We start from the raw sequence: 57,671 nt of genomic DNA, 5'->3' as shown, positions 1-57,671 counted from the left end.
GCCAAGGAAATCGGCGGCGTCACGGTTACCTTTGACTCCGGCGAAAAGAACGACGCGTCCAAGCAGGCTGACATCGTGCAAAATCAGGTGGCCGGTGGCGTGAACGCCATCCTGTTGGCCGCTTCGGACAAGAGCGCGTTGAGCCCGGCCGTGGATGCGGCCAAAGCCGCTGGCATCGTGGTCGTCACAGTGGACTCCGGTGTGGAGACTGACAAATATGACGCCCATTTTGGCACAAACAACAAAGCGGCGGGCGCCACGGCGGCCGATACGCTGGCCGAACTGCTGATTGCCGCCGGCAAGACCAGCGGAAAGATTGCGATTGTCAACGCGCAGTCCGGCGCGCAGACCACCATGGAGCGTGAGAACGGATTCAAGGAACAAATGAGCGCCACGCATCCCGAATACACCATCCTCCCCACGACATACTCCGACGGCGACAAGAACAAAGCGTATGATCAGGCGACGGATTTCATGTCCGCCAATTCCGATCTCGTGGGTTTCTATGGCTGCAACGAGGGGTCTTCCGTTGGTGTGGGCAACGCGGTGGAACAGGCGGGCAGAGCGAATGAAATCCCTGTGGTCGGTTTTGACTATTCCGACGACACCAGAAAACTGCTGGATAGCGGCGCCATCGACGCCACCATGCAGCAAGATCCGTACAAGATGGGCTACGACGGTCTGAAAGCCGCCGTGGACGCGCTCAGCGGCAAAGCGCTCGCCAGCAAAGACAATGACACGGGGGTCAAAGTGACGACCAAGGACAACGGCTGATTATGAAGAAAGGCGGGTAAGACCGTTTGGGTCTTACCCGCCTTTGGTTCTCTTTCTTGCCTTATCATGATGCGTCCGCGTTGTCTTCGGCCAGGATTGCCGCGCCGATAAGGCCGGCTTTGTATCCGAGGGTGCACTGCTCGATGCGGGTATGCCGATGGCCGCGCCCGCCAAAGACCTCCGCGTATACTTTCTCTCTGAGGGGCTGCAAAAGCGCCTCCCCTTCTTTTGCTATGCCGCCGCCCAAACTGAGAATCTCCGGCTGCAGCGCGTTGATGATACTGGCGGCGCCGCACGCCAAATAATCAATGTACAGAGCTACCACGCGCCTGGCGGTTTCATCCCCCAATCGAACGCCTTCGAAGGCGGTGCGGCCGCTTACCTCTTCGCGGGAAGGGGCGATCGCCCACAATCGGCTGTTTGGCTCCTCCTCCATGGCTTCCCATGTCATGCGGATAAGCCCCGTGGCGGAAGCGTACGCCTCCAGGCAGCCCTTTCGCCCGCAAGTACAGCGGCTGCCGCCGCGCACGATGACCATATGTCCGAATTCGCTTGCCGTTCCGCTGTACCCGGTGTGCAGCCGCCCGCCTATCACGATACCCGCGCCCACGCCTGTGCCTAACGTGACAATCACGGCGCTTTCCGCGCCCTTCGCGCTGCCGGCCCTGGCTTCTCCCAGCGCGGCGGCGTTGGCGTCATTTTCTAAATAAAATGGACATCCTATGGCGCGTTCCAGCATCGGGCCAAGTTCGACGTCCCGCCACGCCAGGTTGTTGGAGTAAGAGACAATGCCCCGCTTCCCGTCCACCATGCCCGGGCATCCGATCCCCCCGCCGCAGACGTCCCCTGCGCTCAGCCCGGCCTGAGACAGAATGTCCCGGACAACCGCGACGATATCCGCGCAAATGTCTTCCGCGGGCCTCGGAAGCAGAGTGGGTTTGCTTTTTTCAATCAAAATCTGGTGCCCGCCGTCCACCAAGGCGGCCTTGATATTGGTTCCGCCCAAATCGATGCCTATGTAACGTTTCATTGCATCGCCTCCTTGTTTGAATAGATGATATAAATCTTTCCTATATTGTATCATATTTTTCTTTTGCTCACAAGAGAATTTGTCGACGCGACCAGTTGGTTTTTTTGACAATCTCAACGCGAATATTGTGAACTGATACCCGATAGAAGAGGCGGTATAAGGAGACTTTTACATGCTACCTTTCTTACTGCGGCCCGCGTTCAAAGACTATCTTTGGGGCGGCGGCGCTTTGCGGCGCGACTATGGAAAAGTGACCAATCTCCCCGTCGTAGCGGAGAGCTGGGAACTGTCGGCTCACAAAGACGGCTGCTGCGTGATTGCCAGCGGCGCTATGGCGGGCACTTCATTTGACGTTTTCGCGCGGGCGCATCCAGACCTGCTTGGGGAGAACTGCCGCGGATATGCCTCCTTCCCTATCCTCGTTAAGCTCATCGACGCCAAACAGCCCCTTTCGGTGCAAGTACACCCGGACGATACCTATGCTTACCGCGTGGAGGGGGAACCTGGCAAGACGGAGATGTGGGTTGTTTTGGATCATGACCCAGGGGCATTCCTGTATTATGGGCTTCGGCGGGACGCCACAAAAGAAGAGCTGCGTTCGCGCCTGGCGAACGGAACTGTCACAGAACTTCTTCGCCCTTGCCCTGTGCGGCGCGGCGATGTGTTTATCATCGAAGCCGGCACCCTCCACGCGATAGGCGCCGGCATTGTGCTGGCGGAGATCCAGGAAAACTCCAATTCCACTTACCGTGTGTACGATTACGGGCGGAAAGATGTAAGCGGCCGGGAAAGGCCGCTGCATATCGACAAGGCGCTGGATGTTGTTTCGCTGCAGGCTTCGACGCCGCCCGAACGCATGCCTGCCCCGCCGGTTTTAGTACCTTGTTGCCGCGAAGCGGCAACAAAAAACAAGAATTTGGGTTGTGGGTTGCAGGTGCAACCCACGTTAGAAGAGGCGGTCGGCTATCAATGCCGGCGGCTGGCCGCAACGCCCTACTTTATTACGGATCGCTTGGATTTGAACGGCTCGTACAGGAAAAATATGGATGATAATAGCTTCCTTTGCCTCCTGTGTGCCGAGGGGCGCGCTTTCCTGCGCAGCCCGGAGGATTCCCTCGACGTGCGCAAAGGGGACTGCGCCTTCGTACCCAGCGGAAGCGCCGGCTTTTTATTGGAAGGGGAGGGCTCGTTCCTTCTCGTCTCCGTGCCGCCCTCCACACGCCTTTCAAACGCAGAAAGAGCCTGACTGCACGCAGCTTGCCGGCACACACGTCACAGGTTGACAAAATTTACGCTAAGGAGGAAACACGTCTCATGAAACGCGTACTTTCTTATTTTTTGGCGCTTGCCATCATTCTGTCCGCTTCTCTGGGGGTATCTCTGCCCGCGTTCGCCGCATCGGACAGTTTTTATACGTCGTTTGAAAGCGGAGATCCCGTTATCGACATCCTTCCCGTCGCTTCTTCGGGCGTGACAGGGACGGGCACGGTCACGCAAACGCTGATTGGCGAGTTCACCAATTATCAAGGCGCAAATCCGATTTCCGCGACAAACGCCGCGGGAGGAACGCCCTCCACAAGCGGCAGCGAAGGCCCGGCGACCCTGGTGGACCGCGACGCGGGCACGAAATTCTGCTCAACGGGCGGCAACGCGCTGCCGCTGGCCTTCACATTCCGGTTTTCCTCCGCGATCGCACCCAAAGCCTACTACATCCAAGGCGCGAACGACGACACCAGCTATATCTCGCGGACGTTGCGCGCGTGGACGATTTCCGCGTCAAACGACAACACAAACTGGGTCGAGCTCGACGCGCGCGCCAACGTGACATGGAACAGCAACCAGGAAATGAAAATGTTCGCAATTGACAATGCCGAATCTTATACATACTTCCGGCTGACGGTCACGCAACGCAACAACTCGAACCAGAACGGCAGCGAGACCAATTCGTCGACGATCCAGTTCTCGGGCTTTGGGCTGGGCGATCATATCCAGACGTCCGGCTTCAGCGGCACGACGGATTACCTCTACCCGCAAACGACGACAGGCCCCTCCAGCATATGGGGCGGCGGCGCCAGCGGCAGGGGCTGGACAGGCGCGGCTTCCCTCGCTGTGAACGGCACGAAAACAGTGGAAAACGCATCCAGCTACACGGCGATTTACAGCGGGCTTGACATCCAAGTTTATCCAAATACCCAGTTGTCTTACATGGTGCTGCCAAATGTCGGCGGCCAGTCCGTCACGAACTACGACTATGAGTATACCAGCATGTATGCGTCTATCGATCTGGCCTTTTCAGACGGCACGCGCCTCAAGGATCTCGGCGCCGCCGACCAGTACGGGACAGTTGTTTCTCCCGCCGCCCAAGGCGAGTCCAAGATGATGGACACCAACCAATGGTTGCGTATTCTGAGCAACATCGGCGCTGTCGCCAGCGGCAAGACCATCAGCCAGATCATCGTCGGCTTCGAGAAGAACGGCGGGACGCCGGGTAAAAATGTTTCGACCTACTTTGACGACATCTCCATCTACCGCGCGGACGATCCTGTCGTCACGAACCTGGCGGACTACACCAACATCCTGCGCGGTACGAACAACGACTCCGGTTTCTCCCGCGGCCTCACGGTGCCTGCCGTCACATGGCCGTTCGGTTTCAACTTCTGGTGTCCGGCGACGGCGAACAGCGGTTCCGACCCGTACCACTGGACGCAGTCGTCGAACACGTTCCGCAACATCCAGATCAGCCACGAGCCTTCCCACTGGATTGGCGAGCGCGGCACCTATCAGTTTGGCGCGGACTCCGTGACAAACGTCGCTTCGACCGGGGCGGCCTCCACCGCCGTCAGCGGCCGCGGCACGACGTTCCGGCACGACAATGAAGTGGCGCATGCCCACTATTATGGCGTAACCCTTGATGCAGAGGGCGGCAGAGCCCCCGGCGTCAAAGTGGAAGTGACTCCGACCGATCACGCCGCCGTCATCCGTTTCACATTCCCGGCGGGCAGCGCGTATCGGAACGTTCTGCTTTCGTCAGGCAACAGCCAGCTCACGACAGCCGCTGCAAACATCACCTATGACGGCAGCTCGTTCGCCACATATTCAGAGCACGCGTCCAACGGCATGCGCCGCATGTATGTCTACGGCGTGTTCTCCGCAGTTCCGTCCAGCCATTATAACATCGCGGCCAATGCCAACCAAGGTGTGGCGAGTTTTGCCGACCTTGGCAACGGGCCGAGCGGCGCGACGGTCGTCGAGCTCAAGGTGGCGACCAGCTTTTTAAGCGCAGATCAGGCCAAAAAGAACCTGACGCTTGAAATCCCCGATTCCGACGACTTCGATACAATATGCGCCAAAGCCCTGGCCGAGTGGAACACAAGACTGGGCACGGTGAAAATCGAGGGTGCGACTTACGAGCAGAATGTCACATTCTATTCAAACCTCTACCGCGGCTTCATGTATCCGAACAATCTCAGCGAAAATACCGGCACAAACGAAGCGCCCGACTGGCGCTATGCCTCGCCGTATACTGGCAACACGGCCGCTCCAACGGTAAAGTCCGGCAAGCTGTATTACAACAACGGTTTCTGGGACACGTACCGCACGACATGGGCGACATACGCGCTGCTCCTGCCGGACAAGGACACCGAGCTGCTCGACGGCCTTGTACAGCACTATCTTGACAATGATTCCCTTCCACGATGGATAGCGCCCGCCGGTACAAACTCGATGGTCGGCACAAGCTCCGACGTCATTTTTGGCGACTCTATCATGCGCGGCATCCAATTTGACCATCTGAACGCGTACAAATCCGCGCTGAAAAACGCGTCGGCATACCAGGCGAACGGCTCTTCGCCCTATGCCGGCCGCTCGAACTCCGACACGAATATGTTCTACGGATACACCTACGCCGGTTCGTCAGGCTCGGGCGAGAATATGTCATGGTCTCTCGAGGGCTATATCAACGACTTCGGCATCGGCCACATGGCCGCCGCACTGCGCGACCGGGAGACGCCGCTCTCCGCCGCATGGAAACAGTACAATGACGAGTCCGTTTACTATCTCAACCGCGCGCGCAACTATGTGAACCTCTACGACACGTCCGTTGGGTTCTTCAAGGGCAGGACGCAAGGTTCAAACGGCATCGGCGGCGCGCTGGTTCCGTCCGCCTCCACCTATGACCCACTGAAGTGGAGATGGGGCAGCACGGAGCAAAACGGCTGGAATTACGCGACGTATGCCCCACAGGACGCGCAGGGCTTAGCGAACATCATGGGCGGCAGAGAAGCGCTGGGCGCCAAACTCGACGCGACGATTGCCACCAACGGCCTCGACATGGGTGAGTACGGAGGCTTGCACGAGGGTTACGAATCCCGAGAGGGCAAGCTTGGGCAGTTCGGATTCAACAATCAGCCGAGCCATCACATCCCCTATATGTACCTGTTCGCCGGGCAGGCGTATAAAACCCAAGCGCTTGTACGCGACATACTCGACCGCATGTACGCCGGCCAGGACATCGGGCAGGGCTACCTGGGCGATGAGGACAACGGCGAGATGTCTTGCTGGTATGTCCTGTCGGCGCTGGGCATCTATCCGGTCAGCATGGGCAACGGCACGTTCGCCATCGGTGCGCCGCTGTTCAAAAAGGCGACAATCACCCGCGACAACGGCGATGTGATTGTTATCAACGCCCCGAACAACAGCAAGGCGAACAAGTACGTGCAGGGCGTCAAACTCGACGGACAAGCGCACACAAAGTCTTATTTCGAGATGAGCGCGTTCCAGGGCAACCACACGATTGATTTTGACATGGGTCCGAACCCATCCGCGTGGGGTTCGGGAGCGGACGCGCTGCCGCCGTCGCTGACGACGGATGAATACACGCCCGACGTGCTGAAGGATCTGACGCTGCCCACCGTATCTGTTTCGACCTCAACCATGCCGGCCGTCGACGCCGCAACAATCAATGCATACCTGCCAGGCGCGACAAACGGCGCGAACCTGTTCAACAATTCAAACGGCGCCAACACGACGTGGACGTCCCGGACGGCGGAGATTCATTATTCGTTCAACAAGCCGGCTGCCGTGACCATGTACACGATATCCTCCGGTACCGCCGCAGGTACATATCCGACCGCATGGACCCTTTACGGAACCAATGACGGCACGCAGTGGACACCGCTCGACGCGCGCTCCGGCGAGTCTTGGGAATGGGTGCGCTACACAAGGCCGTTTGCCGTCGAAAGTCCCGGAAAGTACAAGATCTACCGCCTCAGCGTAACAGACGCAGCCGGTAATCTCTCGATCTCAGAGCTGGAATTGTTCGGTTCCGCCTATGCGTTCACAGACAAATCCGATCTGCTGCTGGCGATCCGGAACGGTCAGGCGGCTGTGGATTCACCGGATTACGGCGCGGACGAGAAACCGGCGGTCGCCGCCGCCGTCGAGGCGGGGCAAGCTGTCTATGACGACTCTGATGCGGCAAACCGCGAAATCTCCGCCGCGATTGACGCGATTGACGCCGCCGTCGCGAAACTGATCGCTGTCCGAAAAGCCTGGGTTGAACTGGAAGCCGTCGGATACAACAGCGCCTCCGGCACCATCACCGGCGCGGACGGCAGCTCCGACAACATCAAGTCCGAGGCGACATCAGGCGTCTCCGGCGTCAGCATCAGCGGCGAGACGATCTCGGGCGTGACAGTGACGAATATCGGCGGCTCGAAACCCGGCGCCTGGATACACTACAAGTACATTGACTTCGGCACAGGCGAAAAATGGTTCACAAAGGCCATTGTCAACTATGCCGGCGTCATAAACGACTGCCCGAACGCCCGCGCGCTTGTACATCTTGACGCGCTGGACGGGCCGGTCATCGCGGACATCGGCATGCCGCCGAACGGCTCGACCTGGACGGTATACACAAACGGCGTCGGCGTCATCTCGGCTCCGAATGTCAGCGGCGTCCATGACGTATATATCGAACTGCAGGGTACGGGCAGGCATGTGGCGAATATCCACTCGTTCCTGTTCCAGTACGAGTACACCACAGACGACGATTTCTACCTGATGGGCCAAGGCACGGATCTCATCCCGACAGTGACCGAAGACAGCGGGACGCTGACCATTCGCGCCAGCATCCGTAACAACAGCGGCACAGAGAAAAAAGCAAATATCGTCGCGGCTGTGTACGCGCAAGATGGCAGGCTCGCGGCTGTCGAGACCAAGACGTTGGCCGTGCCGGACGACAGGCGCCTTGAGGCGGAGACGATCACCCTTGACGCAAGCGCCCTGAGCGGCGACTACAGCGTCAAGGTGTTCGCGTGGGACGCGGACGATTGCGCGCCTCTTTGCATCGCATTTGCGCAGTAAAAAGACAAGAGCGGGGCGGCAATCGTTGTCGCCCCGCTCTTGTCCCGTCATGCGGACTCAGTGTGAATCTTGTCCGGAACCTTTTTCGCAAAGCAAGGGGGGCTATCAGTTGCATAGCGTCGCACATGACGTCGAAGACAATGCCGCGCACGAAAGAAAACATTTGTCCCAAGACATCGCGAACGCCACTGCCTTTATCGAACGGAGCATCGGGGAACCCATATCTATGCCGGAACTCGCTCAGGCAGCCCATCTTTCCGTCTCACGCTTCAAACAGAAGTTTAAAGAGCAAATCGGCGCAACGCCCCGCGAGTATGTCAATCGAATGAAAGTAGAGATTTCTAAAGCCCGCTTGCTTGCAACCGGTTCGGTGACGGAAGTGGCTTTTGAATTGGGATTCACATCCAGCAATTACTTCTCCGTCATTTTCAAACGTTTCACCGGGCTTTCCCCCTCGGAATATATCCGGAGGAACAAGCCGGGCATCCGCAGATACCGAAGCGCCGGCCAGGCTCTCGACTGAGTGTGTCGATTGCGCCCGCCACTGCGAGACGCTGGCCAATCTCATTAGATAAGAAAGGATGGTATTCTCATCATGCAGGTTAAAAAGATTCTCGCAGTGGCGCTTGCTTGCGTTTTGCTGGCGTCAGTGCCGGCCGCCTTCCCCATGGCGGCCTCCGCCGATGCCCCGGAATACAAGTACGCCGAGGAAATGATGGACGATTTCTTGGCGGCGTTCTTGCGCGACCACACGAATGAGGCCGGCGAAATCGTCGGCAAAAGCACCTGGCGTTGGAGCAACAATCCGGACAATGGCGGCGGCGTGACGTCCGAGACGCGGCGCGAGACAGACTTCTGGCTGTCGGCGCACATCTTTGAATCGGTAAACGACGCGCTGCAGTATACAAAAGATCCGAAGTACGCCGCCCTGCTCTCTCAGCTTTACGACAGCTTTATAGGCAGTCGCTGGCACCCGACCTGGGACGTCCATGTGTGGGATTACAACTCCTACAACGACGACCTTTGCTGGTGGACGCAGGCCATGCTCCGCGCCCACGAGCTGACCGGCGAACAAAAGTACCTGACCGTCGCGGAACAAATGCTGAACGTGATTTGGGAAAACGGCTACGACGCCGTCCAGGGCAACTACGGCGGTGCGCCGTACGGCGGCATCTTGTGGCGGCGCAACGGAGCCGGGATTGTGAACACGGCGAGGCAGAACAACCAAAAGAACGTCTGCACAAACGGCAATTATTCGCTGTGTGCCTCGCGTTTCGCATTGTACTACAAAGACAAAGATCCCGCCAAAGCCGCCGAATATGAGGCGCGGGCCAAGCTCATCTACGAGTGGGCAACAGCGCATCTGCTGAAGAACAAAGAAACGGGCTATGTGATCGACAACATCAGCTATAGCGGCTCTGAGTCCGCGAGCCAGTATACATACAACTACGGCTGCATGGCCGACGCGGCCTATGAGCTATATCTGCTGACCGGCGAACAGCAATACCTGGACACGGCCAAGCTGGTCTTGGGCTATGGCTGGAGAACGCTCACGATATCCGACGGCCTCACAGTCAAAGACGAGGGTTCGGGCGATTCGGCCGGATTCAAGCTTATCCTCGCCCGATACACCGGCTATATGATAAACCACGGGGGCTTGGATGAGTTCAAAATGTATCTGGACGCCAACGCTTACCAAGCCTACAACCACCGCCGTGCCAGTGACGGTCTGAACGGCTCGAACCTGTCGTTCACGCCGAAAGAAGGGACCGGCATCGCCAGCCCGTGCGCCGTCCTCGGCCCTGTGCTGCTATACTATTCGGGCCTTGATCCGACGGTCGCGCCGGAGTATCCGCTGTACGACCTTGCCGACCCGATTGACGGCGTCTATCAGGCCGAGTTTGCCCTCGCGGAATACATGGCCTACAACTCCGACGCCGCCGGTTACACCGGCACGGGCTTTACGCAATATTGGGACGCAGACGGCCCCCATCGAGAAGACGGCTATGTCGATTTCAGCGTGACCGTCCCGAAGACCGCCGTATACAAGCTGACGTTCCGCTGGTACACGCGCGGGAACAATACGCGCCGTCTAACCATCAACGGGAGTCCGGCTGTGAAGCTGAGTTTTGTCCGCTTAGCCGCCAATCAATGGGAGACCTTTGACTACTATGCCTTCCTGAAAGAGGGCGTGAACTCTGTCAAGATGTTCTACAACAACCCTTACGGTCATCCGAATGACAGGGACGCCGATTCATGGTTCTTCCTTGACTACCTCAAGGTTGACGAGTCGTCCGCGCAAAACGTGGGCAATGCCGAAGAAATGATGGAAGACTTCCTGGCCGCGTATTTGCGGCAGCATTACGACGAAGACGGGAATCCGGCGGGGCTCAGTACCTGGCGCTGGACTGACAACCCAGACAAAGGCGGCGGCTCTACCTATGAAAAGCGGCGCGAGACCGATTTCTGGCTGTCCGCTTTGATTTTGGATACGCTGAATGACGCGCTGGAGTATTCCAAAAACCCGAAATACATCGACATCATAGACGGCCTGTACGCGAGTTTCATCGAATCGCAGTGGCACCCGACTTGGGATGTACACGATTGGACGGTCAACACGTATACCGACGATCTTTGCTGGTGGGCGCAATCGTTCGAGAGATCTTACCGTCTGACGGGGGACTCGCGCTATCTGAACATAGCCACGCAAATGTGGGACGAGATCATGAAGAGCTGGGACGAAACGCCCGGTTACGGCGGCGAGCCATACGGCGGCTTCTTCTGGAGGCGCACCGCGGGCGGCAACGTGGTGAATCCGCTGAATGCCACGAAAAATGTCTGTTCGAACCTGAATTCCGTGATGGCCGCTGCGCGCCTTTCCAAGGATTTTGCGGCCATCGATCCGGCAAAGAGCGCAGCGTACGCCGCCCAGGCCAAAGCGGCGTTTGCCTGGGCCAAGGCCCATCTGCTCAGAGAGGACGGCTATATTTACGACAACGTGGCGTACAACGGAAACAGAAGCACCGGTCAATACACCTATAACTACGGCAACTTCGCGGGCGCGGCCTACGAACTCTACACAATAACCGGCGACCAGGCGTATATGGACACATGCTTGCTTGTGCTCAGATACGCGTTCAGCCTCACAAAAGAAGGCACGAAATTTGTCCAAGCCGACGGCTTGACCATTACAGGCAGCGAAGGCACGGGCGACGGTGCGGGCTTTAAAATGATCTTGTTTCGCAATCTGGCCAACATTGTCTATGGCGGCGGGGTCATGGAATTCGAGAAATACCTCACATGGAACGCCGAGAAGGCATGGACAAACCGCCGGATGACGGACGGGCTCTGCGGGGTGAATCTCCTCACCACACCGACGACGGCAGCAGATTTGGCAAGCCCCTGTTCGGCGCTTGGTCCGGCGCTCGCGTACTATACGCACTTGGATATGGACGCCGATTTCGGCGTGTCAAAAGAACAGCTGATGGGAAATATTGACACGGCAAAAGCGCTTGACGGCGGCCATTATTCCCCGCAATCTTTCGCCGCCTTGGCCGCCGAGATCGCGGCCGCCGAGAGTCTGTACGCCGATCCGAACGCGCCGGGCAGAAGAATGGCCGCCGCCGTCTATCGGATCGATAAAGCGGTCAGCGGCCTTCGTCTGATCAATCACCCTGATCCGCTCATACTGGACGGAGCAAACCCCGCCGCGTTTGAGCTGGAGGACGGCGTCTTCACGGACAGCGTCAGCGCGTCGTCCGCTGTCGGCGGTTATTCAGGCACTGGCTACTTGGCTGGGTTCACGACGGACGCCCAGTCGGGCTATCAGGAGAGCGTGTCGTTCGATGTCGACGCCAAATCGGCCGGGCGCCATGACCTGGCGCTCCGCGCGGCTGTCTACCTAAAAGACGAGGCGTACCGAAAACCGCGCACATACAACTATACGACAGGATACGGACACCAAATCGACGTGACAGACGGCGAGAGGGACTCCTATTGGCCGGCCGGGCCGATTGGCGAGGCCACCCCGGCGCGCTGGCTGCAAATAGACTTGCAAAATCCCACGGAAATAAACATGGTGCGTATCCGGATACGGAACAACCAGTCGTCGCGCCAGATGGACTTCTCGCTGTGGGGCGGCCTTGACAAGGACAATCTCGTGGAGCTGAAGGCGACGCAGCGGTACCAGTTTACCCGTGTGGGAACGAACACGACGTACAGCAACGCGGGCAACTATGCCGACGTCGAGTTCGCCCCAACGCGCGTGAGATACCTCCGGGTGGTGTTTACATACACATCCGTCGCTGCCGGCAACGCCGCCTGCGAGGTGGCGGAGTTTGAAGCTTACGCGCCCGTACGCACCGCCGCGCTCTATGTCGACGGCGTCAAGGCCAAAGACATCGTTATGCCCGTCAACACCGAAAAACTCACGGGCGCCTCATGGGAAACAAAAGAGGCCCAGTGGCAGGATTTCCTGATCGAAGACATTTACCTTACACAGGGGACGCATCAAATCGCCGTCGTCAGCGAAGGAAGCAGCCCTGATAAGTATACACTGGATAAGATTTCGTTCCCGAACCTCTTCGCGGACTGGTCTATCGCGGATGACAAGGCAGCCGGGTCTTTGAAGGACTGCGTTGACAATGCGTACACGGGCTTTCTCATCTTTGCCACCTACGACAGGGAGGGCCGTTTGGTCTATACGGAGACAAAAGCCTTCTCTATTGACGCCGGAGAGAAGCAACCGTTCGAATTCACGGCAGATACCGCCGCGTATCCAGCAGAATATACGTATAAGGTTTTCTGTTGGAATCGTTCTTTCGTGCCGTTGATATAATCAAACGAGGAGACAGTTTCGCATACCCCCTCTATCGGCCTATTTTCGCAGCCTCTCTCTCCCTCTCTCTAAAGCCGCACAGGAGGAGCCCACCCGGGTTCCTCCTGTGCGGCTTTAGAAGGATTCTAGCCATCAAGAGGCGCAGACACGTCATCCTCGTGGAGCAGCGGCTGGGAGACAAGCAGTTCCACCCGGCGGTTGCGCTGACGGCCCTCGGAGGTATTGTTTGTGGCGATGGGGGCGTATTCGCCGTAGCCGCGGGAACTGAAGCGCGTGGGATCGAGGTCGCTGTCCTCCAGCAGCGCCATTAGGAAGTTGAGGGCGCGGCGCGCGCTGAGATGCCAGTTGGAGGGGTACTGCGACGAGTGGATCGGCACATTGTCCGTGTGACCGGCGACAATCACCTCCAGCGGGAACTCGGGCTTTTGGTTGTCCCGCAGGAGTTGAGCCAGCATGTGCGCCTGCTCTCGCATGCTGGGCGTGATCTCGGCGCTGCCCGAGCTAAACCAGATGTCGCTCTTCAGCGTGATCAGCACGTCCTGCCCCGTAAACGCCACATCGATGTTGTCGTCCATGTGGTTCTCGTCCACATAGTCCTGCAGGGAATCAAACAGTGGCCAGAGCTTGATGTCGCCGATGCCCCCGTCGCCTTCGCCGCCCGGCGTCGGCGCCGACGTTGGGGTGGGACGAAGACCGTTCCCGGGCGGCGACATGCCGGGCGGCAATACGCCGTCTGAGCCCGGCAGCACGCCGGTCCCGCCGAGTTCATCCTGAAACGCGGACATGATGGCCTGGTATTTCTCCGAGTTGATAGAGCTTGCCGCAAACAGCACAATAAAGAGCGCCAGCAGGAGCGTCAGCAGATCCGCATAGGGGATGAGCCAGCTCTCGTCGGCGTGTTCTTCGTGAGGGGGTCCTTTGTGTTTGGCCATGGGTTCACCCTTTCCCGACGGGCCCGTCCGTGCCGACGGCGCGGCGCCCTGTCATCGGAGACGTCACGAGTCCGCCTCCGCTTCCACCGCCGTTTCCTTGCCCGCCTTGCCGGAGCCATTGCGCTCGGAGACGGACAGGAAGGCCAGCATCCGGTCCTTGAGCATGCGCGGGTTCTGTCCTTCGCTCAGGCCGATGATGCCCTCGATAGCCAGCTGCTTCACCATGACCTCCTGCCGAGATTTTCGTTTCAGCCGGTTGGCAAAGGGATGCCACAACACATAGCCTGTGAAGATGCCGAGCATCGTGGCCATAAACGCCGCGGAGATCGCGTGGCCCAGGGCCTCCGTGTTGTTCATCTCGGAGAGCGCGGCGATAAGGCCCAGCACCGCGCCCAGCACACCCAGCGTGGGCGCGTAGGTACCCGCCTGCGTGAAGATCTGGGCGTTTGCCGCGTGACGCGCCTCCATCGACTCGATCTCCGTCGTTAGAATTTCCGCGATGTACTGGCTGTCGGCGCCGTCGGTCAGCATCTGAACGCCGCGCACGATGAGCGGTTCCTTGATGTTCCCCATCTCCTTCTCCAGCACCAGCAGGCCCTCCTGCCGCGCCAGCTCGGACAGGCGGACGATCGTGTCGATGACCTCCGCCTTGTTGGTAAATTTTGCCTTTCCAAACAGGACGCCAAACAATTTGCCCAGGTTTTTGAGTTCATTGCCCGGCGTCGCTATTGTGACGGCGCCCGCCGTGCCCATGATGATAATCAAAATGGCGGCCATATTGTTCAGGGCGCTCAGGGGGACGCCCTTGAGCTGCATACCGATCAGCACGGACAGCACGCCGATCACAACGCCAATCAGCCCCATGATATCCACAGATACATCACCTCCCATTACCAATATCGTGATATCCGGGTGTTTTGTTTACGAGAAATGCGGTCGGAGCATAAAAAAGGGACCGCGAAATCCCTGTCCGCAGTCCCTTTTGAACCATCTAACGTGGGTTGCGCCTGCAACCCACAACAAATTCTTGTTTTTTGTTGCCGCTTCGCGGCAACAAGGTACTATTGATCTCGAAGCCCGCCGCCGACGCATCAAAAATACCGGCGCAGTTTCTCGGAGGCCGTGGCCTGGTCGGCGCTGACTGTGATCGTGAAGCCGATGTTGTTGGCCTGGCCGAAGGCATCCAGCCACTCGCAGAAGGTTTCGGTTTCCCGCGCGTTCTCCACACCCGAGACTTTGTACAGGCTGTCGATGAAGATATGGGAGATGTCGTAGTTGCCGGCGTGCAGGCCGGCGATCAGCCCGCGCAGCATGTCGTAACCCAAAATATCGTAATCGGAGGCATTCACCAGCCTCGCCCCGTGGCGAATATCGTATGTCAGCTTTTGGCCTTTTTCGATGAGAACGACGGCGCCGGGTTCGTTGTCCACGGCGGCATTGACGAGTTCGATCATGTGTTTTGTCTTGCCGGAGCCTTTCAGGCCCATGATGAGCGTAACCATGAGAACCATCCCCTTTCATGTTGTCCGGCGCAGCGCGGCGGACGGCGGTCGGGCATCCGCCCCACCGGGCGCACGCGCGGGTGATTTCTCCACAACATAAGCATATCACACGGCGACCGTTTTGGCAACCTTGTTGTTTTCCTGTTTTTTACACAGTTTATACATGGTTCAACTGTCAGAAGTGCGGCGGCGCTCACAACCGGGCGCGCAGGGCCGCCCCCTGTTCTTCGTAGCCGGGTTTGCCGAGCAGCGCGAACATATTGGTTTTGTAGGCCTCCACACCGGGCTGGTCGAAGGGGTTGACGCCCAGCATCGTACCGGACAGCCCGCAGGAGAGCATGAAGAAGTGGAGCAGCGCGCCGAGGTGGTAGGCGTCCAGCTTCGGAACATGCAACACCACATTGGGCACGCCGCCGTCCACATGGGCGAGGTAGGTGCCCTCGAAGGCCCGGCGGTTGATGTCAAACAGCCGCATGCCCGAGAGAAAGTTCAATCCGTCCACATCCTCCGGGTCGAAGGGCACCGAGAGCAGATCGTCCGGCGTGTCAAAGACCACCACGGTCTCAAGCAGGTTGCGCAGTCCCTGCTGCATGTACTGGCCCATCGAGTGCAGGTCGGCCGTGAGGTCCAGCGTCACCGGCAGCAGGCCCTCTTGCTCCTTGCCCTCGCTTTCGCCAAAGAGTTGTTTCCACCACTCGCCGACAAAGCGGAAGCACGGCTCGTAGCAGGCCAGCACCTCCACCGTCTTACCCGCGCGGTAGAGCAAGGTGCGCGCCGCGGCATATTGCCAGGCGGGGTTGTCTGCCAGCGCGCGCGCATCGAGGCGCTGCATCGCGTCGTACGCGCCTTTCAGCAGCGCGTCGGTGTCGATCCCCGCCGCCGCGATGGGCAGTAGGCCGACAGGTGTGAGAACGGAAAAACGACCGCCGATGCCGTCCGGAATCACGAAGGTCTCGTACCCCTCCCGCTCGGCGAGGCCCCGCAGCGCGCCGCGGGCCTTGTCCGTTGTGGCGTAGATGCGCCGCCGCGCGCCTTCCGGGCCGAAGCGGTCTTCCAGCAGCTGTTTGAACAGGCGGAAGGCGACGGCCGGTTCCGTCGTCGTGCCGGACTTGGAGATGACGTTTACCGAGAAGTCCCGGTCTCCGATGAGCGCTTTTACCTCGCGCAGATAAGAGGCGCTCAGGTTGTCGCCGGCGAAGAAGATGTCCGGCGTGTCCTTCTGTTTCAGGTTGTAGTTCGGCGAGCCCAGGGCCTCGATGACCGCGCGCGCGCCCAGGTAGGAGCCGCCGATCCCGATGACGACCAAGGCTTTCGCATGCGAGCGGATGCGGGCCGCGGCCGCCTTGAGGCGGTCATATTCCGTCCGGTCGTACGCGCCCGGCCAGGTGAGCCAGTCCGTGAACGCGGCGCCCAGCCCGGTGCGGGCGGAGAGACTCTCGTGGGCGCCGGCCAGCTCCGGCGTCAGATCCGAAAAGGCGCGCTTTGGCACCACGTCGGCCACACTCTTCCAGTTGACGGTCAGCATCATCATTCCTTCTTTCGTTTCTTCCCCTGCGAACAAGGAAACGCGGAGGAATGGCAAGGGCGGTTTGCCCTCGTCATTCCTCTTTTTTCAACGCCCGCGGGGGCCACAGCGCAGATCCCATAGAATCCCGGTTGACAGTTTTGGTTCCCTCAAGCAATTCACTGCGAAAGACCCGCACCGCCCGCGGCGCTTCCACGCCAAGGCTTACACGGTCGGCTTCCACACTGAGCACCGTGATCAGGACGTCGTCGCCCACCGAGATGGATTGATTACGCTTGCGGGTCAGCACCAGCATCCGGCGTCCCTCCTTTGCACACAATCTCGCGGATCTCGTTGTAGACGGGCTGGCGCAGGCTGTAATCGCTGCCCTCCAAAATGACCTGTCGCCCCGTGTTGTTCTTTGTGTTGATGAGGATCGGCGCCAGCAGATTGGCGGTCATCTTCTTGAAGTCCTGCGGGATAACCGCCACGGTGAGGACGAGTACGTCCTCCGTCTCCTCGACGCCGAGCTGCGCAAACACGGTCTCCGCGATCATCGGCTTGTAATCGGAGAAGAGCTGATAGGGGTTGATGACGGCCAGCGACACATCCGGTTCTTCCAGCGATTGAAGCCAGTGGAACGGTTCCGTGTCCTCGGTTGACAGCAGCGCGAACCGCCGGAAATCCTCCAGGCCGGGCAGCCCCTCTGCAAAATGGATGACCTTTTGGTCGGAGATGGTGATGTCGCCAAAACGGGTCGTCGCGATTTGCATGGAAATTCCCCTCTCTATACGGGCGTCTCCGGGTCCGGCCGCGCCGGCGGGACCGCAGCCGGAGCCGCAACCTCCTATATTATATGCGCACCTGGCCCGAAACAGCAAGCAAAACATTTTCGGCGCCCAGATACGGGCGCGTCAGCCGGACGCGTCCACGTGTTCCCCCACGCCGGTCGCCACGGAGACGTCGAAATTCAGCGTCTCGTCCAGGGTGATCTCGATGGAGGGGTAGGGGTTCATCCGGATGGAAACCTGATGGGGGATGAACTCCACCTCGGACTCCAGCCATTCCCAGCTCGTCTCCAGCGTGTGGGGCGTCCATTGGATCTGCAGGGAACCCGGGTCCACCATGATTTGCGGACGCACAGAGGGCATGGCCACCGCGCCAAACGAGCGTGTCCGAACGCCCCGGCCCCGTGCGATGTCGCGGATGGGGGAACCGCCCTCCTCGATGCGCAGAAAGCGCAGACCTTCCTGAACGATGGAGGAGATGGTGGAGAGACCCTCCGACAGAGAACGCCGGTAGAAATCGTCCATCATGGAGAGGGAAGTGCGCAGCCCGGAGGAGGCGAAACTTTCGGTCTGGTCGATGCGGATGCGCGGCAGTTGCCGCTCGATGTTCATCCGAGCGGCGATCTGCCGCATACTGAGCTGCAGGCGGCGGGAGCGGGCAATTTGCAGCTCGGCCCGGCGGGTTTCGATCTCGATCGCTCCTTGCGTCTGCCGAATGTTGATACGTGGCATTGCCATCTTCATCACACCAACTCTCAGCAAATGGGCGCCTCTGTCCATCCCGTATTCGACGCTGTATCCGGCGGAAGTGACGAGAGACACCCAAATATTTCCCTACCGCATCATTGCGGAAGAGGCTGTAAAAATGGAAAAATTTTGAAAATCAAGAGTATGCGAACACGTCCTCGCCGGTCCGCGGCGCCGGACCGGGTGGACGCGCCGAAGAGAGGGGGTAGGCGGCTACCGCAGGAAGTCCGCCAGTGTGGGTTGCAGAATGCGCCCGCCCACGCTCAGCGCCGCGCGGTACACAGCCTCCGCCATCGAAAAGTACATGATGGCCTCGGCCTGGTCCAAATCTTCGACGTCGGACTTCATCTGTGTGTAGTTGATGAAATCCTGCTCGAACCGGGCCGTCATGAGCTCCAGCCGATTCTGTCGCCCGCCGATCTCGGCGGAGAGAGCCAGCGCGTTGCCCTGCAGGCGCTGGAAGATTTCGATAAAGGGCCTTAGGTCCTCCATCTCGGCGGAGGACGCCTTCTCGTAAAATTCTTTGATCTGGTGGTAGACATTGTCTTCCCCAAGACCCATGAACCGCACGCCGGAGGTCGACACCGGCAGGTCCGTGCCAAAACCGATCTCATACGAGATGACCTCGTCCAGCGCCTGCACGCTGGCCAGCGCAGCCGGGTCATACAGGCTGAAGCCGTTAAAGGTCATCTCGCCGGACACGGCGTCCACGGCCATCGGCGCTTTGGTCACGTTGTAACCGCCGAAAAGGTACTTGTCGCCGAGGGTGGCGTTGCCCAGCGTGACCACCTGGTCGAGCAGTTCTTTCAGCTCATACGAGGCGGCCTGGCGGTCCTCCGGTGTCTTCACCTCGTTCGCGAGGCTGACGGACAGCTCGTAGGCCCGCTTGACGATGGTGTTCAGTTCGTTTACCGAGGACTCCGACTGGGTGAGCCAGCTCTGGGCATCCTGAATGTTGCGCTGGTACTGCTCAATGCCGGCCAGCCGGGAGCGGGCGTTCAGGCTCTTGATCACCCCCACGGGGTCGTCGCTCAACCGGACGATCTTCCGGTTTGTGGCCAGCTGGGTCTGAAACCGCTCCATCTTGGCGGCGTTTCGATATAAATTCCGATTGAAGGAGCTTATCATCATCGCGTTTGTCACGCGCTGCGCCATGGTACACGCCTCCCTATTCACACTGCCTGTACAAAAAGATATTGACGGCCAAGTATTGCGTCAAAAAGACAAGCAGGAATTCGCAAGTGATCGTTTGACAGTTACAGGCCGACGCGGCCGGTGCGGTTGATCAGCACGTCGAGGGCTTCATCCATCGTGGTGATCACGCGGGCGGCGGCGTTATAGGCGTGCTGGAAGCGCAGCAGATCCGTCATCTCCTCGTCGAGAGAGACGCCCGACACCGAGGCCCGCTGGGCCGTGAGTCCGTCGAGCAGGGCGTACTCCTGCTCCGCCATCTTGTTGGCGTGGGCCACCTCCGAGGCCAGCTCGGTGATGAAAGTGTTGTAAAATTTCTCGAAATTGTCCACCGCCGGGAGGTCGCTGCGCTGCGCCAGCTTGATGAGCTGCTCCAGCACCGTTCGGTTGTTGCCGGTTTCGTAATGACCGTTTGCGTCCATCTGGACGGGCTCGTCCGAGGCCACCGCGTTGTAGGGGCTCGCCAGGATGTCGGCGGACAGCGAGAACGCGTCGATCGTCAGCCCCGCCGGGTCAAAGAACGGGACGCCCGTCCGGCTGGGGTGCGTGACCCCGCTTCCGTCGACGTAGGGCAGGGTATAGCCGGTTTCGTGAACCGCGTTGAACTCTGTGACGAGCGAACGCACAAGCGTGTCGAGCTGCGCCTTGAAGTAGGGCAGGCCCTGGGTACTCGCCGAGTTGCCGTCGCGCAGGTCCAGGTAAGAGCGCACGGCGCCGCCCGTGACCGGTACGGCGCTGCTGTCGTCGGCGAACTGCAGTTCGTGGAGCGGGGCGAGGGAGGCGGAACCGCCGACGATGTCGTTGACGACGGTTTGCACGGCGGTGATCTCCCGGAATGTGCTGTGGTCGATGAAGTCCGCCCCACCGATTTGGACCACGAGCGTGGTCAGTTCCATCCCGTTGATGTCCGTCTTGCCGGAGCCCACCTCCTGGTACGAGATGTCCACAAAGCCAGCCAACTCGTCGAGCAGCAGATTGCGCTTGTCGCGCAGGTCGTTTGCGTTGTTGCCGGTCAGCTCATATTTAAAAACGGCCTGGTTTAGTTCGGCGATTTGCCGGCCCAAGTCGCTGATGTGCTTGCCCTGGGCGACGACCATCTCGTCCTGTTGGTACATCTGGTCGGTGAATTTGCTGTAGTACGAGTGGAACATGTCCGTCATAGACTTGGCCTTCTCCACTGCCTCGGCGCGCACCGCGCCGTCCGTCGTGTTCTTGGAGAGCTCCTGTAAGCTGTTGAAGAAGCCGTTCATGACGGTGTTGAGGCTGGTGGCGTCTATGTCGTTGAAGATATCTTCGATGTAGGAGAGGGCGGCGCTCCGTTCGTCCCAGTACGCAGTCCGAGTGAGTTCATTTCGCACCTGTTTATCAAGAAAGCGGTCGCGAATCTGCTCCACTGTCAGCGTGACCACGCCGCCGCCCGTCCGGCCCTTGTCGATGGGCAGCCACAGGGTATTCATCCCCGGCGGCGGCACCGCGGCGGTGACGAAGCGCTGGCGGGTGTAGCCTGCCGTATTGGCGTTGGCAATGTTGTGGCCGGCCAAGTCGATCTGCCGCTGGGCGACAAAGAGCCCGCGGTTGGCGATATCCAGGCCCGCAAACGTAGAACGCATGGTTGTCTCACACCTTTTGATCGATGATGTTGTTTTTTCGCGACGGCGACGGCGCGTCGGCGCCGTCCACGCCGTAGAGGCGGGAGGGACTCTGCCGTTGGGATACGGCGTCTAGCGTGTACTGGATGTATTCCAGGCGGGACTCGATCAGTTTCCGGTTGACTTCATTCAGGCGCACCTGACGGTCGAGCAGATCGGTGAGCTCGGTGTAGAGGGCGTTTAGCTGTTCCGCGTGCCGCACGTCGCTCACGTTTAAAAAGTCCTGCAGCACAATGTCGGCGGCGCGCTGCCCAAGACGGGCGGCCAGTGCGTTCACGCAGTCCCTGCGCTTTCGCTCCCATTCGTTCAAACGGGCCAGCAAATTCTGCTCCTGTTTGACAATGCCGTCGAGGTCGGAGAGGTTGTTTTCGGTGGTAGCGACCTTTTTGGCCTCGGAGAGATGCAAAAGTTCCCTGTGCACATCGCGTTCGGCGGTGAGCACCGCGCAAAAAGTATCAAGCAGTGTCTGCATTGTCCCGACTCCTACCCTGGTGTTGTCTGCGGTCTATATAGTATATATCGTAACATCGGCTGCGTTCATTGAGCGAAAAAATGTACGTGGGCTCAAAGCGGACAAACAAACGCCCCCGCCGGGCAGGGTCAGGCGCCCGGCGGGGGCAGCGCGTCGTTGAAAATAGGGTCTTTAGAGTCTTGCGGCCGCGTGGGCCAGCAGTTTTTCCGCCACCGCGCGGCCTTCCACGCGGTATGTGCCGGCTTCGATTTGTTGCCGGAGCATCGTCACTCTTTCCATGCGGACGTCCGGCGTACTTTGGGCGACGCGCAGAAACTCGTCGAGCGGGCGTGCGTTCTGAGAAAACTCTACCATGTCCGGCGCCTGGGAACCGGCGCGCGGCGCGGGGGCCTTGCGGCCTGTCTTCCCATAGATATTCACCTGGGCAGACAGGGGTACCGATGCGATCTTCATTTGCGTTCTTCCTCCTCTTGCGATTGTGGCTTCTTCATCTGTGGCTGCGTTTCTTCTCTTCTATATGTTATATCGAAAGGTCTCTATAAAAACTGAAGTAAAAACACACAAAAATGATTGAGCGAAAGCGTCAATCTTAGGACTGATTTTTTAGACAACATTTCCTGTTTTTGACGATCGCCGTTCCCGATGGACGAACAGACGGCCGGCCAACGTTTATTTGTTCCCACCGCGGATGTCGAGGAACTTGCGCGACCAGACCCCTTCGCTCGGCGCCGGCCGGTTGGCGGCACACCCCGGTCGTCCGGCCGTCTTCTCCTCCGGCCGGGCTTTTTCGCCCAGGGTCTCCGCCGTCTCCGCGAGCTGTGAGCGCACCAGGGCGGCGCACGCGTCGCAGTAACGGCCGGTTTTGATGGGTTTGCGGCAATTCTCACAGACGAGCATCGCCGCGGCGTCGCTGCCCAGAATCAACCGCCCCTCCCGCAGCCAGCCCAGAACGTCTTCTTCCTCCGCCCCGCTGGCCTCGCAGAGGGACGGCATATCCGCCTGCGGGTGATCGTACAGGTAATTGCGCACTTTTGTGAAGATGTCGTCGAGCTCATGCACACAGGCGGGACAGTTGAAGTGTCCGACATAGTTGAAGAGCTTACGGCATCGCCGGCACTGACGGATATCCATGACAGTGTCTCCTTATTATATCACGCCGCGCGGGGAAAAACCAGAGGGAATCGTGGGAGAATTTGGCCCGCGGACGGCATGCAGATTTCGGGTAAAAAGCTGCATCTTTGAGGGCAAGCGATGCGCCGGGCCGGCGCGTTACGACCGGATGCTGTTGCAGATCTGGGCCATCTGGTCGGCGGTGGTCACGCAGCGGGAGGAGAGCTGGTAAGCGCGCTGTGCCCGGATGAGCCGCGCCATCTCCTCCGCGTAGTCGACGTTGGAGGCCTCCAGCGCGCCCTGCCGCAGCGTGGTGTCGATCGCCTCCCGGGGCGCGCCCGCGTTCTCGCTCGGGCGATAGCGGCTGTCTCCGGCGGCCTGCAGGCCGCCGGGGTTGTCGAATTCGGTGAGGGCGAGGCGCGCAAAGGGGACGGCGTCATCCCCCGTCTCCGTCCGGAGAGACAGGGCGCCGCGCGCGTCAGCCGAGAGGGAGGACGCGTCGCCGGGGATGCGGATGCGCGCGCCGTCAGCGCCCAGCAGGTAACAGCCCTGCTTGTCGACCAGGTAGTCGCCGTCCGCCTCCGGCGTCAGATAGAAGGCGCCGTCCCGCGTGTAGAGCCGCTCGCCGGCGGGCGTGACCACCGTAAAGAAACCCGGCCCCTCCAGCGCGAAATCCAGAGTGCGCGCTGTGTCGAGCGAGGCGCCCTGCCCGAAGTTGTGAAGCGTCTGCGCGGGCACCACCCCGGTGCCCCGCTGCAGGTTGATCTGGGGGGCGTTGTCCGTGGGGGAGAGCATACGGGCATACAAGGTCTCCTTGAACTCCGTCCGGCTCCGTTTGTATCCGTGCGTGTTGACGTTCGCGATGTTGTTCGCGATGGTGTCGAGATTTTGCTGGTGCGACAGCATGCCGTGCAGGCCGTTGTACATGGTTTGAATCAAAACAAACCCCACTCCCATCCCCGCCGCGCGGCAGGCGCGGCGAACTATGAAACATCAATTGAGAAAAAATATCCGATGCGGCGCCGGGCGAGACTTTTGACGCCCGAAGCGCCTGACCGTCCTATGCCTGACCTATACCCGGGCGATGTCGTTCACGGCGCGGCCGAGGGACTCGTCCACCATGCGCAGAACCCGCTGGTTCAGTTCGTAGTGTCGGTAGACCTGAATCATGTCGACCAGTTCCCGGGCGGTGTCCACATTGGCGCCCTCCAGGGTGCCCTGGCGCACCTCCGCGGCCGCGGAAACCGGCGGATTGGTCTCCGGTTCCAAGTTGTACATGAGGCTGTCCCGATCCTTGCGCAGCAGGCTGTTGTCCGCAAAGCGCACGACGCGCAGCCGGTCCGTCTGAACGCCGCCCGCGGTGACGCCGCCCTCCGCCGTCACCGTGAAGTCGCCGGACCCCACGCGCAGCCGCCCGCTTTGCCCCAGCACGTACTGCCCGGTCGGGGTGACGAGGTAGCCATCCGCGTCCACCGAGAAACTGCCGTTGCGGGTGTAGCGTTCCCCGTCGGGGGTCTCCACTGCGAAGAACCCGTCGCCGGCCAGCGCCAGGTCGGTGGACAGCTGCGTCTCCTCCAGCGGCCCCTGGACAAACGAAGTGTACACCCGGTCGATGTGGATCCCGGTGTTGTGCGGGCCCACCGTGGTGTACACATTGACGTTGGGATCGTTCAGGCGGGAGATGAGCATGTCTCGGAAGGACTGCGTGACCAAGGTGTCCGCCCTGAACCCCCTTGTCTCCGCGTTTGCCAGGTTGTTGCTGATCACATCCATGCGGCGTGTGTCGGTGAGCATGGCCGTGGCGGCCGTGTATAGGGATCTCAGCATGGCGGGTCTCCTTTCAACGTCAACGCGCAGGCACGCTGCGCGGAGCCAAAAACATCCAAATGATTCAAACCATCAATGGTTCAGGTGTCAGCAGTGTCTATCAATCATATCGAAAAATTTTCGTCTGTCCGTTACGCCGATTTTACACCGATTTTTGATTTTTTCCTCCCCTGCGCCGCTGGAAATGAATGGGCGGCGGACCCAAGTTCAAAAGTTACGAAAAAGTAACAAAACTGCAACAAAATTTACATTTTTCAAAATAAATGTTAAAAATAGCGAGAAATATATGAAAAACTTGACTTTTCTATGTTTTTGGTATATAATCTTCTGTGCGTGGATATACCGAGAGAGGGGGTAAGACCCCTCGGGCGTGCCGCCGACGCCCCAAAACTGTAAGATACTGGGTATTTTGAGGCGGCCGAAACCATGCGCGGGTCCGTTCTGCACGTCGCCGGACGCGGCGGGCCCGCCCCAATACGGAGGTCATTGTTTGAGAGTACGATACGCGATACGAAATGTGCTTGCGCGCGGCTTTGCGGTCCTGCGCGGGCGCGGCGTGGCCGTCACGCTGCTCGGCGTGCTGGCGCTGGCCGCCGTCGTCGGGCTGAACCGGGGGACTAGGCTGTTTGTGATCTACGACGGCGAGCAGCTCATCGTCCACCAGACCGATACGGAGGACGCCGGTCAGGCGCTGCACGAGGCCGGCATCCGACTCAGCCGGAACGACACGGTCTCCCTGCCCGAGAGCACGGCCGGCGGCGTGGTGGAGGTACGCATTGAGCGCTCCCAGACCGTGCACATGGACGTCCACGGCGAACGGTACACGCTGTCAACCTTGGGCGGTACGGTGGGCGCGGTGCTCAGCCGGTCGGGGATCACCACGGGCGGGTTCGACGAGATCACGCCGGACGTCTCGACGCCCGTCACGAGCGGGATGACGATCTCGGTGGTGCGCCGGGAGATTGTCACCGAGTACAAGACCGAGGAGATTCCGTTCTGGAACGTCCGGGCGCCCGCGTCCGAGCTGCTTGTCGGGAAGGAGCGTCTCGCCCAGGAGGGCGTCGTCGGAGAGCGGCGGCATGTCTACGAGATCACGCTGCGCAACGGCGTGCCGGTGTCCCGGGTCCGCGTGCGCATCGAGGTGACGACAGAGCCGCAAAACGAGATCATCGAGTACGGCACGCGCAAGCCGGACCCGCCGAAGCCGAAACCGGCGCAGCCCAGCATCACACTGAAGGAGAACGCCGTGGCAGTGCCGCTGGCGGAGAGCGGGGGCGGCTTGCTGACGACGCCCTCGGGCGAGGAGCTGGCTTACGGCCGCGTCTTGGAGGTGACGGCGACCGCCTACACCACCGAGGGGCGCCGCCAGAAGCGGACGGCTTCGGGCACACAGGCCCGTGTGGGCGCCATCGCCGTCGATCCCAAGGTGATTCCGCTGGGGTCGAAGGTGTACGTGGAGATCCCCGGCGGCAAGTGGTTCTACGGCCTGGCCGTATGCGAGGACACGGGCGGCGTCATCAAGGGCAACAAGATCGATCTGTTTTTCAACACCGAGTCTGAATGCATGCGGTTCGGGCGCCGCAAAGCGATTGTCTATGTACTGGACTGATAAGATTTACCAAATGCAATGAAGGCAGCAAAAAGGGAGCCCTCCACGCGGGCTCCTTTTTGCTGCCTTCATCAGCTGAGGAAGTCCATTACGTCCTCGACGGAGAGGTCTTCTTGGAGGCAGAGGTTGATGGCGTAACCCACGGCTTTAGAGAGTTCGCGCACACGGGCGTCGATTTCCTTGGGGGTGACGATCATCCCGCCGCCGTGGGGCGCCAGCGCGGCGGGGTCGACCGCCGCGGCGCCGGCCTCCTCCAGCAGGTCGGCGCACAGCGTGGCGGTGTCCACCACGGTGGGGACGCCCACGGCGACGGCGGGCAGGCCCAGCGTCTCCCTATTTAGGGCGGCCCGGGCGTTGCCCACGCCGGAACCCGGCACGATGCCCGTGTCGGCGAACTGCACGGTGGAACAGACGCGCCGGAGCCGGCGGGAGGCCAGCGCGTCCACGAGGATGACGGCGTCGGGGCGCGCCTCGGCGATCACGCCCCGGATGATATCGGCGCTCTCCATGCCGGTGGAGCCGAGCACACCGGGGGCGAAGGCGGCCACCGGCCGCAGGTGACCGAACAGGTCCGGCAGCCGGTCCACGAGGTGCCGTGTGACCATGACATGTTCCACGGCGAGCGGTCCGACGGCGTCGGGGGTGATGTCGCGATTGCCGAGGCCCACGACGAGCACGGCGGCCGCGGGCGCCAGCGGCAGCAGTGGGCGCAGTTCCTGGGCCAGCGCCCGCGCGGCGTCCGCGAAGGCGGACGGTTCCCCGCGGATGAGCCGGGGCAGCTCGACGGTCACATAGGCGCCGGCGGGTTTGCCGAGCGCCCGCGCGCCTTCGTCGGACAAGATCCGCACGGCGGTGACCGGGCAGCCGCGCGTCTCATAGTCCCGGGCTTCGACCCCGGGGAGCCGCGTCGTTTCCCCGGCGCTTTCCTCCCAAAGTTCCCTGGCTTCCACCGCCAGATCGGTCCGCCGCGCTATCATCCCATCCCTCCCGGTGTTTCAAAGGTTCGTTTAGTATGCCCGGCGCGGAGCGGATGTATGAGACGGGGCCTGTAAGAGAAATTTTGGAGGGAAGATAGAAAACAGAAGAAAAAGATGATAGTATGAAGGGGCTGGAGAAGGCGCAGAGCGCAGAGATGATGGGAGAGGGGAGAAGAGATGGCAATATTTTACTTTTCTGCGATAGAGGGAAAGAAGAAACAGGACGAAGCTGTGGAACTATACATAAAATATAAGAGTTTTATGTATAACATTGCCAACAGCGTATTGGAGGATCACGGCGAGGCCGAGGATGCCGTACACAACGCGTTTATCCGCATCATCGAGAATTTTGAGAAATTTGATCTGCGAGACGGTCACAAAACGAAGAGCTTAATCGGTATGATAGTGAAGGGGTATGCCATCGATGCATACCGGCACAGGGAAAACATGGTGGCTGTTGAGGAACTGCCTGAGGAGGACGGCGACAACGGGACTTCACTGGAAGGACAGTTGATTGACCGGGAACGGTACGAAGATCTCAAAAGGCATCTTGCTTCTCTGGATGCGCTCTATGCCGACGTCATTTTGCTGAAATATGATGGGTACAGCAACGCGGAAATGGCTTCGCTGTTGGGCGTCACGGAGGACGTTGTGAGGCAGCGGCTGCACAGGGCTAGGGTCAAGCTCAAAAAACGGTTGGAAATGGAGGGAGATCAAGATGGCGCCAAAAAATCTCAATGACAAAATATTTGACGCCATGCTGGATGTTGCGGCGGAAGAGGTTCTGGAACAGCGCCTCAAGGAGTGGGAGGCGCTGGACACGGAAGAACACGTCTTCTCGCCGGAATTTGAGCGAAAGATGAGACGTCTGCTCAAAGGAAGAACGAGGCAGGTTCGGGTTCAAAAGGCCAGGCGTTTCTTCAGCCGGGCGGCGGCAGTGCTGGTGATTTTCATGGTGGTCGGCTTTGCGCTGACCATGAGCGTGTCCGCCATACGGGTGCAGGTGCTGAATACGATCATCGAGTACGGAGAGACATTCTTCGGCGTCCATTTCGGAGGTACAGCTGATGAGAACAGTGAGAGCGATGCGTATGTGTACCCGGAATATGTTCCTGTCGGGTATGAGCTCGAGGTTGACGACGAGATGCCGATTGGAAGGATTGTTTCATACAAAAATGAAGAAACGGGCGGTGTTATAGACTTTTTGCAACTTTTGAAGCTGGAAAGTACAGTAAACACCTTTGACAGTGAACATGTAGACATACCATATGAAGTCACCTATAAAGACCAAAGGCTATTGGTTTTTGAATCGAATACAGAGGGGTATGCCAGTTATATTATCTGGGAGAGCGACACAATATTCTACGAACTGTCGGCCTCCTTGCCGGTTGACGAGCTTCTGAAGATCGCGAGATCTACATTTGGCTGATGAATAACAAAATAACAAAATTTGGAAACTTCTGGGAGATATATAACTGCTTGATTGGTTTCTCAAAATATTTTTACAAAACTTGTCACAAAAAGGGCGGCTCAGCGGGTATAGAGATAGAAGGGTAGAAACGCCTGCGGAGGTAAGCCCCAAAAACTCATAAGAAAGACAGAAGGAGAAGAGCAATGAGAAGGATTCGAACAATAGCATCTTTGATGGTGTGTATCTTTGTGCTGGTAGGTTCGTTGTCTGCGACCGCACAAGCTGCGGGAGTGTCTCTGCAGTACATCAATACGAAGACTGTGGCCATTGGACTCAGTATCAGTGGGGATACTGCCAGTTGCAGTGCGGTGGTGTTGGGAGAGAGTGGGACGACAGGAATTTCTGTCACGATGTCTCTGGAACGGAGAGGTTCCACTGGGAGCTACACAACAATTAAGACATGGCCCACTGAAAGCGCGAACGGCACCATCTGTTCTGTTTCCAAGATTTATGCCGTCGTGTCTGGATATACGTATCGCGTACACGCGGAGGTTGCCGTGACGAGAAATGGAGCAGTGGAAAATATTACGGAATACAGTCTCGCTGCAGCGGCGTAGGTGCGGCTGGGGATGTTTTGCGATGAATAGGTGAACGTATTCACCGAAGAGGGGCCGCCTGGCGAGCGATAGGCTTGGGGTGGAGAAAGGGCTCAATACTGTATGAAAGGGGAGATGCGTGGAACACATTGGCATACAATGTTGCCCTGTTCGGGAAGTGTTTGTTGTGTAGCGATATGATGTGTTAAGAAGCTGGATCCGTGATGAGATAACTGTAGAAACACCTTCAATGCCAGTTGCTATAAGGAGTTGAATCTTGTTTATAAAGTTGCTGTCACGGATTCGGAGAAGTTGAATTCAAATCTTAATAAAGAAGGATGGTTATGTTTTATGAAGAGAGTGATGTCAGTTTTTTTGTGCCTATGCATATTCGTGTTGGGATTGGCAGCGTCTGCTGCTGGAGAAAGGGAGAGTAAGTTGCCAGAGGCATATACGGATGAGGGTGGCTATCTGTCTGAGGAAGAAGTGTTTTCTGCGATTGCAGCTACTTATGGTGATATAAAACTGTTGACCCGCATCAAGTCGGCACAGTCTGAAACTCCAAGCGGACTTGTTCTTGAGGGGTTTCATGCAGAGGATTACAACGTTTATATGGACAATGAATACGGCGGCATGTATCTCAATGAGAATGACAGGAGTGAACTCGTGCTCTGTTATGTCGCTGGGTCAAAATCCCTTGCCATGATGGAAAGAATGAATAATTCAAAATTCAGGACTCTTTCGACGCTGACAGGAAAGACTTTTTCGATTGCTATTAAGAGTGTTGCATATAGTTATGATGATTTGCTTGAGGCGAATGATCGGCTAATTGAAATGTTCTCAAGGCATGGATATAAGGGTAGACATACACAGTGGGTTGATGTGCGCAATAATAGGGTAGTTGTCGAGATGGACGCAAAGGAAACGTTGGAAAAAGTGGAAAAAGAGCTGACACCATTCTTTGAAAAAGATATGGTTTCCTTTGTGAGGACTGATCGAAGAGAGTGGAAATTTACTGCCACTATAAATGGGACTTCAGCTATTCATGGTCCTGCCAGCGCAAGTACGCCTGCTGGTCGAATGTATAGTTATACCAAAGGGAATTATGGTGTTATTACATGTGCTCATGGATATAGCAATGGCAATGCAATATACACGGGGCAGACTGGAGGTTCGCAGATTGGATCTATAACAGATCGAGTATTTTCGACAACCAATGATGCATCATATATCGTGTTAAGTAGTGGCAATAGTTATACGGGTACAAGATCAGATGAGATAAGTTCGACTCTCCCAGCAATAGGGGCGTATATTACTTTGCGCGGATTTGTGTCTGGCACTATTAGTTTTGCAGAAGTACTTTCAACAAATGGAATGTTTGAAATTGATGGAGTTACTTATACTGATAATATTTGGGTCGATAAAGGCGTTCAACCTGGTGATAGCGGAGGTGGCGCCATCGGTGGGACTGCCGATGGAGGAAGGACAAATCTTATTGTTGGAATTAATAGATCATCAGATGGTTCGACAGGGACAATGCTGGTGAAAGGAAGTCGTATAATAAATGCGTTTGGCTAATCACAATCGTTCAGACGGTTAGGTCATAGGTGAAGTAACGCAGCTGAGAAAAACAGCAGGTTTTTGTAAAAAAGTTGCCATTTTGGCGGCTTTTTTACTTGACTAAGTCGCTCATAATCGAGCGGCGTGCGCCGCAGTTATGCGCGAAGTAAATAAAAGCATAGATAAACACAGCAAAAAAGTGGTAAGAAAAAATTTCACCACTTTTTTGCTGTGTTTATCTCGTAAGCATCAAGTACAGGCGCGCATAGCGGTAGCGAAGAGGTATAATCATCAAAGAAGAGACACAAGGGAACAGACTGTGTGGGAGCCTGTAGTTTGTAAGAAGCGGGTGTAAAGTTAAGCAAAAGGGATCAACGAATCGCGTGGCGTCCGGGCAACACAGCCGGCACCTCAAGAAAAAATCCAATGCGGACATTCGGGCGCGGTTGTATCCGGCCGCAGTCCCACAGGCGAAAAAGATGGTCCTGACTGAAGAAGTTGTACACGCGTGGCTGAATGGCGGCAAGTGGCACAACCTGCGATTTGCATCCATCGTGATGTGGCGGTTCGATTCTTCTTGACATCTGAACCAAATCATTATATCTTAATCTTGAGGGGCCGGACCTTGTCCGGATACCACGCGGCTTGTGGCCGAATCCGATGCGCTCCACAGCCGGATGCGTCCGGATTAAGCGCTCTGAAGGCAGCAATAAGGGGTTTTCTGCGCGCCAGCTTGACGCGCGAGGTGGTAGCGATGGCGGAATAAGTCGCCGGTCAGCAGTGAGCGAGGCTTTGATAGCCGAGGCATGTATTTGTGTAAAAAATTTTTTACACACGGGAGTGAGGGCCTTTGAGACGTTTTTTACATCTTGTTGTATTGACATGTATCATAGCGCTTTGGGGTGCAGTGCATGGGTGTGCGGGATACACAGACAAGGAGGCATTTTTGGGGTTGAACGCTTTTGGGGAAAAGGAAGAGCTCGAACATCCGTTGGCGGAGATAGATCAAAAGATTCTGCATCAAGAAGAGATCATCAGTTTGCAAGAGCGAGCTTCTTTGGTCTTTAAACGCCTGACGATCCAGTATGGCATCCCTCTATTTTCGGAAACTGATGGCATCCCACCGTCCAGCCAGACAGATTATGATGGAGTGTTTGCCGGCGGTTATTGGAGCGAAGTGCATGGGAAAATCATCCTTCTTCTGGCCCCCGCATTGCCCGAGGAGTTGACGAGGGCCAAACGCGAACTTCTTTCCGTCTCAGAGGAAACTGAAGATTTGATTGTATTTCAGAAGGCGGAGTATTCTTACTACACGTTATGTAATCTTGAAAAACTCTTGTCAAGGCCGGAAAATATGAGCGGACAAAAGAAAAGTAAAGATGGAAACCTCACGACATTTCAAGTGATGGCGGTCAATATAAATATCATCGAAAACTGTGTAAAGGTGGCTATCTTTTCTCTGGATGAAGAAAAAGTTACGCTGTACAGGGAAGCGGTGATTGACTCGCCGGCGATTGTCTTTAAAAACGCAGAACTTATGAGCCCTGATCTCTTGATTGGTTCCTAACCTATTAAAAGAAAGATGGTTATGTCTTGTGAAGAAAGTGACGTCAGTTTTTTTGTGTCTGTGTATACTCATGTTGGGATTGACAACATCTGCTGCTGGAGAAAGGGAAAGTAGGTTGCCAGAGACATCTGCGGATGATGGCGGCTATCTGTCTGAGGAAGAAGTGTTTTCTGCGCTTGCGGCTGCTTATGGTGATATAAAACTGTTGACCCGCATCAAGTCGGCACAGTCTGAAACCCCAAGCGGACCTGTTCTTGAGGGGTTTCATGCAGAAGATTACAACGTTTATATGGACAATGAATACGGCGGCATGTATCTCAATGAGCATGACAGGAGCGAACTCGTGCTCTGTTATGTCGCTGGATCAAAATCCCTTGCCATGATGGAAAAAATGAACAATTCAAAATTCAGGACTCTTTCGACGCTGACGGGGAAGACTTTTTCTCTCGTTATTAAGAGCGTTACCTATAGTTATGGCGATTTGCTTGAGGCAAATGATCGTCTAATTGAAATAATTTCAAAAATACTCTCAAAGCATGAATATGAAGACATCTATTCATGGGGGATCGATGTGCGGAACAATAGAATCGCTATCGAAATGGGCACAAGTGAAGCATTAGACAAGGTGGAAAAAGAGTTGATACCGTTCTTTGAAAAAGACATGCTTTTCTTTGTGAGGGCTGATCAGAAAAAATGGAAATTTACCGCCACAATAAATGAGACTTCAACCATTCAAGCGTCTTGAAAGGTGTGGCTTCTTCTCAGGCAGTGTGCGTTTTGAGGTTCCATTCAACCCAAAGTACTGCAGATGAAAGAGGTGAAATTCATGAAAAGGAAAGTATCAATTTTTGTGTTTGTACTCGTGGTTAGTTTTTTGCTTGTGGGCACAGGTTCCGCGATTTCTGTCCCAGTCAGCGTTATCAGATCCAGCGCGTTGGTCTATCGTTCGGATTTTCTAAATGACGCGGCGATATATGTTTCCAATGTAGAGTACGGCAATCATGTCTTGTCGATTGCCGCTGTTAACAAGGCTTCACAGCATAAAAACGAGTACTATGGCAATTACGCAAAGTTGGGGGTATATACGTCGAGGCGAATAGAAGTTGATGAGGGGTTTTACGCGATTGATCTGTCTGTGGACAAAGAAATAGATGATCCAAAAACAAGAGTGATCGTTGACGTTTCTGTCAGCCGAGACGGGGAGACTTGGTCTGACTCCGTGTCTACCGAAGATGCTGCCGCGCATATAACTTTTAAATCGACATCTTTGTCTGAAGAACCATATCACTATGTTTTCTATCAGATCGTTTTTGTTGCGTATGATGAGAAAGATGAAGGCGTGATTCATGAAATAAAGATGGATTTTGGCAGTTTGGACGACGGGCCTGCATTTTTAGAAGTGTATGCCGCGAAAAAGGAATTTTTGGAAAGCCAATTGTTGGCTTTGGATGGATACTATGAGAAAGTTGAGTTGGCGGGATTGGAGTATGATCAATCGATCATCGATCGGTTGGAGGCGCAAGTCAAAGAAGCTTCCGCCGCATTAGAACAGTTGGAATTAGAGCGCCTTAGAGTTATCGGCTACAGATAGTTTTTCGGCGGTTGTAGCTATACCAGAGACAACCTGGGACATTAGAATATCAGAGATGATTTCTGGTTGGCGGCTTTTCAGTGGCTTTTAGATGTGATCAATGCCGCTTGAGTATGTGGCGACAAAACAAGAATTGACGAGGATATTATGAAATGGAAGCTTGTTCATTCATTGAATATGTTGTTAAGTTTGTGCGTTTTCACTGCGCGTGTTCTACAAAATTCAAAAGGCTGTGGGCATTGTCGCTGATCGTCTGTTTAGTATCTTCTTTGGCAGCCTGTGCACCGATGTTATCTGGAGTGTCGGTTACCCCTGACTCTTCCGAATCCGAATCCAGCTCTCCCGAGCCGGTTTCTCTCTCCGGTGATTCAGGCGACGTTTCGGTTGTGCCTGCCATTTGCCCCTGCCCATGTATGATGTCTTCACTGGAGGAGTTCCAGAACCCATTACTGCGCAGTGGGAGCTGGATGCCTTTTTGCACCGCACAGCGGTAACCTATTATTCCATGAGAGGTCGAGATGCGCGGGCGCTGGGCAATGACCTACTCATCCCCTCCTTGCGCATTGTAGAAAGCTGGGAAGCTGAAGATGGAGATATATACTATCTTTGCCGGATGGCTGTGGCGGATTATTGTGGTCTCACGGAAGACATTCGTCTCGGCAGGCTCCGCACAGATCCGGCGTATGATGGAAGCAGAATGGGCGTTGGCTGGCCAATCCGTTTTAAAGTGGCCGAGTGCGGATGGGAGGACGAAGAATACAATTATTGGCCATATCATTGCACCGAAATTCTTGAAATACCGCCTTCGGGCGACGGCAAGGGTGACATCCCGTACTTAGCCAAAATGTGCGAAGGGTACCCAGGTTTGTTGGAGCGCATGAAAGACTATGACGAGGACGACTACATCCGGGATATCCTCCCTTCGTCCATTGCTCACGACAGGGATGCCTTGTTGAAGACATATCTGGCGTACTTCGGTTTTGAGTTACAGATCGACAGGCCATAGAATCAATCATCCCCCCCCCCCCCGCCTAAGGCGAGGGGAGAATGATTTTTGAAGGCGGACAGTCGTCGTTAATAAAATAATTTTGCCTGCTTGTCAACGATACAGTGCACTAGAATGGAGAATGTTTTATGTTGAGATACTGTGCTTCAATTTTATTGCTGGTGATGATTTTATCATCATGTTCAAGAAGGGATACCGCCGATACAGATTACAATTATTCTTTAGGAAGAAATCCCTTTTCATCTTTTGTCAACGCATTGGGAGATGAGGTTTTATTTAAATCTTTTGTTCTCTCTGATAATGATGAAAATGAATTGATTGAATATCTTTATCAAGGTCTATTCAGCAAAATTCAAGGCGGTGCATCCCCAAAGTTGATTTATCCTGATTTTAGTCATGGATTAAATGTTCATTCAAATAAATTGTATTTTATCGATACGAAATATCATTTATTGAGGTATGATATTTCAACAAAAATAGCGGAAACCCTTCCGGGTATTGACGATAAAACTGTAGCTGAATGTTTAATTATCGATAACATACTCTTTTATATTACAGAAGATACAACCGAGAATACATACACTTTAAATGCCTGTGATCTTATCCAAAATGATCACAATATTATTGCCGATAATGTGCATTGGGAAAGACTGAACCAATTTCAAGGGAATATACAATTTTTTGACAGAAATGGGAACCCCCAAATATACGATTTCATTGCACAAACAATTGTTGAATATGGGCCTTTTGATATGGAAGTACTTCAGATTATGGACGATGAACGAGTGATTGGTTATAAAGATTATACAATGATTCAATGCGATCTCGATGGAAAGAATGAAAAGATTTTATTTTCTGCCCAAAATATTTATAATGTTATTCTTACACAGAATGAAATTTTCTATTCTACCGTCGCTCAAGAAACCTATACACAAACATTTTGCTTTTCTTTTTCAACAAGCAAAACAAGAGAACTTGCTACCACAAACTTTCCTATAGTAGGTTATGCAGACACATATTTGTTCTGTGCGTCAAGCGCTGGAAGCGGAGATTTACAACGTATTGACGTCAATTCTGGAGAAGTCGTTGTATTTGATGACAGAGCAAAAGATTACCAATCAGCGGGGTTTTTAGATGACACAGCCTACTAGGCCGCCCGCGCCTTAGTTCGTTCTCGTCCGCCAGAGCGGACGCGGTGGCCTTCGCCGCCAGCTTGAGCGTTGCGGGACCGAGGGGGATCACCTCTGTTAAGTAATTTTTGAGTACGGGATATTGACACAGCACATATTTTGTACTACAATACGTGTACCAATAGTGAAAGGGGTTGGTTGCGTGAACGCCGATACAATCAATTTAAGCATCCGCATGGAGCGTGAACTGAAAGAGCAAGCGGAAAGCCTGTTTTCCGAGCTTGGCATGAATATGACGACTGCGTTCAATGTTTTTGTCCGTCAGTCGGTACGACAGGGAAAAATCCCGTTTGAAATCTCCTTAAACCGTCCCAATGTGGAAACGATAACGGCTCTGCGTGAAATTGCAGACATGAGAAGCGGGAGAATACCGAAACAGACGGCTTCCGTCGCCGATTTTGTCAGAGAAATGAGTGAGCAGTAAATGAGAACGCTCGTTTACGTCGCGCAATTCAAAAAAGACTACAAACGCTGCCAAAAGCGCGGATACGACATGCAGACGCTGGTTGACGTAGAAAACGAGGTTCCGTTGTCGCCACGGCTTAAAGAACACCCATTGCCGGACAACAAGCCGCCGCCCTCCGGCAAGGATTACAATGACCATCTTTGTGACCGATTCGGCTTGCCACGAACGAAGCTAAAAGAAAGAAGCTGCGCCAGATAAAAAATAGGTTGTATTTTGCCTACTGGGTGTATAATATATGGCGAGATGAAAGCATGAAGGTAGACACAAACAACATCGTTTCCCTGACTGACGCAAACAGGAACTTTTCCCGCGTGGTGCGTCTGGCTGATGACGCAGGCGCGGTGGTGATAATGCGGAACAATGCGCCAAGCTATCTGCTGACGACGTTCGCTCATGCAGAGCAAGGGCAGGAAACGCCCGATAAGGACGTTATGGACGCCGCACGGCGTATTGTCAGTAAAAGCAGGGAATCCTTTGAAGCCGCTCAAGGCGGGCAATCATTAAAATCAGAAAGCAGGTGCGTTATGCGAGATACGGAGCAGAAGATACGCGAGGTAAACGCGACGATGGCGATGGAGGGTATGCCCCTTACCGACGAGGACAAGAGCCGTCTGAGAGATATTTTTGAGGGCAGGAAGACTGTCGAGAAAACTGTGCAGGAACTGATTCAGAAGCACAGCCCAAGAAGAGAAACAGCCTATGAGCACATATGATTACGAATACGAGTTGGGACAGCAGATACTGCTATCCCAACTCGTCCGTGCTGAAAAACAAAATCGGAATCACGGACGGGGCAGCGCTTGCCGTAGCCGAGCGAGAGATAACAGCCGCAACCGTTGCGGGAATAATGGATAAACCCGTGTGCGGCAAACTCGACTTCAAGCACCTCTGCGCCATCCACCGAGCCATCTTCCGTGATATTTTCGATTGGGCGGGCAAGCCGCGCACCGTCAATATCTCAAAAGGCAACCCGTTTTGCATGAGCCATGCCATCCCCGGCTATGCCGAGGACATCTTTGGCAGGCTAAAAAATGAGAACTTTCTCCTTGACACGGCGGCGGGAGAAATGCCGGAGCGATTGACCTACTATCTGAGCGAGATAAACGTCCTGCACCCGTTCCGCGAGGGAAACGGCAGGACGCAGCGCATCTTCATTGAGTACCTTGCCCAAAGTGCCGGATACTGCGTGGACTTCTCAGGCGTAAGCGGCAAGGAAATGATTGAGGCAAGCGTGTTGTCGTTTGACAAGGAATACGCCAAGATGAACGAGATGTTCAGGCGCGTCACATCCCCCACCACGCCGCAAGAGCAGCAGGCGTTCCGCAGGAAGTTGGAGCTTGATCGTACGGAGCGTGAACGCTGACAAAAAAGACTACAAACGCTGCCAAAAGCGCGGATACGACATGCAAACACTGGTTGACGTAATTTATATAAAGTTTTTAAAGAGGAATTGAGCTTATGAAGGAATATGCAATTTCCTTCATAATGCCACTGTAAGGGAGGAATAGGCATCTGTTTTGTTTGGTAAAATCAAAGTTCGGAAGAAAAGAAAGGTACATATTATGTTCAGAAAGATTATGAGTCTTATTCTTGTCCTGTGTATGTGTCTGGCGCTTACGTCAAGTGTTATGGCGTTTGAGGATGGGCAGTCTATCAGTAGCGACAACAATGACGTGCCCTTTGCGTTGGGCAAGGGCACCGAAAATATTACAAGTGAAGAGCGTATAGAAGCAACGGCAGCCGCCTTGAAATCCTCAGCAAGATTACTGACCCTGTGCTCCTTCAGGAACTTGTCGACAGTGGTGATGTTAAATGCAATGAACGCGGAGAATTGCCAGACTGTGTGATAGTCTACAGGACCATCGAAGAAGGCAATGAAGCACCTGCATGCTTTCAAACAACAGTTATATTGGGCATTTCAGTCACAAAAATAGACTGCTATGATGGTAAATATATTGACGAGTATGAGAGATATGTCATTGACGGTCCAGCTTCATTTTCACAGGTATACGAGACGAATTCTATAGCCAACTGGAATACCAGCATGACGGCTTCTGCCAGTGTAGGAGGAACCCTGTACAATGTCGCCGAAGTCAAAGCGGCTGTTTCAGGATCGATGGGGTTTACAATTGGAAGAGAATACAAGAAGACCTCCACATATGCAGCGGACATTCAATCAGGGAAATATTGGGAAATCAAAGCATGGACTAACTATCGTGTGTTTTTATACACAGCAAAAGTGGGATCAGCGGCTCTCGCAACAGGAAAGAGCTGGCATCCGAATGGTTATCCAGAGCGCTCAGTATAACAAATAATCTCTCTTGATTGGCCCCTAGCCTATTAAAAGAAGGATGGTTATATTTTATGAAGAGAGTGATGCCGGTTTTTTTGTGTCTGTGTGTACTCGTGCTGGGGTTGGTGACATCAGCTGTCGGAGAAAAGGGGAGTATGCTGCCAGAGACATATGCGGATGATGGCGGCTATCTGTCTGAGGAAGAAGTGTTTTCTGCGCTTGCGGCTGCTTATGGTGATATAAAACTGTTGACCCGCATCAAGTCGGCACAGTCTGAAACCCCGAGCGGACTTGTTCTTGAGGGATTTCATGCAGAAGATTACAACGCTTATGTAGACAATGAATACGGCGATATGTATCTCAATGAGAATGACAGGAGCGAACTCGTACTCTGTTATGTCGCTGGGTCAAAATCCCTTGCCATGATGGAAAAAATGAACAATTCAAAATTTGGGACTCTTTCGACGCTGACAGGAAAGACTTTTTCTGTCGTTATTAAGAGCGTTGCATACAGTTATGGCGATTTGCTTGAGGCGAATGACCGGTTAATTGAAATCTTCTCAAAGCATGGATATCAGGGCAGACATACACAGTGGGTCGATGTGCAAAACAATAGGATTGTTGTCGAAATGGACACAAACGAAGCGTTAGACAAAGTAGAAAAAGAGCTGACGTCATTCTTTGAAAAAGATATGGTTTCCTTTGTGAGGACTGATCGGAAAGAATGGAAATTTATCTGAACTACAAATGGGACTTCAGCCATTCAAGCGTCTTGGAGTTATCGGCCACAGATAGTTCTTCGGCGGTTGTAGCTACACCAGAGACAACGAATATCAGAGGTGATTCCTGCTTGGCGGTTTTTCAGTAGCTTATTGCTGGGTAATTGTCCGCGGATTTATGCTCCGTAAATTTATCCGTGTCCTTGGTAACAGCGAAATATATCACTTTGCTCGTGTAAAAATTTTTGAACTTGGGGAGCCATTGAGACGCGGAATCCCAATCATACTTGCCGGGGGAAAGGCCAGGGGCGGTGTATGGGATAATCTCCGAGTGATCCAGTGGAAATTTCTGTGCCCAACGTCCGTCGTTAAGCTGCAGCCAAAAGTGATAGTCAAACTGACCTCTTTCAGTAAAATCCGCAACTCCGTCTATGGGTTTACAGCCTACACGCAAAGCAATCCGATATTCCGCCCGATTGTCAATCTCTGAGTCGAAATCATTGAGCCTTCTAAAATGGGAAATCTGTAACGTTTCCCTATGTGCCTTCACGTAGTTTTCAACACTCTTCGCGACATAATCCGCAACGGCATCCTCTCCCGATGTCGTATATATTTGACTCATTTTATTGAGGTCGGCGTCAAGGTCAGAGATAAGAATCATATTTGTATCCCGCAAAGCGTACGAAAGGCAGTTGTCGCCTTCGTCCTCCAAAGCACTTGGCAGCGGCGTTTCTGTATAGCCAAATTTACCAAATGTCAGATCGCGCTGTCCAATGGCGCCGCTTACTTTGAAATAAGGATAATCATCATCCTCTTCACCATAGCCGGAGACAACAACAAATTCTTCATCATCATATATTCCAAATATTGCCAATCCGTAGTTTTGTGCTTCGCCGTTCATCCAGCCTTTTATATAATCTGTCACGGGAATGCTGATCCAGCCACCGGATTCCGCTTGAACTTCAAGCTTTTTGGCGGCTGTTTTGTTTATCACGCCAGAGAGCATGTCAGCCTGTTCATTGTCATTCCAGATTTGCGTTATCAGACATGCATTGACGAAAGCGGGCGCCTCACCTCTGATAACTCTTAAGAAAAGCCGCGCTTCGCTGATTTCATTGACAGTCCATGTTGCTTTAAGGGGCAGGCGCAACAACGAAACAATATCCTTGCCGTCGGCATTTTTACCGACAAGTAACGTCATATTGTCCAATTCAAATCCGTTGCTTTCCCCCGATGTGCCATCGGTAAACCATGTGCTGATCGTATTGTCGGCAGCGCGCCAAACTTCTGTCGTAAGATTTTCGTAAGATTTCTCTTGCCCGCTCGAATCTATTTCTGCAGAGGGTTGTGGCGATTGCTCGGCGCCCTCGTTTTCGGAGCAGGCAGAAATACCACCGGCTATGATGGTGATAATCAGCAGTAAAAGCATTCGTTTCAGCACAATGTCCTCCGGATTTTGTTATAGTCTACAGCCCTATTGCTAACGACACGCCTGCGTGACAGATTGATGTAATCGCAGCAAGCAGAGACTTTTCATTACTGTAACCGTTCTCATTCATTTTATTCATGGTCCAGATGCCAGAAGTGTGCCTGCCGAAGATCGAGCTGATTTTTTTGGCAGATGCAGCAAAAATGCGCAAGGCCCCCCCGCCGAGCCTGCTTGGTGGGGGGAAAAGCGAATACTGGAGGTATTCGCGGGGTTTTTGCCGCTGCCGCCGGGAAAATATATGCGCTGCTGGCTCCGGCCGCAGATGCGGAGGGCGTTTTGTCGTCCGTAACGCATCGATTTTGTGGCATTTGTGCACTTCGTACAAAAATTTTTTACAAAATGACACTTGACAAGCGGACAGTAAATGGTTACGATTGAGCTGGTGGCTTGTGTCATGAACAGACACCCTTTGCAGAGAGGCGGCCGTTTGTGTGACAGTGGGGCCTGCCTTTGTTCAAATTGTGGAAATTATATGGAAATTATAGAGAGAAGAGAGTCGCGGTTGAGGCGCTGGGACACAACAAAAGCGCACTTGAAGAGGTGGAAAATGGATGAAATTCGGTATTATTGTTGACAGTTGCTGTGATATGACACCAGATATGAAAGACGCGATGAACATTTTATCCGTGCCGCTGACCATGCGGCTTGGTCAAGAAGAATATTCCGATGATGAAACGCTGGACTATCAGTCATTTATGGCCAATATGAAAGCTTGTACAGAAAAGGTAGGCTCTGCTTCGCCGTCGCCCTATCTGTATGCCCGCGCCATGCAAGAGAAGGTCTCATCCTTTGTGATTACACTGTCAAGCCAATTGTCGGGCTCGTATTCGAGTGCGTTGATCGGAAAGACTATGGCGGAAGAAAAGGGGGGTGTTGATACCCATATCTTTGATTCCAAAAGTGCCTCTGCCGGGCAGACTTTGGTCGCGCTGAAGCTTCATGATCTTTTGTCACAGCTTCTGACAAAAGAGGAGATTATACGGGCTGCCAATCGCTTTATTGACAACATGAAAACCTATTTCGTCTTAGAGCGGTATGATAACCTTCAGAAGAACGGGCGGCTGAACAAGCTCACGGGGAGCATTGCCAATTTTTTGAACCTGAAGCTGCTCATGGGTTCGGACGGTAAAGGGAACATCGCACTGTACGCCAAACCGCGCGGTACGGCCAAGATGCTGGACAAATTGCTCACTTTTATTGAGGAGAGCGGAAAGGGGGGCGCCGGCGAAAATGTCGTGATCTCCCATTGCAACAACCCCACGCTGGCCCAAAGGCTGGCCGATGCAATCAAGGAGAGATTTCACTTCGCCAAAATACATATTGTCCCCACAGGCGGGCTGAGTTCGCTGTATGCCGACGATCAGGGCATCATCATGGCGTTCTGAGAGGGGAGAACATCCGATTCGAAAAAAATACGGCACCGAAAAGGGGACCCTTTTCGGTGCCGTCCATGAGGCGGCGGCGTGTTGCACAGCGCGCCGCTTGTGGTTTTGCGGCGTACGGCGCCTGTTTGGCAGGGGGGGACTGGGGTCGGCTATTTCGCGGTTATTGCTGATAAACAAGCGCAAGAGGGAGGAATACGGTTTGAAAAGAACGCTTTGTCTGATGGCGTCATTGTTTGTGATGATACAGGTGGCCTTGGGGTCGTTTGTGGGGCTGTCCGCCGACGGTCAGGCGGCGAAGCTGGCCGGCGGCTGGCAGATCTTGCGTGAGAACGCGAACATAACGGTGGGCGACGGCTCGGTCACGATTGTGACGGAGAAGTGGCCGAATAACTATAGAGATGTGCCCAATGTAGTGGCCAAGACCATACAAAACGGCGATTTCGAGATCACGGCCAAGGTGACCGGCGGGTTGAGCGCCAATTACCAAGCGGTGGGCGTGGTCGTTTTTTTGCCGGGCAATACCGACCAGATCGTGACGTCGCTGAGACGGTACCACTCCTATCTGTTCCCACAGAGCCCCAGCCGTTTCGGCATGATGCAGCAGGGCGGAGCCGGGCCTGGCGAGTCCTACGGCGTCGACACGACCCCCGGTGCGGACGCCTACCTCAAACTCACCAAAACAGGCGGCGATTACAGAGGCTACTACAGCTACAACAATGTCGATTGGTACCCTTCCGCGGACGACAATACGCGCCAGCACAGCGCCGTCACCGCCGCCGAGACGGTGCAGATCGGGTTCTTTGCCAGCAGCGGCGGCGACAACCAGCCCAAGGCGATCACCATCAGCGATTTCACGCTGAACGGTGTGCCGGTGCCTCTGACGGACAGCAGCAAAACAGTGACGTCCGTTGTCAAACCGCCGGCCTTGCGTGTGGCGCAGGGCACCGCGTTTTCCCAGCTGGCGCTCCCGGGCCAAGTGTCCGCCGTCCTGAGCGACGGGTCGACCGCCGACTTCGGCGTCACGTGGAGCCCGACGGGTTACAACGGCGACGTCTTGGGCACATACACGGTCAAGGGCGCTGTAAGCGCGTCCGCGGCATTGAACCCGTCGGGCGTTGAGGCCGCCATAGACGTTGTCGTCACAGACGATGATTTTGATACGACGGTCTACCTGAGCGACATTCAGGCCCAGTCCATCAGAGTCGGGTGGGGGAGCCTCCAGCTCGACCAGGGATTCGACGGCGACCCCATCAGACTGTACACCGGCCCGGGGCAGGCCGTGACGTACGCCAAGGGCATCGTGCCCCACGCCAACTCGGAGGTCACATACGATTTGACTGACCGCGGGGCGCGCCGGTTCCAGGCCTTTGCCGGTGTGAACAACAACCGCACCGGTTCCAGCGCCTTCCGCGTGTACATAGACGAACAGCTGGTGTTCGAGACCCCCTCGCTCAGGGGCGGCGATCCGGCCGGCGGCGGAAGCGGCCTGCGTGTCGTGGACGTCGCGATCCCCGCCAACGCGCGGGCGCTCACACTCGTGACCGATGCCGGCGGCAACAACAACAGCGCCCACTCCGCGTGGGCGGACGCCAAACTGATCGTGAGCAGCGCCGCGCAGAAACGCGTGAAAACGCTGGACCTGCATGTGCGCCCAACTTGGCTTGAAAACGTCGGGGACACGACGAAGATCGGCGTCAGCGCCAACCTTGTGGACGGCTCGGTGTTGGACGTGCAGCCGGAAAATTGTACGTTCGTCAGCTCCGACAAGGATGTGGTGGCCGTCTCGCCCGACGGGACCGTGACAGCCATGTCGGACGGCGTGGCCGCCGTCACGGTGTCCGTCACGAGCGGCGACGCGGTGTGCTCGTCCGTCGTGGACATCGCCGTCGGACGAGGAAATGGAAAATTATGGGCAATTGAGTCGCCCGGCGGCAAGACGCGCGCGCTGTTCATGCTCGGCGACGGCGGCCGACTGTCCTACGCCGTCACCAAGAACGGGCGGTATGTTTTGGACTTCGCCCCGATCGGCCTTGCCACGAGTCTCGGCGATTTTTCAGAGAGTCTCACGTTTGTCAGCGCGGCGCCTTCAGTGGAGGTCGACGCGTCGTACAAGACGTTTTCGGGCAAAAAGGACGTATATGCCAACCACTACACCGAGGCGGAGATCGTTTTTGGCCAAGGGGACGTGCGCTTTACTCTCGTGGTCCGCGCCTATGACGACGGCGCGGCGTTTTGCTATCGCGTCGCCGGTCCGGCGGGCGGGGCCGACGTGATTTCCATCTCCGACGAGCCGACGTATATACGGATCCCGCCCCAGTCGCAGGTGTGGTACACGCCGCACAGCGGCGGCAGCTTTGAATACCAGTCGCACTACACGGAGTACACGGCGGAGACAATGAGCGGCCTGCCTGTGTTCCCCGTGCTCTTCAAGACGGCAGACGGCGTATACGGCCTTGTCACCGAGGCGGCGCTCTCCGGCGAATATGTGGGCTCCTACGCCAAAGTCGCCGGCAGCGGGCTGCTGCGCCTGGCGTTTGATCCGGTGCACAGCGGTCCGGCCGTCGCATCGGCGCCCTGGCAGTCTCCTTGGCGCGCGGTCATCACCGGTTCGCTGGAGGAGATCGTCGAAAACACGCTGGTGGACAACCTCAGTCCGGTGCCGGACGAGGGAGCCGATTTCTCGTGGGTGGAGCCCGGTGTCTCGTCGTGGTCATGGGTCAATTATTACGGCGGTCAGGAGCGCGCGGAAACCCACAAGGAATACATCGATCTGGCCTCGGAGATGGGATGGAAATATTACATCTTAGACGAAGGCTGGCAGCCGTCCGCCGGATCGTCCGTGCCGCCGATCAACGGCCAGCGCCCGCGCTATGCGGGGTATCGCGATTGGTTCTACGAGGTGCGGGATTACGCCGCCGAAAAAGGCGTCAAACTCATCGCCTGGGTGAACTCCCACGATCTGAGCGAAACACAGTGGCGTGAGGAGCGTCTGACCCAGTGGAAGGCCGACGGCATCGCCGGCATCAAAGTGGACTTCTTCTCGTCTGAATCCCAGCGGATCATGAAGATCTATGACGAAATATACAAAAAAACCGCGGAACTGGGCCTGGTTGTGAATGCGCACGGCGCCAACAAGCCCACGGGCGAGGTTCGTACATACCCCAACGCCCTGGCCCGCGAAGCCATCGACGGCCAGGAGTCCGGGGGCATACAGGCCTATCAGTTCTCCATAAGCCCCTATGCCCGCGGCTCTGTCGGGACGGCGGACGTGACGGAGCAGGTGTTCTCCCGCGATGAATCCAAAACGACGATGGGCTTTCAGATAGCGTTGTCCGTCATGTTTGAAAACGGCATGCACACATTGGGCAGCCCCCCCTCCGCATACCTGGACAATCCGGTCATATACTCGCTGTATAAAGACTTCCCGGCGCGCTGGAACGACATCGCCTTCGTGAGCGGCGAAGTGGCGGCGTACACGACGCTGGCCCGCCGCGCCGGGCAGGATTGGTATGTGTCCACGATCTCGGTGGAACCGCGCGATGCGGAGATCGCGCTGGATTTCCTGGGCGAGGGCACCTATTACGCGCTCATCTACCGGGAGATGCCGAATTCACGGCGATCCGTCGACTTGGAGATGCGTGAGGTCACAAGCGGCGACGTCATCACGGTCCCGGTGCAAAGGGGCGGCGGCGCTGTGGTCGTGTGCAGGAAGGACCGCCCGTCGATCGTCGAGGGCGTCGGTGTGGACAGGGCGGAGATACGGATCGAGACAAAGGAATCCGCGGCGGTGACGGCGTCTGTCACCCCGGAAAACGCCCTCATCAAAGCGCTCACATGGTCGTCAAACGACGAGAGCGTCGCGTCCGTTTCCCAGACCGGCGTCGTCACGGGCCACAGGCCCGGAAAGGCGACGATCACCGTGCGCCCGTCCATCACCGACGACCCGAACATCAAAGCGGAGGTCGCCGTCGTCGTCACGCCGCCGTCCTTTGTGGTGAGCGGGTGGGAGATACTGCGCGAAAATACGAACATCATCCCCGTTTCGGAGACAGCCGTGAAGATTCGTTCGGACGCGGGGGCCGTCGGCAACAGGGATTACCCCATCAAGAACTTCATGCTCCTGACGGTGCAAAACGGCGATTTTGAAGCGGTCGTCACCGTGAGCGGCGGCCTCTTTGCCGACTACCAAACCGCCGGGCTGGCCGCGTATCTCAATGACGGAAGCTTGGTCACGACGGTGCGCCGCAGCCACAGCATATTTGGCGGTGATGTGTTCGGCATCATGCAAAACGGCGGCAGCGGCAGCGGCGAGGCCCACGTCGGCGACCCTAGCGGTGAGGCCTCCGTCTATTTGAAACTCAAAAAAGCCGGCGCGACGTTCACGAGCTACTACAGCTTCAACAATGTCGACTGGACGCAAATACGCGAGCCGGTGACGCACACCGGCCTTGCCGCCGGGGATACGATTCGAATCGGCGTCTTCGCCGCCAACGGCGCCACGGCCTACACCAATGCCGACGTCACGTTTGAAAATTTCACCCTCAACGGGACGCTTCTCCCGTTCGCGAAAGAAAATACGGCCGAATTTGCGTTTGCCGGCGCGGACGGTCCGCTGACGGTCACGGTCACAAACGGCCGCGCGGACGGTCTCAAAGGGCGGCTCATCATCGCCGCCTACCACCCAGACGGCACCCTGCTGCGCGTGTACAGCGACACCTTCCAAACCGATTGGACGGAAACAACCGCCCGGTTGACCGCCGACGTGTCGGCCCTGCCGGCCGGGGTCGCGTACAAGGCGTTCTGCTGGGACGAAGACGCCGCCCCGCTGTTCGAGAGCAAGTCCATATACAGATAAAAGAGGCATGAAAAGAACATGAAGGAGGAAGTTTTGTGACAAACAAGGGGAAGAAACTGCTGGCGTTCTGTCTGGCGCTGATGATGGTCCTGACGCCGTCGCTGGCCGCGCCATGGACGGCGCTGGCGGCGGGCACGGTCACGTACCCGCAGTACCTGATGACCGTCGACGCCTGCGCCGAGGAGCTGATCGACGAACCGGACGCGATGGCGAACGCCATCGACGGCATCCCGGGAACATTCTGGCACACGCCGTGGAATTCGGCGAGACACCCGCAAAGCGCCCATGCCAACGCGTCTTACGGCAAAAACGGCGTCGTGAACGGCCACTGGCTTGAGGTGGATCTGGGTGTTGTACAGGAGGTTGCCGGCATCCGTTACCTCACGAGACCGTCGAGCAACCAAAACGGCAACATCACCGCCTGCACCATCTATGTGAGTACCGACCGCAGCAACTATACGCGGGCCGGCGCGTCTTCCGGCTGGACAAACGCCTACGGTGAGCGGCCGATCACGTTCGACACGCCCGTGACGGGCCGTTATGTCCTCCTGGTGGCGACAGCCCCGACGGCATACGTCAACTGCGGCGAGTTCAACGTAGAAGTGACCGACACCGGCCTCAGCCCGGTCTGGGCCTATGTCAAAACCGCCGTCGACAACGTAAAAGCCGCCGCGATCGGCGTCGTGCCGGGCACATACCGCCAGGCGGACCAGTCCGCCTGTCTCGACGCGATCACCGCCGCGTACAGGGCCGGCGGCTCATACGATACGGTGAAGGACGCGGTGGACACGGCGGTCGCGGCGTTCCTCGCCAGCCCGATCGTCTGGACAAAGGCCGATCTGCGCCCGCGCATCGACAGCGTGAGCACGCTGCTCGCTTCGCTCACCCCCGGTGCGACGGACGGCTGCCTGCCGCACGACGTATACAACGCGTACACGGCGCTCGTACAGAGGGCCGAGGCGCTCTATGGCGACGAGGCGGCGACGCCCGACGCCATCGGTGCCGCGTGCGGGGAGCTCGTTTCGGCGCTGGCCGTCATCAAAGCGTCGGTCATCTCGCTCACGCCGGCGCTTGTGGACGGCGACATCGGCGTGTACGATCTCGCGCAGACCGTCAATCCGGACGCCGTCCGGTTCAACAATCTGGAATGGACAGGCAACACGAGCGTGGCCGACGGCTTGCCGAACCAGGGCCGCCAGTCGCAGGTATATGAGGTCAACCGCGAGAAGCCCCACGCCGTCGGGACGCAGGCCTACGACACGCTGGGAAGCGCACTCACCGGCGCGCGCTACTATGCCCGTCAGCTGTCGAAGTATCATCTGCCGCTCACGACGGCGGAAGATCTGAGCCCCGAGACGTCCCGCTGGACGTTCTCTCTCGTGCGGACGCTCACAAAGACGCTGGCGACGGCCAACACCACGCGGGATCCGCTGGGCGGCACTCAGAACATCGTCGATTTCTACAAACCGACGTATGACGCGACCGACTGGAACCAAATCGCGGTGCCGTCAAGCTGGCAGGTCCAGGGCGTGGGCGCGGACGGCAAGCCGTATACGGGCTGGTACGACCCCACGACCGGGTACGACCCGCCGTATTACACAAACGTCAGTATGCCCGGCAGCATCACGTTCCGCGGCGCGAGTTACAACATTTTCAACGGCGTTAGCATACCGGGCGCCCCGAACGACTACAACCCGGTCGGCTTCTACCGCCGCACATTTGACGTGCCCGACGACTGGATCGCCAATAAAAACAAAGTATTTATCACGTTCGACGGCGTGGAGGCCGCTTTCTACGTGTACGTGAACGGCCAGGAAGTCGGATACCACGAGGACAGCAAGACGCCGGGCGAATTCGATCTCACGCCGTTTTTGACGCCGGACGGCAAAGACAACCTGCTGGCCGTCAAGGTGTTCCGCTGGGCTGACAGCTCGTGGATGGACGACCAGGACTTCATCCGCCTCGGCGGTATCTTCCGCGATGTCTATCTGACGGCGACGCCGTATGTCCATATCCGCGACTACAAAGTCGAGACGAACTTCGACGCCGCGTTTGAAAACGCCGTGATCGACTTCCGGCTGGACGTCCGCAACTACGCGGCCGCCGACCTAGCCGGTTACAGCGTGACCGCGCAGCTGTTCGACGCGGACGACGTAGACATCCTGAAGGACCACACGTTCAAAGCCGCGCTCGGCGGCCTCGGCGCCAATTCAGAAAAAGCCGTGGCGGGGCAGGCCGCCGTCATCGCGCCGCACAAGTGGTTCCCGGACGACCCGTACCTGTACACGCTTGTGCTGACGATCTACAACAGCGAAAACGTGGCGATCGAGCGCATCAGCCAGCAGATGGGCTTCAAACAGGTGACCTTCCGCGACGCCGACGACAAGTCCGACATCGTGCGCATCAACGGCAAGAAAGTGACCATGCGCGGCGTCAACCGGCACGACACGTCGCCCTACGGCGGGCACTATGTCTCGCCCGCCACGTACCGTCAGGATCTGGCGATTATGAAGCGCAACAACATCAACACGATCCGAACGGCCCACTACCCAAATGATACATATCTCTATTACCTGGCCGACAGGTACGGCATCATGATCGTGGCCGAGGCGAACAACGAGAGCCACGCCAACACGAGCTCCAGCATCACGACGAACAACTTCTTTGCCATGGCGAACAGTCGCGTGCTGAACCTGGTCGAGAAGGAGAAAAACCGCACGTCGGTCATCATGTGGTCGCTCGGCAACGAGTCCGGCAGCCAGTCCGGGTGGCGCGACGTCGTACAGAATTTGCGTCAGGTCGACGCCACGCGCCCCGTGCACTACGAGGGCATTAAAGACCAAAACATCGGCGCCAACGGCGACAGAGGCTTCGACGTACTCAGCTACATGTACCAGAGCGCCGACGGGCACTACGGCGACGGCATGAGCGCCAGCATCGGCGCGAACATGCTGTGTGAGTATGCCCACGCCATGGGCAATTCGGTGGGCAACCTGAAGGAATACTTCGACGCGTTCCGGGAGACGCCCAAATCGATTGGCGGCTGCATCTGGGACTATGTGGATCAGTCGATATGGACAAAGCCGGCCAGCTACTACACGCTGCCGGAATCCGGACAGTACCAGCTGACGGGAACGCTCAGTTCGTCGTTCCACGATCTCCTGTTCACCCAGGATCCCGTCTATGACCGCGTGTTGAAACCGGGCGCATACGTCACTTACGCGAACGCCGCCGGTGCGAACGGCGGGGATATTTTCAACGAGAAGATATCCGGCCGGCAGCCCTTCTCAATTGAGCTCTGGGCGAGACCGCAGGATGTCGCGACCAACAAAGTGCTCGTGGCCAAGGGCGACAATCAATTCGCCATCAAGACCGGCACCGTGAACGGGCAGGACTCGTTTGAGTTCTACGTGTACGATGCGGACGGCGCGAACACGGCGACCCAGTGGATCTCCGCGGCAGCTCCGATCCCGGCCAACTTTACAAACGGGGACATGCATCGGATCGTCGGCACGTTTGACGGGTCCGACATCAAGCTGTACTACGACAACGGTGCAGCGCCCATCGCCACAAAGAACATCGGCGCGGCCGGCAAGATTTCGACGAGCGGCTACGCGTTCGCCGTCGGCCGAGACACACAGAATTCCGGCCGCGAATCGGTGTCGTTCATCGCGGGCGCCCGCGTGTTTGCCCGCGCGCTTTCGGATGCGGAGCTGACAGACGCGTCGCGCAAGCCGAGCGACGCCCTGCCCGAGGACGACAGCATCATCTTCTGGGCGGACTTCACCAAGGGCGAGCTGAGCGAGGTCAAGCCGCAGATGTACGATTACTTCAGCAACGGGCTCTACCTCGGCTACGGTGGCGACTGGGGCGAGGGCAACCACGACAACTACTTCTGCGCCAACGGTATCATCACCGCGGTCCGCACGGAGGAGCCTGAGATCAAAGAGGTCAAGAAGGTGTATCAGAGCGTCAACTTCACCGCCGGCGAGTCGGAGCTCCGCGAGGGCATCGTGCGCGTGCGCAACGAATACTATGCCACGGACGCCTCGGATTTCGACATCAAATGGACGCTGTATGAGGACGGCGCGGCGATCGGGAGCGGTCTTGTGGACGCCCCGCCGATCCCCGGCCTCGGCGACCAAACGATCTTGGCGGGTATCCCGACGGTCGAGCTCAGCGTGCCGTACCTGGCCGCGCTGCCCGAGACGCTCACGCCCGGTGCGGAATACGCGCTGAAGCTGCAAGCCTGCCTGCGGCAGGATGAGGAGTGGGCGGACGCGGGGTATCCGCTCTCCGAGGAGCAGTTTGCACTCACATGGCTTCAGTCGGACCGGCGGCTGTCACTGGACCGCGCCTCCGTCGACGGCGTGACGCTCGAGGACGGCGAGACGGCGCTCACGGTAGGCAATGAAACATTCTCCGTGTCGTTCAGCAAGGCGACCGGCGCCATCACCAGCTACACGGCCGGCGGCCAGCAGCTGCTCGTCTCCGGCCCGCAGCCCACGTTCTGGCGTGCGATGACCGCCAATGACGGGTCTGTCGACGGCAAGTGGCTGGGCGCCGACACGGGCAAGAGATTGAGCTCGTTTAGTGATCCGACCGTGTCCGCCGACGGCAAATCCGCGGCGTTTACGGTCACGTATCAGATTCCGGCAATCAACGCGAACACGTTTGTCGACATGACGTACACGGTGTTCGGTACGGGTGCGGTGAGCATCACGACGGCGCTGCGCACATCCGACACATCTCAGATGTTCCGCTTCGGCGTGGACTTCGAGATGCCGGCCGGGTACGAGAACGTAGAGTGGTTCACGCGCGGCCCGTGGGAGAACTTAAATGACCGCGACACGGGCAGCTTCTCCGGTAAGTACACAACGACGGTCACCGACAACTTCTTCCCGTACATCAAGCCGCAGGACACCGGCACCCGTCAAGAGACGCGCTACATGGCGCTGACGGGCGCCGGAGAGACCGGCCTTCTGGTTGCGGCGACGGGCGACAAATTGTTCGAGGCGAACGCCCTGCACTACGGCTGGCGCGACGTCAACGCGGCCAACAACAAATATGCCGAGCCGAGGCACCTGTATCAGCTGCAGCCGCGCGCGACGACGGTCGTCAGCGTCAGTTACGGCTCGCGCGGGACGGGCGGCGCGAGCTGCGGGCCCGAGACGCTGTCGCAGTACAGGCTCACCGCCGGCAATCTGTCGTACAGCTACACGCTCGTGCCGTTTACAGTGGGCGCGGACGACCCGGCGGCGCTGGCCCGCTATTACAGGGCTCCGGTTTTGACGGACAGCTATGCGCTGACCGTCGAGACGGCCGACGGCACGGCCGAGGTGTCGTTTGCCAACCACACGGCCGAGGCCGTTGAGGCCAAGATCATATTGGCGGTGTATGATGCGGCGACCGGCCGGCTTGTATCTGCCGAAGTGAAGGATGCCGCTGTCGCCGGCTGGGACACATACAAGGCCGAGTTTGCCGCGGAGGCGTTTGACTGCTTGAAAGTATTCGCCTGGGACACGGCGGCCGTCCCGCTGTGCGAAGCGGTATTTTTCGGACCAATCTGATAGCGCCCGGGCGGATATTGTATCGCCGGGAAACCTCACGTGAGACATCAAAAGAACAGGACAATGGCGCATGGCCATTGTCCTGTTCTTTTTTATGATTTGACAAGTCCGCACCAATGGTGTAATATATATATGACATAAAAATAATGTCATTCAGAAGGCTTTGAAAGTGAGTTGAAAAATCACATATGAAAAGCAAGAAGCGCGCCCACGCCGCCGCGATCGCGTCGGTGGCTTTGGTTTTGGCAACGATTTTGTCGGCTTGCGCGTTGGGTGTGGGAAGCGGCGCGAAAAACAGCTTGAATCTACACGAAACACCGCAAAAATATGTGTTGTCCGGCGAGGGCAATGCGTTTACGCGTATGCCGAGTGTGAACCTGTTCGAGAACGGCAACGCAAGGCTTTCCCAACCGCTGATAAGCAGTTTGGCTATGGTTGGCACAGGCAGATACACGCTGTCCGGCGATGAGCTAACTGTTGAACAGAACGGAAGCACTGTGGTTTTCACGGTGTCGGAGGACGGTGATACGTTGACGATTCAGTCAACGGATCTCCAGTTTACCGACATCGGGGCTGTTTACAAATATCAAGCAAACTCTGAATATTTCAGCCAGTATGCGGCCATCGATGGTGAGGACTTGACCATAAACGATTTGCGCGGGCTTGTAAAGAAATCAAACAACCTGACGGTTTCGGACTTTGACAAATACGCGCGCGTTGACCTCGACCCGGACCACCACGTTTTCGATGTCGAGGGTGAATACACGCTTTCCGTGATTCTGGACGCCGACGGCAATACATCATGTAACCTGGAGCGCAAGTCGGACGGAGCGTACTTCCCACTCCATCTGGAGGGCTCAACAGGGTATGTGTTTGAGGTGTACTTGGGGAATGAGAAAATGCCCCAATATGAGCCGAGAGAGTGGTACCAAGTGGCGGATATCGTCCGCAATATGGAACACGAATTAACGCTGCCGGAGTTTCCAAACGTAAAATTCACCGGTTCAGCAGATTCGGTCACGGCGGGGACGGTGGAATTGTTCTCCGGTATGCCGATATGGAACGTGTACCTTGCAGATCTCACAAACGACGGGAAGCCGGAATTCTGCGCTACTGTTAGTATAGGTTCAGGGATTGTTGATACACATATCGTAGTTTACGACTATGCTGCCGGCAAGACATACACGCTTTTAGGTAGGATGTCATACGATTATCGGCTTTCATTGGAAGACGGTAATCAGCTATTGGCGACACAGTACAAATATGGCTCTGACAAACCGCTTGCTATGTCAGAGCTGCAGATTGTGAATGGTGAGTTGTATCGGTTTGGAGAAACACCAGAAATGATAGAAGATATAATGCTGCCCGTTGAGACGTCCGCGCCGCCATATTCATCTTAAAGACCTTGTGAGCGAGGAGCAAATTATAGCTCTGTATTGGGCGTAGTCGGAGGCGGAATATGAAAACCAACAAGTTCGTAAAACTAACAACTGCCGCGACTGCGATGATAACCATTGCAACTCTCTTAACCGGCTGCGCGCCGAACGCGGCGGTAGACACAAAAGCGATCAGCCAGGTGAAAACAGAAATTCACTCCTTGCAGAACGTGGGTTATGAGGCAATGCAAGCCCCAATCAGCGAAGCGGGTTTTGCCTTTACTCTTGGAGGGAAACTGCTCGCCGACGCCAAAGCAGCCGATAACTTCGTCTGTTCGCCCCTCTCGGTGTGGCTGCCCCTCGCGGCGTTAGTGAACGCAACGGACGCAGAGCATAAACCCGCCCTGCTCGACGCGCTCGGTGCGGCGGGTGTGACCGAACAGCAGATAAATGACTACGCGCAGATACTCCTGTACCGTGTGACGGGCGAGGGCAACAAGGAATACGAGAAGAATTACACCAGCCCGCTGAAAATCGCCAACGCGCTGTTCGTGAGCCAAAATTACACGATCAAACAGGCTTTCGCGCAAGTATTCGCCGACAACTATCTCGGCACGGCGTTTCATGTGGATTTTGGATCGCCGGATGCCGTGACGGCGATGAACAAGTGGGCAAGCGAACACACGGACGGGCTGATTGACAACGTCGTCGACTCCTTTGACCCGGAAACAGTCGCCGCCATCGCCAATGCCATCTACTACTCCGACCGCTGGGATTGGGAGTTCGATGAGGACGAAACAAAGCCGGACGTGTTCCACACTGTTAGCGGTGATGTGACCGCACAGTACATGAAGCGCGAGGGCGACAACCACTATTATGAGGATGAGCGGGTTCAGGCAACGCCCCTCAGTTTTAAGAACGGCGGCAGCCTGTGGATTATCCTGCCAAAAACCGAAACCGCTAACGATCTTTACACGAGTATGACCGCCGATTACTACGCCAAGATAACGGACGGCGGTATTTTCGGCACAGGAAAATTGCTGCTGCCGAAGTTTGAAATCGCCGACAAACTCAACCTGAAGGACGCGCTGACAGCTCTCGGTATTCCGCTGTTTGACAGCGCCGCCGCTCCGCTCACAGGCGGTCTGATAGAAAGCGGCGTCCCTGTCTGGATTGATGCGGCGGTGCAAAAGGCTATGATCAAGGTCGATGAAAAAGGCACAACCGCCGCCGCCGTCACGGTTTTGACGATGATGGCGGGAGCGAGAATGCCTCAGCCGTCAGAGCCATTTGAAATGACCTGTGACAAGCCGTTTATGTTCGTGCTTGAAAGTTACGGACAGGTTCTGTTCACGGGGATTGTGAACAATCCGGCGGATATGCCGTAAATTATATCCCGCTTGTCATTTATGCACTCTCTGGAGCCGAAGAATGTGCGGATCTATCAATTCGATGACAGGGGGACGCATTCCGAGGTGACCGCTGTTCCTTGGAGTGTGGAAGACGGATTTGTCGCAGAGATCTTTGTCGATGCACTGGATTCCATCTTGCAAAACACGATAGATATAACCTCGGAGGACTGATATGATATCCGAAGCGAAAAGCAGGCTCAGAGAATTGTGTACAGATCGTATAGAACAATTGGATGAGGACTTTACGCTATCGGAAAAGGTGAAGGCGAAGCCTGCTGCCGAGTCGCTTTGACTACATCGGCTTTGTTGTTGAAAGATCTTGACAAATGGAAATTCGATTGCTTCAAACAGAAAAAGTGTGCTGATTATGTCTTGATAAAAGAAGGAATAGATGGATATTCTTTGCATCTGTTTGAATTCAAGCGGTCCCACTTGCGTGGGGCCGCTGTTTGTAAGTGACAACAGCAACGATTACACTCGATGACCCATAATATGGAAATCTGGGAGCGTGGCTCCCCGGATTCTTGCCTGCCTTGAAAAAATGGGAAAGGTCAAATTACTATAATACCGCAGGAGAAGTGTCCCGTGCAAGAGGCGAATGAAGACATCCCCACACAGACCGGGAGAGACGTCCGACCCATGTAGGTGTGTTTGTTTTTGATGTCAGCCAAAATATAGGTCCGCCGTGGCGCTTCCTCGATGCATGTAAAAAAATTTCACATTTTTTTACGATACCTGTAATCATTTTCAAAATATCTACGATATAAGAGGTGAACTATCTATCATCACCCAAAAATAGGCAGGGGGGGCAAACAAAATGAAGCGACGTGTAACCAGTCTTTTCCTGGCGTTTTCCGTACTATTCGTGACCACCGTGGCCGCCGTGGCGGCGCTGCTTCCGGCGCCGGTGCAGGACGCGCAAGTACAATGGGAAGCAGACAGCCCATTCAGATACATGGTAGATGAACAACGACTGGAAAGCCCACCGCCGTCACAGGAAATACCCGGTACACCGGGCAGCTTCCGGGCGGCGGGTTTTTTTGCGTCCGACTTGACGACACCCGTCTTGTCTCCGGAGACCGATCTGCGGGAGATGCTGGCGCGGCGGCCTCAGGAAGTCGCCGTGCCGGAGGACCGCTACATCGTCAAGTACAAAGAGGGACGGGAGGCGGACTTCAAAGAAGCCGTCACACCGCTTGCGTTGGAATCGGACGCCGTGGCGCGGAAAACGCTGCCCGCGGAACTGCGGGCCGTACCGAACCTCTCCGCGGCGCTGCCCGCGGGTGACTTTGCGGAGCTGGACCGACTGGAGACGCTGACGCTGGCGGAACCGATTTTGCCGAGCGAACTGGCGGAACAACTGGCGGAGTTGGGCGTGGCGGAGTATGTCGAATACATTTGCCCGGACTACAAGCTGTCATTGGACAGCCTGTCCTTGGAACTGACGGAGGGCACTGAGAGTACGGAGACGTCGTCGGATACAGGGACAACGGAAACGGGAGCTTCGTCCACGGGTACAGAGATGGAGACAGAGGCGACGTCGGAGACGACGTCCAACGGCACCGCTCCCCCGCCGTCGACCGGCGGTCCGCTAGCACAGGCGATGCCCGTGTTGGTGGCGGTGCTGGACACCGGCGTGGATGTGGGGCACACGTCGCTGGCCGGCTGCCTGACGCAGGGCTTCAACGTAATGACCGGCGGCGATGACATATATGACGAAACCCGACCGCTGGCATATTCCCACAGTACGCACTTGGTGGGCAGCATCTGCAGCGCGGCGGCGGAGACGGGCGCGGCGGTGGAGATCCTCCCGATACAGGTGTTTGAAAACGGAGTTGCGAGAACCAGCGACATATTGGCAGGAATTTCTTAC

At 56.3% G+C, this 57,671-nt stretch carries 46 protein-coding genes (1 of these 46 running past the window's edge); 28 read left to right on the top strand and 18 right to left on the bottom strand.

All coding sequences use genetic code 11. The features are described from left to right. Nucleotides 1–774, top strand: part of the annotated coding region (locus tag LBK75_11870) for an ABC transporter substrate-binding protein (GenBank protein MDR1158976.1) (this coding region is incomplete at its 5' end). The annotated region extends 53 nt beyond the left edge of the window; 774 of its 827 annotated nt are in view. Between the two features lie 64 nt (nucleotides 775–838). Here LBK75_11870 and LBK75_11865 read toward each other — a convergent pair. Continuing rightward, nucleotides 839–1,804, bottom strand: a complete 966-nt coding sequence (locus LBK75_11865) for an ROK family protein (protein MDR1158975.1) — start codon at nucleotides 1,802–1,804, stop codon at nucleotides 839–841. A gap of 172 nt (nucleotides 1,805–1,976) precedes the next feature. On the opposite strand from LBK75_11865, the gene LBK75_11860 reads away from it, so the two are divergent. The 4 genes from LBK75_11860 to LBK75_11845 all read left to right on the top strand — a co-directional run bounded on the left by LBK75_11860 (nucleotide 1,977) and on the right by LBK75_11845 (nucleotide 13,004). Continuing rightward, complete coding sequence (locus LBK75_11860; GenBank protein ID MDR1158974.1) at nucleotides 1,977–3,050, top strand: class I mannose-6-phosphate isomerase; 1,074 nt, start codon at nucleotides 1,977–1,979, stop codon at nucleotides 3,048–3,050. Nucleotides 3,051–3,118: 68 nt separating this feature from the next. Further along, nucleotides 3,119–8,167 carry a GH92 family glycosyl hydrolase gene (locus tag LBK75_11855; GenBank protein MDR1158973.1) on the top strand — a complete coding sequence of 1,683 codons (5,049 nt, stop codon included), beginning with the start codon at nucleotides 3,119–3,121 and terminating at the stop codon, nucleotides 8,165–8,167. A 109-nt stretch (nucleotides 8,168–8,276) separates the two neighbouring features. Beyond that, nucleotides 8,277–8,690 carry an AraC family transcriptional regulator gene (locus LBK75_11850; protein MDR1158972.1) on the top strand — a complete coding sequence of 138 codons (414 nt, stop codon included), beginning with the start codon at nucleotides 8,277–8,279 and terminating at the stop codon, nucleotides 8,688–8,690. Between the two features lie 72 nt (nucleotides 8,691–8,762). Then, nucleotides 8,763–13,004: a discoidin domain-containing protein gene (locus LBK75_11845; protein MDR1158971.1), complete on the top strand. Its 4,242-nt coding sequence runs from the start codon at nucleotides 8,763–8,765 to the stop codon at nucleotides 13,002–13,004. 125 nt (nucleotides 13,005–13,129) lie between these two features. On the opposite strand, the gene LBK75_11840 is transcribed toward LBK75_11845, so the two are convergent. From LBK75_11840 to flgF, 14 genes are all read right to left on the bottom strand, one after another. Continuing rightward, entirely contained in the window at nucleotides 13,130–13,936 is an 807-nt protein-coding gene (locus LBK75_11840; protein ID MDR1158970.1) for an OmpA family protein, read from the bottom strand. 63 nt (nucleotides 13,937–13,999) lie between these two features. Continuing rightward, complete coding sequence (motA, locus tag LBK75_11835; GenBank protein MDR1158969.1) at nucleotides 14,000–14,800, bottom strand: flagellar motor stator protein MotA; 801 nt, start codon at nucleotides 14,798–14,800, stop codon at nucleotides 14,000–14,002. Nucleotides 14,801–15,027: 227 nt separating this feature from the next. Continuing rightward, entirely contained in the window at nucleotides 15,028–15,438 is a 411-nt protein-coding gene (locus LBK75_11830) for an ATP-binding protein (protein ID MDR1158968.1), read from the bottom strand. 193 nt (nucleotides 15,439–15,631) lie between these two features. Next, nucleotides 15,632–16,966 (bottom strand): glucose-6-phosphate isomerase, encoded by a 1,335-nt coding sequence (locus LBK75_11825; GenBank protein MDR1158967.1) that lies wholly within the window; start codon nucleotides 16,964–16,966, stop codon nucleotides 15,632–15,634. 70 nt (nucleotides 16,967–17,036) lie between these two features. Next, a complete protein-coding gene (locus LBK75_11820; protein MDR1158966.1) occupies nucleotides 17,037–17,258 on the bottom strand; it encodes a carbon storage regulator in 222 nt (73 codons plus the stop codon). Next, complete coding sequence (locus tag LBK75_11815) at nucleotides 17,233–17,715, bottom strand: flagellar assembly protein FliW (GenBank protein MDR1158965.1); 483 nt, start codon at nucleotides 17,713–17,715, stop codon at nucleotides 17,233–17,235. The genes LBK75_11820 and LBK75_11815 overlap by 26 nt, the downstream gene beginning before the upstream one ends. A gap of 141 nt (nucleotides 17,716–17,856) precedes the next feature. After that, complete coding sequence (locus tag LBK75_11810) at nucleotides 17,857–18,474, bottom strand: DUF6470 family protein (protein ID MDR1158964.1); 618 nt, start codon at nucleotides 18,472–18,474, stop codon at nucleotides 17,857–17,859. A 216-nt stretch (nucleotides 18,475–18,690) separates the two neighbouring features. Further along, entirely contained in the window at nucleotides 18,691–19,632 is a 942-nt protein-coding gene (flgL, locus tag LBK75_11805) for a flagellar hook-associated protein FlgL (GenBank protein MDR1158963.1), read from the bottom strand. A gap of 101 nt (nucleotides 19,633–19,733) precedes the next feature. Then, nucleotides 19,734–21,278 (bottom strand): flagellar hook-associated protein FlgK, encoded by a 1,545-nt coding sequence (gene flgK, locus LBK75_11800; GenBank protein MDR1158962.1) that lies wholly within the window; start codon nucleotides 21,276–21,278, stop codon nucleotides 19,734–19,736. Nucleotides 21,279–21,285: 7 nt separating this feature from the next. Beyond that, complete coding sequence (locus LBK75_11795; protein MDR1158961.1) at nucleotides 21,286–21,789, bottom strand: flagellar protein FlgN; 504 nt, start codon at nucleotides 21,787–21,789, stop codon at nucleotides 21,286–21,288. A gap of 171 nt (nucleotides 21,790–21,960) precedes the next feature. Further along, complete coding sequence (gene flgM, locus LBK75_11790) at nucleotides 21,961–22,242, bottom strand: flagellar biosynthesis anti-sigma factor FlgM (protein MDR1158960.1); 282 nt, start codon at nucleotides 22,240–22,242, stop codon at nucleotides 21,961–21,963. Between the two features lie 216 nt (nucleotides 22,243–22,458). Continuing rightward, nucleotides 22,459–22,920 carry a flagellar protein gene (locus tag LBK75_11785; GenBank protein MDR1158959.1) on the bottom strand — a complete coding sequence of 154 codons (462 nt, stop codon included), beginning with the start codon at nucleotides 22,918–22,920 and terminating at the stop codon, nucleotides 22,459–22,461. 138 nt (nucleotides 22,921–23,058) lie between these two features. Further along, a complete protein-coding gene (locus tag LBK75_11780) occupies nucleotides 23,059–23,838 on the bottom strand; it encodes a flagellar hook-basal body protein (GenBank protein MDR1158958.1) in 780 nt (259 codons plus the stop codon). A gap of 132 nt (nucleotides 23,839–23,970) precedes the next feature. After that, on the bottom strand, nucleotides 23,971–24,726 hold the full coding sequence (flgF, locus tag LBK75_11775) for a flagellar basal-body rod protein FlgF (GenBank protein ID MDR1158957.1): 756 nt from the start codon (nucleotides 24,724–24,726) through the stop codon (nucleotides 23,971–23,973). A 490-nt stretch (nucleotides 24,727–25,216) separates the two neighbouring features. Between flgF and LBK75_11770 the strand changes: the two genes are divergently transcribed. Further along, nucleotides 25,217–26,335 carry a G5 domain-containing protein gene (locus tag LBK75_11770; protein ID MDR1158956.1) on the top strand — a complete coding sequence of 373 codons (1,119 nt, stop codon included), beginning with the start codon at nucleotides 25,217–25,219 and terminating at the stop codon, nucleotides 26,333–26,335. Nucleotides 26,336–26,406: 71 nt separating this feature from the next. Here the strand turns inward: LBK75_11770 and gpr are convergent, their stop codons facing one another. Continuing rightward, entirely contained in the window at nucleotides 26,407–27,312 is a 906-nt protein-coding gene (gpr, locus tag LBK75_11765; protein MDR1158955.1) for a GPR endopeptidase, read from the bottom strand. 177 nt (nucleotides 27,313–27,489) lie between these two features. Between gpr and LBK75_11760 the strand changes: the two genes are divergently transcribed. The 6 genes from LBK75_11760 to LBK75_11735 all read left to right on the top strand — a co-directional run bounded on the left by LBK75_11760 (nucleotide 27,490) and on the right by LBK75_11735 (nucleotide 34,037). Further along, nucleotides 27,490–28,053 (top strand): sigma-70 family RNA polymerase sigma factor, encoded by a 564-nt coding sequence (locus tag LBK75_11760; GenBank protein ID MDR1158954.1) that lies wholly within the window; start codon nucleotides 27,490–27,492, stop codon nucleotides 28,051–28,053. After that, on the top strand, nucleotides 28,031–28,741 hold the full coding sequence (locus LBK75_11755) for a DUF4367 domain-containing protein (protein ID MDR1158953.1): 711 nt from the start codon (nucleotides 28,031–28,033) through the stop codon (nucleotides 28,739–28,741). Before LBK75_11760 ends, LBK75_11755 begins: the two co-directional genes overlap by 23 nt. Before the next feature lie 929 nt (nucleotides 28,742–29,670). Beyond that, nucleotides 29,671–30,897, top strand: a complete 1,227-nt coding sequence (locus tag LBK75_11750; GenBank protein ID MDR1158952.1) for a S1 family peptidase — start codon at nucleotides 29,671–29,673, stop codon at nucleotides 30,895–30,897. Between the two features lie 934 nt (nucleotides 30,898–31,831). After that, nucleotides 31,832–32,446, top strand: coding sequence for a hypothetical protein (locus LBK75_11745; protein MDR1158951.1), 615 nt, complete (start codon nucleotides 31,832–31,834; stop codon nucleotides 32,444–32,446). A 28-nt stretch (nucleotides 32,447–32,474) separates the two neighbouring features. Beyond that, the gene (locus LBK75_11740; protein MDR1158950.1) at nucleotides 32,475–33,191 is read left to right on the top strand and encodes a hypothetical protein; all 717 of its coding nucleotides are present in this window, start codon (nucleotides 32,475–32,477) and stop codon (nucleotides 33,189–33,191) included. An 81-nt stretch (nucleotides 33,192–33,272) separates the two neighbouring features. Continuing rightward, nucleotides 33,273–34,037 (top strand): hypothetical protein, encoded by a 765-nt coding sequence (locus LBK75_11735; protein MDR1158949.1) that lies wholly within the window; start codon nucleotides 33,273–33,275, stop codon nucleotides 34,035–34,037. 199 nt (nucleotides 34,038–34,236) lie between these two features. Here LBK75_11735 and LBK75_11730 read toward each other — a convergent pair whose 3' ends face one another. Beyond that, nucleotides 34,237–34,518, bottom strand: a complete 282-nt coding sequence (locus LBK75_11730) for a hypothetical protein (protein MDR1158948.1) — start codon at nucleotides 34,516–34,518, stop codon at nucleotides 34,237–34,239. 24 nt (nucleotides 34,519–34,542) lie between these two features. Between LBK75_11730 and LBK75_11725 the strand changes: the two genes are divergently transcribed. The 9 genes from LBK75_11725 (at nucleotide 34,543) to LBK75_11685 (ending at nucleotide 39,732) form a co-directional block, all read left to right on the top strand. After that, nucleotides 34,543–35,043, top strand: coding sequence for a hypothetical protein (locus tag LBK75_11725; protein ID MDR1158947.1), 501 nt, complete (start codon nucleotides 34,543–34,545; stop codon nucleotides 35,041–35,043). A 128-nt stretch (nucleotides 35,044–35,171) separates the two neighbouring features. Then, a complete protein-coding gene (locus LBK75_11720) occupies nucleotides 35,172–36,194 on the top strand; it encodes a hypothetical protein (GenBank protein MDR1158946.1) in 1,023 nt (340 codons plus the stop codon). A gap of 181 nt (nucleotides 36,195–36,375) precedes the next feature. Then, entirely contained in the window at nucleotides 36,376–36,657 is a 282-nt protein-coding gene (locus LBK75_11715) for a type II toxin-antitoxin system RelB/DinJ family antitoxin (protein ID MDR1158945.1), read from the top strand. Beyond that, complete coding sequence (locus tag LBK75_11710) at nucleotides 36,658–36,897, top strand: type II toxin-antitoxin system YafQ family toxin (protein MDR1158944.1); 240 nt, start codon at nucleotides 36,658–36,660, stop codon at nucleotides 36,895–36,897. It begins immediately after the preceding gene. A 53-nt stretch (nucleotides 36,898–36,950) separates the two neighbouring features. After that, nucleotides 36,951–37,412: a hypothetical protein gene (locus LBK75_11705; protein ID MDR1158943.1), complete on the top strand. Its 462-nt coding sequence runs from the start codon at nucleotides 36,951–36,953 to the stop codon at nucleotides 37,410–37,412. After that, on the top strand, nucleotides 37,409–38,062 hold the full coding sequence (locus LBK75_11700; protein MDR1158942.1) for a Fic family protein: 654 nt from the start codon (nucleotides 37,409–37,411) through the stop codon (nucleotides 38,060–38,062). Before LBK75_11705 ends, LBK75_11700 begins: the two co-directional genes overlap by 4 nt. 154 nt (nucleotides 38,063–38,216) lie before the next feature. After that, a complete protein-coding gene (locus tag LBK75_11695; GenBank protein MDR1158941.1) occupies nucleotides 38,217–38,546 on the top strand; it encodes a hypothetical protein in 330 nt (109 codons plus the stop codon). Further along, on the top strand, nucleotides 38,543–39,007 hold the full coding sequence (locus tag LBK75_11690; protein ID MDR1158940.1) for a hypothetical protein: 465 nt from the start codon (nucleotides 38,543–38,545) through the stop codon (nucleotides 39,005–39,007). The genes LBK75_11695 and LBK75_11690 overlap by 4 nt, the downstream gene beginning before the upstream one ends. 56 nt (nucleotides 39,008–39,063) lie before the next feature. Continuing rightward, on the top strand, nucleotides 39,064–39,732 hold the full coding sequence (locus tag LBK75_11685; protein MDR1158939.1) for a hypothetical protein: 669 nt from the start codon (nucleotides 39,064–39,066) through the stop codon (nucleotides 39,730–39,732). A gap of 121 nt (nucleotides 39,733–39,853) precedes the next feature. Here LBK75_11685 and LBK75_11680 read toward each other — a convergent pair whose 3' ends face one another. Continuing rightward, on the bottom strand, nucleotides 39,854–41,152 hold the full coding sequence (locus tag LBK75_11680; GenBank protein ID MDR1158938.1) for a DNRLRE domain-containing protein: 1,299 nt from the start codon (nucleotides 41,150–41,152) through the stop codon (nucleotides 39,854–39,856). A gap of 599 nt (nucleotides 41,153–41,751) precedes the next feature. On the opposite strand from LBK75_11680, the gene LBK75_11675 reads away from it, so the two are divergent. The 7 genes from LBK75_11675 to LBK75_11645 all read left to right on the top strand — a co-directional run. Next, nucleotides 41,752–42,585 carry a DegV family protein gene (locus LBK75_11675; protein ID MDR1158937.1) on the top strand — a complete coding sequence of 278 codons (834 nt, stop codon included), beginning with the start codon at nucleotides 41,752–41,754 and terminating at the stop codon, nucleotides 42,583–42,585. Between the two features lie 199 nt (nucleotides 42,586–42,784). Then, nucleotides 42,785–47,440: a glycoside hydrolase family 97 catalytic domain-containing protein gene (locus LBK75_11670; GenBank protein ID MDR1158936.1), complete on the top strand. Its 4,656-nt coding sequence runs from the start codon at nucleotides 42,785–42,787 to the stop codon at nucleotides 47,438–47,440. A 35-nt stretch (nucleotides 47,441–47,475) separates the two neighbouring features. Then, nucleotides 47,476–53,010 carry a discoidin domain-containing protein gene (locus LBK75_11665; GenBank protein ID MDR1158935.1) on the top strand — a complete coding sequence of 1,845 codons (5,535 nt, stop codon included), beginning with the start codon at nucleotides 47,476–47,478 and terminating at the stop codon, nucleotides 53,008–53,010. Between the two features lie 188 nt (nucleotides 53,011–53,198). Continuing rightward, nucleotides 53,199–54,410 (top strand): hypothetical protein, encoded by a 1,212-nt coding sequence (locus tag LBK75_11660; protein ID MDR1158934.1) that lies wholly within the window; start codon nucleotides 53,199–53,201, stop codon nucleotides 54,408–54,410. A 59-nt stretch (nucleotides 54,411–54,469) separates the two neighbouring features. Next, complete coding sequence (locus LBK75_11655) at nucleotides 54,470–55,774, top strand: hypothetical protein (protein MDR1158933.1); 1,305 nt, start codon at nucleotides 54,470–54,472, stop codon at nucleotides 55,772–55,774. 45 nt (nucleotides 55,775–55,819) lie between these two features. Beyond that, a complete protein-coding gene (locus LBK75_11650) occupies nucleotides 55,820–55,969 on the top strand; it encodes a hypothetical protein (protein MDR1158932.1) in 150 nt (49 codons plus the stop codon). Nucleotides 55,970–56,615: 646 nt separating this feature from the next. After that, nucleotides 56,616–57,671 (top strand): hypothetical protein (locus LBK75_11645; protein MDR1158931.1); only part of this gene is annotated, 1,056 nt, incomplete at its 3' end.

It is taken from the genome of Oscillospiraceae bacterium, from assembly GCA_031265355.1.
In the GTDB taxonomy this organism is placed as follows: domain Bacteria; phylum Bacillota; class Clostridia; order Oscillospirales; family UBA929; genus JAIRTA01.
Note: the sequence above shows the minus strand (reverse complement) of the source record. Positions and strands in the feature narration are given on the sequence as shown.

What these genes read in the sequence shown, in the direction of transcription:
- LBK75_11865 (MDR1158975.1), bottom strand. Translation starts at nt 1,804, where the DNA reads ATGAAACGTTACATAGGCATCGATTTGGGCGGAACCAATATCAAGGCC.
- LBK75_11860 (MDR1158974.1), top strand. Translation starts at nt 1,977, where the DNA reads ATGCTACCTTTCTTACTGCGGCCCGCGTTCAAAGACTATCTTTGGGGC.
- LBK75_11855 (MDR1158973.1), top strand. Translation starts at nt 3,119, where the DNA reads ATGAAACGCGTACTTTCTTATTTTTTGGCGCTTGCCATCATTCTGTCC.
- LBK75_11845 (MDR1158971.1), top strand. Translation starts at nt 8,763, where the DNA reads ATGCAGGTTAAAAAGATTCTCGCAGTGGCGCTTGCTTGCGTTTTGCTG.
- LBK75_11840 (MDR1158970.1), bottom strand. Translation starts at nt 13,936, where the DNA reads ATGGCCAAACACAAAGGACCCCCTCACGAAGAACACGCCGACGAGAGC.
- motA (MDR1158969.1), bottom strand. Translation starts at nt 14,800, where the DNA reads ATGGGGCTGATTGGCGTTGTGATCGGCGTGCTGTCCGTGCTGATCGGT.
- LBK75_11830 (MDR1158968.1), bottom strand. Translation starts at nt 15,438, where the DNA reads ATGGTTACGCTCATCATGGGCCTGAAAGGCTCCGGCAAGACAAAACAC.
- LBK75_11825 (MDR1158967.1), bottom strand. Translation starts at nt 16,966, where the DNA reads ATGATGCTGACCGTCAACTGGAAGAGTGTGGCCGACGTGGTGCCAAAG.
- LBK75_11820 (MDR1158966.1), bottom strand. Translation starts at nt 17,258, where the DNA reads ATGCTGGTGCTGACCCGCAAGCGTAATCAATCCATCTCGGTGGGCGAC.
- LBK75_11815 (MDR1158965.1), bottom strand. Translation starts at nt 17,715, where the DNA reads ATGCAAATCGCGACGACCCGTTTTGGCGACATCACCATCTCCGACCAA.
- LBK75_11810 (MDR1158964.1), bottom strand. Translation starts at nt 18,474, where the DNA reads ATGAAGATGGCAATGCCACGTATCAACATTCGGCAGACGCAAGGAGCG.
- flgL (MDR1158963.1), bottom strand. Translation starts at nt 19,632, where the DNA reads ATGGCGCAGCGCGTGACAAACGCGATGATGATAAGCTCCTTCAATCGG.
- flgK (MDR1158962.1), bottom strand. Translation starts at nt 21,278, where the DNA reads ATGCGTTCTACGTTTGCGGGCCTGGATATCGCCAACCGCGGGCTCTTT.
- LBK75_11795 (MDR1158961.1), bottom strand. Translation starts at nt 21,789, where the DNA reads ATGCAGACACTGCTTGATACTTTTTGCGCGGTGCTCACCGCCGAACGC.
- flgM (MDR1158960.1), bottom strand. Translation starts at nt 22,242, where the DNA reads ATGAAGATCGCATCGGTACCCCTGTCTGCCCAGGTGAATATCTATGGG.
- LBK75_11785 (MDR1158959.1), bottom strand. Translation starts at nt 22,920, where the DNA reads ATGGATATCCGTCAGTGCCGGCGATGCCGTAAGCTCTTCAACTATGTC.
- flgF (MDR1158957.1), bottom strand. Translation starts at nt 24,726, where the DNA reads ATGCTGAGATCCCTATACACGGCCGCCACGGCCATGCTCACCGACACA.
- gpr (MDR1158955.1), bottom strand. Translation starts at nt 27,312, where the DNA reads ATGATAGCGCGGCGGACCGATCTGGCGGTGGAAGCCAGGGAACTTTGG.
- LBK75_11760 (MDR1158954.1), top strand. Translation starts at nt 27,490, where the DNA reads ATGGCAATATTTTACTTTTCTGCGATAGAGGGAAAGAAGAAACAGGAC.
- LBK75_11755 (MDR1158953.1), top strand. Translation starts at nt 28,031, where the DNA reads ATGGCGCCAAAAAATCTCAATGACAAAATATTTGACGCCATGCTGGAT.
- LBK75_11750 (MDR1158952.1), top strand. Translation starts at nt 29,671, where the DNA reads ATGAAGAGAGTGATGTCAGTTTTTTTGTGCCTATGCATATTCGTGTTG.
- LBK75_11735 (MDR1158949.1), top strand. Translation starts at nt 33,273, where the DNA reads ATGAAAAGGAAAGTATCAATTTTTGTGTTTGTACTCGTGGTTAGTTTT.
- LBK75_11725 (MDR1158947.1), top strand. Translation starts at nt 34,543, where the DNA reads ATGAGAGGTCGAGATGCGCGGGCGCTGGGCAATGACCTACTCATCCCC.
- LBK75_11720 (MDR1158946.1), top strand. Translation starts at nt 35,172, where the DNA reads ATGTTGAGATACTGTGCTTCAATTTTATTGCTGGTGATGATTTTATCA.
- LBK75_11710 (MDR1158944.1), top strand. Translation starts at nt 36,658, where the DNA reads ATGAGAACGCTCGTTTACGTCGCGCAATTCAAAAAAGACTACAAACGC.
- LBK75_11705 (MDR1158943.1), top strand. Translation starts at nt 36,951, where the DNA reads ATGAAGGTAGACACAAACAACATCGTTTCCCTGACTGACGCAAACAGG.
- LBK75_11700 (MDR1158942.1), top strand. Translation starts at nt 37,409, where the DNA reads ATGATTACGAATACGAGTTGGGACAGCAGATACTGCTATCCCAACTCG.
- LBK75_11685 (MDR1158939.1), top strand. Translation starts at nt 39,064, where the DNA reads ATGAAGAGAGTGATGCCGGTTTTTTTGTGTCTGTGTGTACTCGTGCTG.
- LBK75_11675 (MDR1158937.1), top strand. Translation starts at nt 41,752, where the DNA reads ATGAAATTCGGTATTATTGTTGACAGTTGCTGTGATATGACACCAGAT.
- LBK75_11660 (MDR1158934.1), top strand. Translation starts at nt 53,199, where the DNA reads ATGAAAAGCAAGAAGCGCGCCCACGCCGCCGCGATCGCGTCGGTGGCT.
- LBK75_11655 (MDR1158933.1), top strand. Translation starts at nt 54,470, where the DNA reads ATGAAAACCAACAAGTTCGTAAAACTAACAACTGCCGCGACTGCGATG.